This is a genomic window from Exiguobacterium sp. s138, assembly GCF_018618775.1.
Classification (GTDB): Bacteria; Bacillota; Bacilli; order Exiguobacteriales; family Exiguobacteriaceae; genus Exiguobacterium_A; species Exiguobacterium_A artemiae.
In genome coordinates, this window is sequence record NZ_JACSMW010000004.1 from 56,514 (window position 1) to 113,320 (window position 56,807).

A 56,807-nucleotide genomic window follows, 5' to 3' on the forward strand; every position below is an offset into this window, starting at 1 on the left:
TTGTCGGAACCGGTGTTTTCCGGACCAATTGTTCGTATAACGTCGTCAACTGATGATCATCGATGACCGTCGTCATCTGATCAAGGAATAACAGGACATGGAGACGGTTCAAATAGTCCCACGGCTTGTCTTCCGAACGAAATTCATTGCGGGCCAACCATTTCTTCAAACCGATCGCATCAATCTGGTTCAACGTCTCTTTTGTACGGGGTGCTTTCCATAACGCCAGCAACTCACCGAGTTTTTTGCGTGTCTGCTTTTTCGTCATGAAGAACTCAAAGTTGGTTTTCGTATCGAGTGCGTCACCGCTGATTGGAGCAATTTGATCAGCTCCTGGTGCTGTCACGAAATCGAATACGAAATCAACTGATTCGCCCGGAAGCCATGCAGCGACTTTTCCGTGAAAGTCAGCAATAAAAGCGATCGATGCAGCTAAGTCTTCCTGGTTCATTTGTGTAGATGCGTGCTGTAACCGTTCCATTGTCTCTTTGTTCATATGATAACCCCATCTTTAATCTGATTTATTTTACATTTCTTCCGGAGCGCCGACGCCAAGCAGGCGTAATCCTTCCGTCAATACAATCGTAACCGATTTTACGAGTGCGAGGCGAGATTGTTTTTCCGCATCGTCTTCGAGGACACGAACTTGTCCGTAGTATTTATTGAAGCTTTGAGCCAAATCAAGGACATAACGGCTGATGATCGACGGTTCGCGGCGTGTAAACGCCCGGTCGATGACAGCCGAGAACTGGTTCAGCATCGATACGACACCCCATGAATAATCATCCACACTTCCGTTGAACGCTGATCCGTCATAAGCACCTTTACGAAGCAGTGAATTTGCCCGTGCATTCGTATATTGGACGTATGGACCGGTTTCTCCTTCAAATTTCAACATCTGCTCGAGATCAAACTCAATGTTGTTCATGCGTTCATTTTTTAAATCATGGAAAATGACGGCGCCGACACCGACTTCGCGTGCTGTCTGTTCTGCATTGGCAAGGTTCGGATTTTTTTCAGCGATGTTTTGTTTGGCAACGTTAATTGCATCTTGAAGCACTTCTTCAAGCAGAACAATCCGTCCTTTACGTGTCGACATCTTTTTCCCGTCTTTCATGATTAAACCAAACGGAACATGGTGCATGCCGTCAACATTTTCAAATCCGAGTTTCTTCAGGACAGCAAACAGTTGTTTGAAGTGAAGGGCTTGTTCGCCGCCGACAACATAAAACGCCTGTTCGAAGCCGTAAGTCTCAAGACGATACACGGCAGCCGCCAAATCACGTGTCGCATACAGTGTCGCACCGTCTTTTTTCTTGATCAAGGCAGGAGGCATGCCTTCTGCTTCAAGGTCGACGACCATTGCGCCTTCCGACTCGACGAGCAAATCTTTTTCTTCCAATAAGTCGATGACGTGTTGCATTTTATCATTATAGAAGGCTTCTCCGTTTAAGCTGTCAAAGCTGACACCAAGCATTTCATATACACGGCTGAACTCGACGAGTGAGACTTCACGGAACCATGTCCAAAGTGCTGTCGCCTGTTCGTCCCCCTGCTCGAGTTTTTTAAACCAAGCCCGACCTTCGTCTTCTAAGCCTGGGTTTTCTTCCGCTTCTTCGTGGAAACGAACGTACAGTTTCAGCAATTCTTTGATCGGCTCAGAGCGGACATCTTCTTCTTTCCCCCACATATTGTAGGCAACCATCAATTTACCGAACTGAGTTCCCCAGTCTCCTAAATGGTTGATGCCGACGACCTCATATCCTTTTTTCCGTGAAATCTGGTTCAATGCATTTCCGATGACCGTCGAACGCAAATGTCCCATCGAGAATGGTTTTGCGATGTTCGGAGATGAGAAATCCGTGACGATCGTTTTTCCGTTCGGTTCGCTTGATCCGTATGCCTGTTGTTCTTCTAAGACACGTTTAATGATTTCACGCGAAACCACTTCCCGGTTCAGAAAGACGTTTACATACGGTCCGGCTGCCTGGACGTTTGAAAACAGCGGGTTATCGATTTTTTCAGCCAGTTCCGTCGCAATCATCATTGGAGCTTTGCGGAAGGCTTTTGCGAGTTGGAAACATGGGAAAGCCAGGTCTCCGTGATCCTCGTGCTTCGGCTGTTCGATCAGTTGTTCAATCTCTTCTTGTGACAGGGCGTCACCGATCACATCGTGTAATACTTGGGCATACTGTTGCTTGTAACTCATTTTATTTCCTCCAAACAATTATTTTTTCCAATAAAAAACGCCCTTTGCGCAACACGCAAAGAGACGGAAAGACCGCGGTACCACTCTTCTTGGTGTCGACGGTACGACACCCACTTTAACGGGGATAACGGGGTTCCCCCGGCTAGGCCTGATCACATGGATTCGGATAGCATCTCGGAAGTGCGTTTCACGATGGTCTAATCTGTTCAGGCTTCCACCATTCCCTGATTCGCTGGTCGATTACATCCTATCGTTACTTTCTTCGTCATCGATTGTCTGATATCTTTCACATTATACGCAATTCACCCCATTCTCTCAACCTTATTTTTTTGTAAATCCCTTATCATAATTTCCACAAAACGGGTATAAGTAGGGAAGGACTGTTAAAGGAGGGGGACGCACCATGGTCTACTATCAAAAAGTGGCACGAAACAGTTGGCTCGTCTTGTGTCTCGTCGCCAGCCTGCTTACCTTCACTTTACTTACACATCCGACACTCATTGACTTCCCACTCTCACTCGGCAATGCCGCCTACCTTCTTGCACTCATCATCCTGTTTCAGTTCGACAACATCCGGCGGGGAGGCATTTATTATACGTTTCAGGAAGGAATCATCTTATTCATCTTCCTTAACTACGGATTAGGGCCGTCCATCCTTCTCAGTCAGATTGGTATCATCATTTTTCAATATTTTTCTCACAAAAAAGAAATTCGCCGTCAACGCTTTTTATACTTGTATCCAATCAACGTTCTGTTTGATTTGGTTTATCTCGCCTGTCCATCCCTTGTCTATTTAGCACTCGGTGGACCGATTGGGACCGGTTTTACTTACTCGAAAGCGCTCCTTCCGCTTCTCGGATATTTAACGACCGTGATGCTCGTTTCCTATCTCCAGTGCCGGTTCGTCAACCGGATCCTCTACTTAAAATATGATTGGGTCCGCCTTGTCCGCCTGCAGACGCTGGTCTACGGTATCAGCATCTTATGTGCCCTGCTCGGAATCTGGTTTTACGATGAGAATCCGCTCATCGCCGCATCTGTCTCGACACTGATTTTATTTTTATTCAAACGTTTGCTCCAACAACGCGTGGAGACGATTGAAGCGAATGAGAAAGCCAAACGGTTTGATGACGCAAAAGAACACCTGCTGATTTCCCGGTTTGAACAAGAAACGATTGATTCCTTATTATGCGACTTGCCACACCTGATTGATTTCTCAGAAGGATGGATATCGATTCAGCAACAGCGTAAGCAAACGATCTACAACATACGAACGAAGACAATCATTGACGTGTTGCCTCTATTCCATTCCCTGTCGGCCGAACAGTTACACACCCCAATCATCCACGGTCTCCGATGCGATTGGGGCTCGGATATTCAAATCGATTTACCCGTTGACCGTCATTCGATGATTGCCATTCCGTCGATTACGAACGAAGATGTCGATGTATCGATCGTTCTGTTCCATCAAATTGCCGATGCCTATGATGCGACAAGTGCAGACGAGCTTTCGCGTTTGTTACGCATTTTTTGCCGGGTGGTGCACCGTTCACGGGAAACGTATCAACTGTACGCCGAAAGCCGGACGGATGCCTTGACGGAACTCGCCAACAGCCGTGCTTTTTACGAGGAAGGGGCCCAACAGTTTGCTTCCGACCGTTATCCGTTGTCGATTGTTTTATTTGATATCGACCACTTTAAGTATGTCAACGATACATACGGGCATAAGGTCGGTGACCTCGTCCTGCGTGAACTCGGTCGCAGAATCCGGTCCATCCAGCAGAAAAAGCACAATGTCTTCGCAGCACGGTACGGCGGGGAGGAATTTGTCCTGTTACTTCATCAGTCTCCACAGAATCAGGCCATCGATGTCGCAGAAGAGGTCCGGCATGCTGTACTCGATCGACCGTTCGTCGTCGACGGACATCGTTTATCCATCACCATCAGCCTCGGCGTCGATACCGTCGAATATCAGTCGGAACGATCGTTTGAAGAATCGCTTCGTCAAGCGGATCATGCCCTTTATGTCGGAGGCAAACACAACGGTCGCAATTGTACTGCTCATTACGCTAATCTTTGAAAGGTCGTGACTATCTTGTCGATTACTGAAATTGAACGATTGGTTCCTACACTTGAAATGCCCCGAACGATCCGAATTTATCGTCCGACTGAACTCCCGGCCGATGAAGCACTCCCGGTCATCTATATGCACGATGGACAAAATGTATTCAGCGGTGAAACCGCCTCTTTCGGAAAAGGCTGGGAAGTCCATCATGCTTTACACACCGTTCAGTTACACGCGATGATCGTCGCCATCGACAGTCCGGATGACGGGATGGACCGTTACGATGAATATGCCCCCTGGACAGATGAAGCCCTTTTGATGCGCACTGCATATCCGTCTCATCGCAAGACGATCGGCGGTAACGGAAAACAATACATGCACTGGATTGTTCATGAATTAAAACCGTATATCGATGCGCAGTATGCGACGATTCCGACGGATACGACCATGATCGGCAGTTCCATGGGAGGTGTCATTTCACTGTACGGCCTATTTGCTTATCCGGAAGTCTTCACACGTGTGGCTGCTTTATCGACGGCCGGTTGGGCGAATTTTTCTTCTTTACTGGAATTCATCGAGCGCAGTCCGGGTTTATCAGAGGACCATCGTTGTTACATGGACGTCGGTACGAAGGAAGTCAGCGGACCGATGACAGAAAATGACTATCTGCATACGAACGAGGTTTTGGCGAAAGCGGTGCAGAAAAAAGTTCAACAAGCGGCTTATGAAATCATTCCGGGTGCCGTCCATCATGAAACCGAATGGGCAAAACGGATGCCGGATATTCTCCGCTTCTTATTTTCATCCTAAAAAAAACAGACTGACAAAATCCAGAAACCGGATTTTGTCAGCCTGTTTTATTTATACGCCGTCACTTTACCAATTCTTCCATCTGCTCTTTCACATAACGGTTGCGCGGGTGTTCCCGGCATTCGTCTGAACAAGATCGCATGACTTTCGGTTCACACTCTTCACAGCAGAAGTGTTGACGATTACATTCCGGATTTGCACAATTCACGTAACGTGTTTCGTCTTTCCCACAGTAATAGCATGTTGAGACGACGGTTGGATTCACTTCGTTGACCGGTACTTGGATGCGTTCGTCGAACACATACAATTCCCCTTCCCAGTCTTCTCCGCGTGTCGCTTCATCTTTCCCGTACATGACGACGCCGCCTTTAAGGTGGAAGATGTCATCACTGTTTTGACGTTTACGGAAATACGCTGTGAATTTTTCACAACGAACACCACCCGTGCAGTACGTCAGGACTTTTTTTCCTTCAAACAAGTGTTCATTTTCATCGAGCCATTGCGGAAACTCACGTGACGCATCGACATCGACCTTGACGGCATTTTTAAAATGACCGAGATCGTATTCGTAGTTGTTCCGAACATCCAGAATGACGACATCTTCATTTTGCATCATGTTTTTCCATTCGGCCGGTTCAAGATACGCGGCATGTTCTTCCGGGACGTTGAACTCGTCTTCAAAACGCCATGTGACCAGTTCGCTTTTATAACGAACGAAGATTTTTTTGAAGGCATGTTCGTCGACCTCATCGATTTTAAATTCGATATCATTAAACCGTGGGTCGGCAAGCAGGTCTTGCATGTATTGATCGGTTTGTTCGACTGTTCCGGATAAAGTACCGTTGATTCCTTCCGGAGCAATCAAGATTCTTCCTTTGATGCCGAGCTCTTTGCAATAAGCAAGGTGCTCTTTTGTTAATTGTTCCGCATTGTCGATCGGAACATACTTATAAAATAATAGTACGCGATAAGGTTTCATAATCCTCATTGGCCCCCATGTCAGTTTTTTGCAGTAAAACGAACGTTGGCGAACGAAGCGTCATAGCTATAAGCTAGCTGGGAACGCCTGCAAAACGCACCCATTTAAGTATAATACCAACTTCATTTGAAATGCACAATTACTAGTTTCAGAAGAAGCTCCGGACAAACTTTCTCCCTTTCTGGCGGGGAAAGAGTTAAAATAGAAATTAGCAGTTTATATTGTAAGGAGGATTCCGAATGCTCCAAACCGTCCGTCAGTGGATTGAACAGATGATTACGTTTCTCCAGGATCTTCCGGGTGGTGCTGCGACCGGATTGATCGCACCCTTTTTGGAATCACTTTTTCCGTTCCTCCCACTTGTTCTGATCATTTCCGCCAATGCCGCCACTTATGGATTTTGGATGGGTGTGCTCGTCTCTTGGGTCGGAAGCATGCTCGGCTCACTTGTTGTCTTTGCCTGTATCCGTTATTTATTCCGTCGCCCTGTCACGAGGTGGCTTGAACAACATAAAGCCGCTCAACAGTGGATTGAACGGGTTCGCCATATGAGTCCGATTTCGCTCGGTTTTTTCTTTTCCCTTCCGTTCATGCCGGCGTTCATCATTACAGCCATCTCCGCCATGATTCAACTGTCGCTTCGGACGTATTTGATTGCTGCCGGAGCAGGACGACTGATCGTCGTCATCATCTTCTCCTTAATCGGTAAAGAATGGTCGACATTTTTGGAACGGCCGATCCGGCTTGTTTTTCTGTTCCTGATTTTACTCGCCATCTGGGGAGTCAGTCGCGGCGTCGAAGAAATCATCAAGCGCCGTGCCTTGGCACGACGTTCGAAGTCATTACGTGAGCTTGAACAAGAAATCGAGCACAATAACAAATGATTTACCTCTAAAGATACATCCTGATGAAGGGTGTGTCTTTTAATTATGCTGTTTCATCACGCTTTTCTAAGGTTTGAATCCATTTTCCAAAGCAGGACTTTTGAATCATTTTTTGAAATCAATATGTTATTAAAATAACGTTCACATTTTGTTCACCATTGAAAACGCTTACAATTAATTGGTAAGACCAATACTAGTATAATATCTCTGTTTCCCCCTTCTAAATTAGGATAGATTTTCCAAAGTAAGTGTCTCTATAATGAATTTAAATTCATTTTCAAAGGAGGCGTCCCATGCATCAGGTATCCGAAACAGCTAAGACGGAAACAACACGCTCTGCTGAAGCGATTGTCGAAAGTCCATCATTTAAACAATTGATGCGAGAAAAAAAGGCATTCATCTTACCTGCTATTCTATTTTGTCTCATTTTTTATTTTACGTTGCCTATCATGACCAGCTATTTTACCTTCTTGAATCGGCCGTTGCTTGGTGATATTACAGGAGCTTGGCTATTCGCTTTCCTGCAGTTCATCATGACGTGGACGTTCTGTACCCTTTACAGCAAAAAAGCGCGTTCGTTTGATCGGTTGGTCGAACAAATCAAGGAGGAATCGAAATGAACTATACAGCTGTCGCCCTATTCGCCGCGATTGTCGGGTTGACACTCGTCATTACATACTTCGCCGCCCGTAAAACGAAGACGGCAAACGATTTTTATACCGCGGACGGTGGTTTGACCGGTGCCCAAAACGGAATTGCCATTGCCGGCGACTATATGTCAGCTGCTTCTTTCCTTGGAATTGCCGGAATGATTGCCTTGGCCGGATTTGACGGATTCTTTTATTCGATCGGTTTCCTGGTCGCCTACCTCGTCGTTCTTTACCTTGTCGCCGAACCGTTGCGTAATTTAGGAAAATATACGATGGCAGATATGATTGCCGCCCGCTTTAATGCCTCGAAAGTTCGGGGTGTCGCAGCGATGAACTCCATCGTCATCTCCATTTTCTATATGATTGCCCAGTTGGTAGGAGCCGGTGCCCTGATTGAGTTATTACTCGGGATTCCTTATACGACAAGTGTCATCATCGTCGGTATTTTGATGACGGTGTACGTTGTGTTCGGCGGGATGACGGCCACTTCCTGGGTGCAAATCATTAAAGCCATTCTGTTGATGGCCGGAACAGCTGTTATTTCCTTTATGGTATTTGCTAAATTCGACTTCTCAGTCATGAAGATGTTTTCGGAAGTGAAACAAGCAACGCCGCTCGGTGATTCATTCCTGAACCCCGGTAATAAGTTTAAGTTGCCGCTCGATACGATTTCCTTAAACTTGGCACTTGTTCTCGGAACAGCCGGCTTGCCGCATATCTTAATCCGCTTCTTTACGGTTAAAGATGCACCGACTGCCCGGAAATCAGTAGTGTATGCGACCTGGATCATCGGTGCGTTTTATATCTTAACGATTTTCCTCGGCTTTGGAGCCGCGGCTTTCGTCGGAGCAGATGACATCATTGCTGCGAATGCTGCCGGTAACATGGCGGCCCCTCTCCTTGCGCAGGCGCTTGGCGGAGACTTACTGTTCGCCTTTGTTGCGGCTGTTGCTTTTGCGACCATCCTTGCCGTCGTCGCCGGACTCGTTTTATCGGCTGCTTCCGCCTTTGCCCATGATTTCTACAGTCACATCCTGCGCAAAGGACAAGCGACGGAAAAAGAACAAATGACGGCTGCCCGTCTCGCTTCCATTGCCGTCGCACTCGTTTCGATGGTACTGGCGTTATTCGCGCAATCGATGAATGTCGCTTTCCTCGTTTCACTGGCCTTTGCAGTTGCAGCCAGTGCTAACCTGCCCGTCATTTTGCTGACGATTTTCTGGCGCCGTTTCAATACTGGCGGAGCTGTCACAGGTATGGTCGTCGGTCTTTTCTCTTCACTGCTTCTCGTCGCGCTCAGTCCTAACATCTGGGCAGTCGACGGTTCAGCCTTATTCGTCGGGGAAGCGTTATTCCCACTGTCGAATCCGGGAATTGTTTCGATTCCACTTGGTTTTCTAGGTGCGATCATCGGAACACTTGTTACGAAATCGGACGAAGTGGCCGGTAACTTCGAACGTATTCTTGTCAAAGCCAATACCGGTATTGATACAGCAACTGAAGTTGCGGCATCAAAAGAATAATCCCCTTAACGGCTCCTTCAACCCCCTTGAAGGAGCCGTTCCCTTTTACATTTTGCGAAGGGATTGCCATACTAACCGTATGAAAGAACGTGAAAGGAATGTCTCAAATGGAATTTTATTATTTTTTACCGCTCGGCTTTTTCATTGGTATCATCTCCGGTTTCTTCGGAATCGGCGGCGGCATCATCTTAACACCGCTTTTGCTGATTCTCGGTTTTGCCCCGAGCGTCGCCATCGCGACCAGCTTAATGTTGACGCTCGGCTCGACCGTATCTGGTACGCTCTCACACTTGCGCCTTAAAAACGTGGTCTGGCGTGACAGTCTGGTCGTCGGTCTCGTCGGGATCATCGGTTCTACCATCGCAACGCCGATCGTTCTCCGCTTGGAAGAAGTGAACGGTGCCCATCTCGTCATCTCGATCGTCTATATTGGTTTGCTGCTGTATTTCGCCAATAAATTTTTACGTCCCAAAACAACGACCGGATCACAGACCGGTTGGAAAAACCGTTACCTGGCGCTTGGATTCATCGGACTGTTTGCCGGATTCATCTCGTCGTTGCTCGGTGTCAGCGGTGGTTTTATCATCACGCCGCTCCTGGTCGGTATTGCCGGATATGAGTTGAAGCGCGCAGTCGGAACAAGTATTGCTTCTGCCTTATTGATCGTCTTGTCCGGGCTCGTCAACTATACGGTCGCAAGTACCGATGTCGATCTGCTCGTCGGAGTCATGTTGATCATCGGAGCGTTACTCGGTGCACCGATCGGGGCCAAACAATTGGCGCATTTCGACAGCCCGTTCGTCAAAAAATATCTCGGTATTTTTTATCTGACCGTTGCAACAAGCGTTCTTCTTGAGGTCCTTCATTTCAATACGGCTTCACTGATTGTCTTGATTGCCCTCAGTCTTGTCTTCTTGCTGACACTTGTCGTCTACAGTCGTAAACGCTCTGTCCGCCGCTGATTCTTTGTATAATCTCGCCTCCCGACAGTTCCCCGGTAAATCCGGTTAACTGTCGGGAGGTTTTTTGTGTCTGATTTTGACGTGGAGTCGTTTTATATTTTGTTAAAATTTACAACTTACAGGAATTTCTTTGTGCTTGTACACAACCAAAGATATACTTACTTCAATAGGATTTTTTAAATAGAGAAAGAAGGTCTGATTTTTATGTTGGAAGCGACGTATCATTCCCTTGAGGATTTAGCCGAAGCGATTGGTGTCGCACTGAGTGCTCCCATTACGATCGAGGACCGGAATCACCGGTTACTTGCCTACAGCACACACACAGCTGATACGGATCCGGCCCGGATTGCAACAATTATTGGGCGGCGCGTCCCCGAATCGGTCATCGATCAACTGTGGAAAGACGAAGTCATCCAGAATCTTGCTGCGCAAGACGAACCTTTAATCATTTCAGCCCGGACGGGTGTCGGATTGAATGACCGCGTCGCGATTGCAATCAAACAGGACACAGAAATTTTAGGGTATATTTGGTCGATTGCCCGCAGCACTCCCTTTTCGGAAACGGAGTTATCCGATTTAAAAAAAGGAGCGTTGCTTGCCCAGCGCCAGTTGCTCGCGATCGACATGCAAAAGAAACGCCAGGAAGAAAAAACGGAACAATTCTTTTTTGAACTACTGCATGAAGACATGCCCGAATCGGAAATTTTAAAGACCTTCTCTAAGTTACATGTTGCGCCACCCGGAATCAGCCGTCTGATGGTGATCCGGTTTTCAGAAGCCATCACGCCGCGACTCGCGGATCGTTTACGCTATTTGCTGACTATCCAGCAAACCGTCCGACCGCTTTTGTACGCATATGATGAAACTGATTTTATTTTGTGGATCAGCACAAACGATCAAGATGCCCATCATGAACGACTCCAGTTCGATGCGTTCATCCAGTCATTCCGACAGATGCTCGCGGAACGGTTTAATTATACGAACTTCATCTCTGCCAGCAGCGAAGTGTTTACCGGCGTCCAGTCGATTCCGGAACGGTACGAGGAAACCGGCATCGTTCTGCGGTTAAAAGATGCTTTTCCGTTTGAACTTAGTACGGTTACACGATATGAACGTCTTGGTCTGTTTCAACTCTTGCCGATTTTTTCTGAACGGTTGCGCAGAAGAACTGTCCGCTTGGAAGAAATAGAACGCTTGCGTTCCTATGACGAGAAGCATGCCGCTTCCCTTTGCGAGACGTTGGAATGGTTCCTTCATTATGACGGAAACGTCAAACAGGTCGCTTCTCATCTCCATGTTCACCCGAATACGATTTTGTACCGGATGCGAAGAATCGAAGAAGAAGCCGGTATTCGGATGGAGTCGCTTCCGGAACGGGCCCTTCTCTACCTATACCTAAAAGCAGACCGTTATCCTTTGTGATTTTTCACAAAGGATTGCTTGTATTTTTGAAATCGCCGATAAAGTAGAACGCTTTCATTTCTCGTATACTGAAGAAGAAGTGACACACTGTTTGTTTATTCGCGAAAGGGGATCGCATTTATGATCATCGGAGTATTAAAGGAAATCAAAAACAATGAAAACCGTGTCGCGTTAACGCCTGCTGGGGTAGCAGCATTAACGGGTCAAGGACATACGGTCATCGTCGAAACAACTGCTGGTATGGGGAGCGGCTTTACAAACGAAGAGTACACGCAAGCAGGGGCACAAATCATCGAGACAGCGGCTGAAGTTTGGGCGACTGCAGAACTCGCACTGAAAGTGAAAGAACCGGTTGCTTCAGAATATCAATACTTCCGTCCGGAACTGACACTGTTCACATATCTTCACCTGGCTGCAGAACCTGAATTGACACGCGCACTCGTCGATTCAAAAATTACAGCTATCGCATACGAAACGGTCGAAAAAAACCGGACATTACCACTCTTGACACCAATGAGCGAAGTCGCTGGTCGGATGGCATCACAAATCGGAGCGCAGTTCCTCGAAAAACCACACGGCGGCATGGGAATCCTGCTCGCAGGTGTTCCGGGTGTGCGTCGCGGTAAAGTAACGGTCATCGGCGGTGGTGTCGTTGGAACAAACGCAGCGAAACTTGCGGTTGGTCTCGGTGCAGACGTAACAATCATCGATGTCAGTCCGGAACGCCTTCGTCAACTCGATGATATTTTCGGTAATTCCATCAACACATTGATTTCAAACCCGTATACGATCGCAGAAGCTGTCGCTGAAAGTGATCTCGTTGTCGGTGCCGTCTTGATTCCTGGAGCAAAAGCTCCGAAACTTGTCACGGCTGAAATGGTCGAGCGGATGAAACCGGGTTCTGTCATCGTTGACGTAGCGATCGACCAAGGTGGAATCTTCGAAACAGTCGATCGTATTTCGACACACGATGATCCGACATATGAGAAGTTCGGTGTCGTTCACTATGCGGTCGCCAACATGCCAGGTGCGGTTCCACGCACATCGACACTCGCTTTGACGAACGCGACACTTCCTTATGTATTAGAGCTTGCGAACAAAGGCACTCATCGCGCGCTGGCTGAAAACGCCGCTCTTGAAAAAGGTCTGAACGTTGCCCAAGGATTCGTCACGTACGAAGCAGTTGCACGCGATCTTGGATACACGTACAAATCGGTGGAAGATGTGCTTCATCTACACGCTTAAGCCTATCTGATAAAGACAAGAAACAGCCCGTTGCTGAAGCAATGGGCTGTTTCTTGTCTTCTCTTTCCATTATCATGAAGATATCACATGACATAAGGTGGTCTTCACATGATCCATACGTTACAAGCACAATCAAATGAGATTACAATCCCTTTCGCAGAGCTTGATCTGTTGTCGCATTTGACGTCTGAATTTGAACCCAAGCTGTTTCAGCAAAAAATTGAACGCCTGCACCAGTTGGACCCTGGGCATCCGCTTCCCGGGATTGCCAAAGCCTATGCTTTCTTTCACGAACAAAACTTTTCAGCCGCACGTCGACAACTTGAACAGGCACGTTCCGAAACCGGTGATCATGTCCGGGCGCACCTGCTGCTCGGTTTGATGAGTGAAGTCGAAAATTTTCAACATGAGGCCGAACGGCATTTCCTGGATGCGTTGTCGCTTTTTCCGGAGGAGCCGAGTGTGCATCGTCATTTAGCCGTTCATTATCACGAACGGGAATTTTTCGGCGAGGCCGCGTCTCATGCACTCCAATACCTGAAAAAAATCGGTCCCGGTGGAGAAGGGACCTTGATGACCATCGATATGATGCAGTCGATGCCGGGGCATGATGAACATGTGCTGGAGTCTCTTTACTCATTGCTGTTCGAAATTCCGGAACACCACCACGATATGGTGTTCCATTCGATCGCCGCCAACAATGCGGAAATGCGTTATGAGTTATTCCATCAGGCACTGGACGGCGAACCGGATGAAGCAACCGTCTTTCGGCTCGATTCCATGCTTTCCCTGATGGTCGAACACAGCATGTGGGCAGCCGTCTACGATCAGACGAAAGACCGGATGTGTCGGACCGTTTTTGATACGCTTTGCCGTGACTTGACGTATCGCCATGCCGGAATCCGGTCCATTCCGCTCTACCTGACGATCCGGTCCCGGTATTTCATGCGTTGTCTGTTGCACCGTTCGTAATTCACAGGGCGAATGCGACAAGAGCTCCGATCGTCAGCGGAATCAACAGGTTATCGGTATCCCGGTAAGAGACCGCTTCAATCAAGGCCGCAATGTTGGCCAGTAAAAAACCGTAACTGACGGCAAGCCAAGCCGGTTCTTCATACAATAGGAAGGTCACTGTCAACACGAGAAACGAGGCGAGAAACATCGCGATGCTACCTTCGAACGAACGACGGATTTTTCCGCGGGTGTAGAATGTTTTCCCAAAGCGTTTTCCGACGAGGGCGGCTAATCCGTCTCCCCAGGCAAGGACCATACTTCCTGCGACAAGCGCCATCGGTTCCTGTTCGAAAAAGAACAGAACCAGCAGGGCCAAGGCCATCGGGTAATACACTGTTCCATACGAAACCCGTTCCACCTGATTCATCCGCCCGGTCCCTCGTTTCAATGTAATCCAATTGATCAGTGTGAAAAAAAGCAGCGGTGTGATGGCGACATACCAATGCTCCATCCAAGCGAGGGCTAAAAACACCCAGTGCCCGACCGCGATATGAATCCACTTCCGTATCGTCTCGGGTTGCATCTGCAATTTTTTTCCCGTCCATTCGAGAAGGGCTAAGACGATTCCAACGATGACGATTGTTCCGACTGCAGCAATCCACTCCATACGAATCCCCCTTTTTTGATAGTTTCATTGTACTTCGTTCAATTGGCGTTTGCTCTTTCGAACCTTCATTTGTTAACATAAGGTCAAATGACGTTCTAGAGAGGAAGTATTCTGCATGTATGATGCTCAAGCAGTACAAACGTTATCCAGTTGCCTGCTTCGTTTGAAAGAAGGCAAAGGAATCGGGACACTTGTGTCAGAAGATGAAGCCGATCTGCCGAAAGTAATGACCCGTCTCAAACAGTTCGATCCTTCCAAAAACGGTTTATCCATTAATGAAATCGTTCACCTTGCCAATGCATTGATCGGGGAACATATGTCGGCAACGACGATTCAAAATTGGACGAAGCGCGAAGTCCGTGACATCATCGGCGTTCCGCACCGGGGTAAGAAGTATTCCATTAACCAGGCTGCCATCATTTACTTACTGGATGATTTAAAGCATTTGTTTTCACTGGAGGAAACACGTGAATTATTGACGATTGTCTTCAAAAATCCAAACATTGATGAAGATGATTTAATCAGTCCGCTTGACTTCTATCTTGTGTATACACAACATGCGGAAACAAGCGGTCCGATCGAGTTGACGGAAAAACGCTTGAGACGGTCCTTAGAGCGCATCAACGCCTACCGCCCTGAAACTGTCCACGTTCTCCAACTGTGCCTCTATGCGCGCCGTATATCGCATCTGACGCACGAAGCGAAGCAACGTCTTCAACATGTCTTACAAACTTAATAAAAAAAGATGTCCGGTCATCATCGATGGCCGGACATCTTTTTTATTTTAGACTGCTGTAAGTGACTTGTAGTTGACGTTATTCGTCAGGCTCTTTAGAACCGAGAGTAATTCGTACATCGAAAGCTTATCCGCATCTTTGACGAGACGGTATTCATCGCCGTCTTGCAGCAATTCTGCGACGACTTCTCCCGCTGAACTCCGTACTGAGAATTTTCCTTTTGTCAGGTCGAAGGAAATGGTGTACGTACCTCGTTCGTAAACGTTGTACTCACATTTCTTCGAGAAGAGTGAAAATTTCTCACGCATTTGACCTACTTCTTGACCATCGTGGTTCATCACGACCCATTTCTTGCATGTCGGGATGAACTTACCAAACGCTACCCCTCTACCTTCACCATTCATTACTTGAACACGACCTGTATCGTCGTGTTGAACCGCCCCAATCATTTGGTGGGATTCATCATAAATCGCGGCATGACCTTGCGAAAAAACGCAACCCTGCACATAGACAACTTTGCGCAACAGAAATTCTCCTCTCACTGCTAAAAAGTGCTGGTATTTCGTCCCCAGTATATTTAGACATTCCGTATAATTTTGATTTTCTTTATCTGACTGATATTTCGTTAACGAAAATGATTATTGCACCGTTTGAACAAATTGACAACCCCCTTTTGTCGACAATCATTCGACAACATTAGCGAAAGCCAATTTCATGAGCAAATTCCAGTAATTCGTTCCGATCAATCAACCGAACCTGATTCGGTTCTGCCAGACGATACGCGGCTTCCGTATAGGTCGAGTTCGTCACGACCCATCCTTCATCCATACCGTAAAACGGGACGGCCGCCGCCACTTGTTGAACGGCTTCGAGTCCTACGACCGAACCATATCGTTTCGCTTGAATCGCAATCCTATACCCTTGTGCGTCTTCAATCAATAAATCTGCTCCGAAATCACGTGAGGCCGGTGTCAACTCGACACGATACCCGGCTTTTTCAAAAAGCTCGACCAACCATTCCTCAAACTCTCGTCCTTCCATCCGGTCCAGCCGATTGGCGAGTGACGGTGTCAGGAAGGAAAGGATTAAAAAGAGTGTACACCCTACTATACTGACAATCAAGATTAAAGGTTCCCAAGAACTCGAAAAAAAATAAGCAGCGGCTCCCCCGCCTCCTGCAAATAAGAAGGCAATCATTCTTCGTTTCGTATGTGTTTGCATCGTTTTGTTCCGCCCTTCCGAGTCCGCTCGTCGGTTTACGTGTCACACCCGTCCGTAGTCGGATTCGTTCTCTATATTCATCATACTAAATTCGTGCCTGTCTTGCGTAAGTGATAGGAACGACGTCATGGGATGGAGAATATATAGAGAATACGTCACCTTACTGACTTTTTTGTACACATTCGTCTACCGCTCATTTCTTTTAAGGAGGCAGCTCATGGCAGAACATTCATCTCCTTCTTCCAGCAGAGTCATCCATGCAACGTTGCGCGCTCTCGAAGAGCCTGTCGTGTTAGTGGATCGACTTGGTATCATCGACTTTGCGAACCCTGCATTTCATAATCAGTTCCAGCTGTCATCAGCTGATACATCGCTTTCTTCATTCTTCTTACTGGAGGATACACTTTTCCCGATTTCAAGCCGGATTCAAGTCGTCTCGCTTCCATACACGTTGACGATTTCTCCGGTCGAGCAGACGGATTTCTTTTTAGTCACGATCAAGTCACTTGATCTCCACCAACTATTGAATTCAACGATTGATGCCGCGATTCTCGTGACAGATCCGGATTTCCGCATCACCGCCATCAACGAGACAGCCGGCACGATGTTCGGCGTCGATCCCGCTGCGCTGCCTCAGGAGATGACACCGATCTCGATTCATGATCCGGAAGAATTCCAACTCCGGAAACAACATCTTGAACAGTTAAATCTAAAAAACTTGTCCGATGAAGATATTCTCTTGTTACACGGACGGGATACAGAAAATGACTGGACGTATCACCGGACAGACGGTTCTTATTTCTACGGCCGCCTGTATATGACGCGTCTCCAAAATGGCGGTTTCTTTTTATTCATCACGGATATCAGTTCTCAAAAGCAAGTCGAGCTGCATCTCGCGAAAAGTGAACGGCGTTTCCGTCTGATTGCCGAATCGGTTCTTGAAGCCGTCATCTTTCATGATAACGGCTTCATTCTCGATGCGAACCGGGCGGCGGAAATTATTTTCCGGACCCGACTCGAACTGATGAAAGGTCATCAGATTCTCGACTTTATCCAACCCGAGTTTCAGAACTCCGTCACTCAGCGAATCATGAAGCATCATGAAGAACCGTATGAAGTCATCGGGCGGCGGGCGGACGGCACTTCTGTCGAAATTGAAGTCTTTCCCCGTGAAATAACCTACGAAAAGACCCGGATGCGCGTCGCCGTCGTTCGCGACATGACCGAACAAAAGAAAATCGAAAAGATGTTAGAACGTGAAAAAAATGCCATCATGCGCCAACGCGATATTACACAGTCGATTCTCCAAGCTTCCAATGAAGGTTTTTTACTGACCGGGGAAGACGGCAGTTTTACCTATATGAACGTCAAAGCACGCAAGCTGCTGGATGTACCGGGTATCGCGCCAAGTAAAATCCAGGAACGGATCAGCATGATTCCGAATCTCGATTTAGCGACACGGTACGCCATGCTGCAGCAGGTCGAGGAATTGTTGGCAGGGAAACATTCCGAAATCTCCTTCCGCTTCACCTTGCAGCAACCGGATGAATCCGGTCATCATTACTTTGAATTTTATGCGACCTCGATCAAAAAAGAACGGAGCCGCTTTTCACGACACGGCTTCCTGTTCGTCTTCCGTGACCGGACGGAAGAACAGAAAATGGATCACGTCAAAGATGAACTGATCAGCACCGTCTCCCATGAATTACGGACACCGCTCTCATCTATCCTTGGTTTCATGGAACTGTTGCGTTACCGGCAACCGACACCTGAAAAAACGACGCGGTATGTGGAAATCGTCCATGAAGAAGCGAAGCGCCTGACGAATCTTCTCAATGATTTCTTAGACATCCAACGCATGGAAGGCGGCAAACAGGATTATGCCTTTAAACCATTTTCGTTACGCCAATTGTTGGAAGAAACGATCGAAACCTTCGGGGAGACAGCAGAGATTCATACGATCCATGCTGTGACGGACGATGACCCGATCCTTATTTTTGCCGATGAAGACAAGGTCAAACAAGTCATCATCAATCTGTTGTCCAATGCCATTAAGTATTCCCCTGCCGCTGATCATATTGATGTCCGTTTGGAAAAAACAGCAGATCAGGCCATCTTAAGCGTGACAGATTACGGCATCGGCATTCCGCCCACCGCTTTTGATAAATTATTCACGAAATTTTATCGCGTCGATAACTCCGCCGTCCGAAAAATCGGCGGAACCGGCTTAGGACTAGCTATTTGTAAAGAAATCATCGAATCTCACGGAGGCGCCATCTCCGTCGAATCGGAGTTAAATCAAGGATCGACGTTCACGATTGTATTGGAGCTGGATCCACGAAAGGATTTTGAGAAAAAATGACGCGAACTTATCTGATGACAGGATTCCCCGGATTTTTGGCAACGAAGCTGATCGAACGTTTAGCTTTGGTTCCTGAACAAATCGACTGCTTTTATCTGTTGCATCTTAAACATGAATACGCGAGCGCCGTCTCGCAGAAGGAACAGTTTTTACGGACGACGTCGCTCAAGGAAGAACAGCTGATTTTAATTGAAGGCGACATTACGAAAGAGGGGTTGGGTTTGCCCGAGTCCATCCGGAAGGAGCTGGTAAGTCGCGTCACTCATCTCTTCCATCTGGCTGCTCTTTATGACTTGGCGACTGCTTACGCTACTGCCTTTCGGATTAACGTCACCGGCACCTCGAATGTGACGCGCCTTGCCCATACATTCGTCCACCTGGAACGTTATGTCTATTTCAGTACGGCTTATGTTTCCGGTCTCCGGATCGGAACGATTTCTGAAAACGAGTTAACACATCAGGTCGACTTTAAAAATGCCTATGAAGAAACGAAATATTTGGCAGAAGTACGATTCCGTGAAGAAGTCGGAACGTTACCCTATACGATCATCCGGCCCGGAATCGTCGTCGGACATTCCCAGACCGGTGAAACCCCGAAGTGGGATGGTGTGTATTTTGTTCTGAATGCGCTACGGCTGCTCCGTCCTTTTGCCCCGTTACCGTATGCCGGACGAGCAAACGCACTCGTCAATCTTGTTCCGTATGATTACGTCGTCAATGCGACGACGTATCTCAGTCATGCGCCAGCCGGCATCCGGACGACGTATCACCTGACCGATCCGTTCCCGCATGGTGCCCGCGCGATTTACGAGATGCTGCACGTCGTCTATCACGGTTCATATCCGAGAGGTACTGTTCCGTTTCGACTGGTCACGTCTCTTCTCACACCGCGGATCGCGAAACGCCTGCAGATGCAACGGCAGACACTCGATTACTTCGCCCATCCGGCCCGATATGATACGAGTAACGCCTTACGTGATTTGGACGGAACGGGTATCATCTGTCCGGATTTAGCGGAACTGATTCCCCGCCTTGTCACCTATTACAAAACAAAACATCCGCAGACAGGAGAACCCGTATGAATGTTTTAATAACAGGTATGAACGGAACGGTCGCGCCCGTTCTCGCAGACGTCTTCCGTTCCCATCACTACGATATCACCGCCTGGGACCGGTCCGTCGTCTCTACGACTGATTCTGCCGTCATGGAAGCGTTCATCGATCGTGTTCAACCCGACCTCTTGCTGCATATCGGGATGGGTCCGGCTGAATTCGCCGAAACACTTGCACGACTGTCGTTCGAACGAAACATTCCGTTTCTTTTTACAAGCACGGCTTCCGTCTATTCCGACGAACAAAAAGGACCTCATGATCCTGCAATCGTCCCTGCAGCAACGGATGAGTACGGAGCTTACAAACGAACGTGCGAACGGCTGATTCAAGCGGTCAATCCCGATGCCTACATCGTCCGGATTGGTTGGCAGATTGGGCAGGCAGCCGGCTCCAATAATATGATTGATTATTTGGAACGCCATGCTATCGCAGGTCCAATTCCCGCCAGCACACAGTGGTATCCTTCCTGTGCTTTTCTAGAGGATACGGCCCAGACGCTTTATACGATCGTCACGACGTATACTCCCGGTCTCTATTTGGCAAACGGAAATGCAAGTCATTCCTTTTTTGACATCGTGACCGCTTTGAACATCCTGCATGGGTCGAAGTGGCACATTACTGAAGATAACAGTATGACGCGCGACGATCGGATGACCGACTCACGGGTTGTCATCCGACCAATTTCAGAACACCTGTCCTTCGTTCATTAAAAAAGTGTCGTCCGTCCCATAAAAAATGGGAGAGACGACACTTTTTTAACCATTCCCGGAAAATCAGCCAATCAGCATATTTTCTTTCGGATAACGAATCAAACGATCGTGTTGAGCGGCAAACGTAAACAGAATCGTTAACGATCCGACACGTCCGAGTAACATCATAAACATGATCAAGGCTTTCCCGAAGTCGTTTAATTCCGCCGTGACATTCAACGACAGACCAACTGTCCCGAATGCGGACACCGTCTCGAAAAACAGACCGACAAAGGAGAGATTCGGTTGGGACAAAGCAAGCAACGTCGTCACGAGAGCGATGAACAACAGACTGAACACGGCGATGGCGTAAGCTTTTTGAATTGCCTGCGGCCGGACAGTTCGCCGCATCAAGACGGTTTCCCGTTGTCCGCGCAGGTACGTCCAGACGTTTTTCAAGATGACCGCTGCCGTCGTGACCTTGATTCCGGATCCTGTCGAAGCAGAACCTGCCCCGATATACATCAAGACCATCATCAAGCCGATTGATAACGGGACCATCGTCGTTAAATCGATCGTTTGGAACCCTGCCGTCCGCGTCGTAACGACTTGGAAGAAGACGATGTGCAATGCTGCAAAAAAAGATTTATCGTGAAGCGATCCGAGATGTGATACCCACTCATAAATCATCATCGCAAGAACCCCAAGACCGTTGATGACGACAAGTGATAAGAGCATCAATTTCGAATGTAAGGAGATCTTCTTGAAATTCCGTTTAGCCGATATATCCGCGATGACGGTAAAACCGAGTCCACCGATCATCAGTAATGCTGAAATCGTCAGGATGAACGTCGTATCCTGTTGAAAACCGACCAGATTATCGCCCCATAACGCAAAGCCCGCATTATTGAAGGCCGATACAGCATGGAACAATCCGTAATACAAGGACTTACCGAACGTGTACTTATATTGAATGAACAGATCAAGCGCAATCAACAGCATCCCGATCAATTCGACGACGACAGTCGTCAGAATAATGTTCCGGGCCAGACGGATCGTACCGCCCGGACTGTCGAGATTAAACATCTCTTGAATGATGATGCGTTGCCGGATTCCGATCTTCCGTCCTGTTACGCTCAACAGGACAAGCGCAATCGTCATGAACCCGAGTCCCCCGACCTGAATCAGCAGCACCATAATGATTTGTCCCAACAGATTAAAGGATTCGGCAATATTGACCGTCGAAAGACCGGTGACCGTCCCGGCCGAAGTCGCGACAAACAAACAGTCGATGAACGGTATGTCCTGACCGTCCTGTTGAGCAATCGGTAACCACAGTAAAAATCCACCCAATAAGATGGTCAACGTAAAACCGGTCGCGATAAAACGGGCCGGTTTATCGAATAACTGATGATAAATCAGTTCCCCGAACCGTCCGAACTTCGCGAGCCGCGAACGTCTTTTATGAGAAAACATATTCGTACTCCTCCTAGATGAAATGACCCAATTGCATCTATCATACTCCCTCAAAAACATTTGTTCTATTTAAATTTTGAATCTGCTAAACGTTTTCGTTTTTTTTTGGTAAAATAGATAAAAGTCGACGTTTAATCATAAAAGGAGGTTGAGGGAAACAGTGGACCCTAGGACGGCTGACCATTCGATTGAAGATGTCTCGCGAAGGCTTGAACGCCAATCGCAATGGATGCCCGCACAGTTATATTATCAATTCGAGGAGTTATTATCGCTGCATGTGGATCAATCAATTCTAAACGAATTGTATATTGCATTAAAAAAATACGATGTATTAACCGATATAGAGCGTGACGAACGAAACGAAAGCATTCAATTGCTGATCGACGAAAACGGCGCGTGATTCTCGGTTTTTGGATTTCCGAGCAGAAGACGCCCTCTTCTGCTCTTTTTATTTTTCGTTCACGATTGGACAACATGAGGAAAGGTGGCACAACTGAAATGGATATCGTGTCGATTATTGGTATTATACTGGGGCTCATCACCTTAGTCGGAGGAATGATTTTAAAAGGGGCCTCCCCGATTGCATTGCTGAACCCTGCAGCACTTGTCATCATTTTTGTCGGTACAGCGGCAGCAATCATGATCTCATTTCCAAAAGAACGTTTAAAGATCATCCCGGCTTTGTTTAAAGTCATTTTCTTTGAGCAACAACTGATGACGAAACAAACATTGCTCCAACAATTCCTGACCCTTTCGACACAAGCCCGAAAAGAAGGTTTGCTGTCGCTTGAGACGGCACTCGAAGAAGTCGATAATGCGTTCATGCGCCGTGGTGTCATGATGGTCATCGACGGTCAGCCGTCGGAATATGTCGAAGATGTCATGACGCGTGACCTTGAAAACATGACCGAACGACATCATGCAAATGCCAATATCTTCACGCAGGCCGGTACATATGCCCCAACGCTCGGGGTACTCGGAGCCGTCGTCGGACTTGTCGCCGCGCTGTCTGATTTATCCGATATCGAAAAGCTCGGACATGCGATTTCCGGTGCCTTCATCGCAACGCTGTTCGGGATTTTTACAGGATACGTCCTCTGGTTCCCGTTCGCAACAAAATTAAAGCAAAAATCAGCGACTGAAATTCAACTGTATGAAATGATGATTGAAGGGATTTTATCGATCCAGAACGGAGAATCGCCTAAAAACCTGGAGGATAAGTTACTTGTCTATCTGACACCGAAGGAGCGTGCGACGTATGAAACGGAAAAAGAAGCCGCATGACGAACACATTTCCGAAGGCTGGCTGATTCCTTACGCCGATCTCCTGACGCTGTTACTGGCCTTATTCATTGTCCTGTTCGCTTCGAGTAACGTCGATGCCGTCAAGCTGAAAGCGATGTCCCAATCGTTCAGCTCCGTCTTTAACGGCGGCTCCGGCATGATTACGAACAGTTCCTTATCGACCTCACAAGAAGAAGAGGACTCGAAAAAGACGGATGCCCGGACGAAAGCACAAAGCTATGAAATTGCTGAACTTGAAAAAATCAAGGAAGAAGCCAATGACTACATCAAACAACAGAAGCTTGAGAAGGACATCAAAGTCGAGGTTACGAATGAAGGGCTTGTCTTCACCATTCGCGACCGGGCTCTCTTCTCCCCTGCCCAAGCAGATGTCAAAGGTGACGCGATTCAAATTGCCCAAGGCATGAGTAATCTGCTCGTCAAAGCGGGACAGCGTCAAATTCAGGTGTCGGGTCATACCGATAATATTCCGATCAATACCGTTCAATATCCATCGAACTGGGAACTCAGTGCAGAACGCGCCATCAGTTTCATGCGTGCTCTTCAGCGGAATCCAAAACTGGCCCCTAAACGATTTACAGTCAGCGGCTACGGCGAGTATCAACCGATTGCTTCGAATGATACGGAAAGCGGCCGCAGTCAAAATCGCCGGGTCGAAGTCTTGATCCGTCCGCTGATTGATATCAAGGCACAAAATGTCCTCGATGAGACAAAGGTCAAACCATAATATCCACTCACTAATCAAAACAGGCCCACTCCGAAAAAAATCGGAATGGGCCTGTTTTAACGTGCTGTTTAATAATATGGACGAATCATCACATACACGATGACACCCGTCAGACTGACATATAACCAAAGCGGCATTGTAAAACGGGTCCACTTTTTATGTTTCTCAAAGTTTTGATTCAAGGCATGAGCGAGTGACATCAAGACGAGCGGGACGATAATCGCCGCCAAAATGATATGCGAAATGAGAATAAAGAAGTAGACGGGACGGACAAATCCTTCGCCGCCGAATTTCGTTGATTCACTGACCGCATGATACGTCACGTACGAAATCAAGAATAACGTCGTCGTCGTGATGGCACCGCCGATGAAACGACGGTGATTGATCCGGTTGCCCCGGCGAATCGAAATCCAGGCACCGAGCAACAGCATAAAGGTAAAGCTGTTAAAGATCGCGTTTAAAAAAGGAAGCAGCGTCCAGTCAAACCCGTCACCGACCTGAACAGGCGGTGCAAAAAACAACAGTGCGACCAACAGATTGATGACGAGCGTCAAGAGGATGACGACCGGAACGAAATTACGTTTTTTAGCAGATTGTTGCATGTATTATTCTCCTTGTTTCCAATCAAAGTATCGTTTTAACCATTTTGGCAATGGACCGTCAAACAGACGTTCACGCCAGTAAAGATCGGCGGCACGCTGGACGGCTGCTCCCCGGATCGGGTACGGATGCACGACACGTGACAGCTGACCGACTTTATCTTTGCGAGCCATCGCATACACGACTTCCTGCATCCATTCACCGGCCTGTTCGCCGATGGCATGGGCACCAATCAATTTCCCGCGTTTATCGGCAATCAGTTTGACACGCCCTTCTGTCCGGCCGTTGATGACAAACCGGTCGACTTCATCCAGTCCGGTTTCGTAGACTTTGATGTCGCTGTACTTTTGACGGGCTTCTTCTTCCGTCAGTCCGAGGTGGAACAGTTCCGGTGTCGTAAACGTCACCCACGGAACGGCACGGTAATCCGGTTTGGTCCGTAAACCGAACAGAGCGTTTGTGACGACGGTTTTTCCTTCAAGACCTGCGACATGCGTAAACGGTAACGATTGAATCGTATCACCGACCGCAAAGATATGACGTTGATTCGTCCGAAGTGAACCGTCAACTTGAACATAACCTTTTTCAACATGGACGCCGGCACGGTCGAGACGTAACGCATCAATCCGCGGCTTGCGACCGACCGCAACGAGGACGGCATCCGTTTCAATGACACGGGACTCTTCACCGGTTTTGACCGTAACTTCGATTCCTTTTGCCGCTTTACGGACACTTGTCACCGTCGTATCCAAATGGAGCGTCAATTCCTGTTCAATTTGCCGTTGTAACACTTCGACCATACTGCGGTCTTCTTTCGGCATCAGTGATTTGGCACCTTCAATCACGGTTACTTCCGTTCCGAGATGCGCATAAGCTTGCGATAATTCAAGGCCAATCGCACCGCCGCCGATAACGAGTAATCGTTCCGGACGTTCCGTTTGTTCAAAAATCGTCTCATTCGTTAAGTACGGAATCGTATCGAGACCCTCAATCGGTGGAATAATCGGCTGTGATCCGGTCGAAATCGCGAATTTCTCTCCGACGACCAACTGCCCCGCCACTTCCACTTCATTGGCACTCAAGAAACTGGCTTCACCGATATAGACATCCACGCCTAAATCCTTAAACCGTTTTGTTCCGTCATGCGACTGGATGATGTTCCGGGCACGGTCAACGCTTGCTTTCGTCTTGCTGTAGACCGCTTCCCCGTTCAACGTCACATTGTATTTGGCGGCTGTCTGCTTCATGACATGAACATCGTGTGCCGCTTCAATCAATGCTTTTGACGGGACACAACCGTAATGCAGGCAATCACCGCCGAGATGCGTATGTTTTTCAATTAATGCGACGTGTGCGCCGAGACTGGCAGCCCCTGCTGCAATCGTCATTCCAGCTGCTCCGCCGCCGATTACGACCAACTGATAACTTTTCATCGGGAAGCCTCCTTATAGCGTGCCGAGATGTCTTCCATTCGTTTGCGGTTGACGCCCCAGTCGGAATAGCCGACGCGGGAAGCTGAACGGAAATGGATTTGTTGAGAAGACTCGTCGAAGTAAAATTCAACATCATCTTTAAAACGAAACACTTTACTCAAGAAGATGGCATGAATGTACGTCGAATCTTCTTTGACTACTTTCACCCGCTCAAGACTTTGAAGAATCCGCATGATTTGAAATTTTGATTCTGCTAGATTTCCGTGAAAAGGTAAAGGTGTCATCTTCAACGCTTCTTTATCCGTCTGTGTCGATACCGCGTTCGGTTTCCCTGTGAGCGGACTTAATTTGCCGTTCGATACGCCAAGTGCCATGACTGATTCCTCCATTCGTTTTGTCTTGCTGTGAATCATGATTCTGATTTTACTTTACCAGTTCAGTTTCGAAAGCGCTTCTCATTTGACTTTCCCGTTATGCTTTCGTGACCGGCAACAGGATGGTCGCAATGGCTCCGCCTTCCGGTTGGTTATCGATGAACAATTTCCCTTCATGGGCTTCCACCAGTTCCCGGCAAATCGCCAGTCCGAGTCCTGTTCCACCTTTCCCTTTTTGGACCTGATAAAACTTCTCCGTCACGTGGCGGAGATGATTTTTCGGAATCCCGGGACCTTCATCGCTGAAGGATAAAAAGAGGACACGTTCCGAACGGACAAGACGGATCGTAATTTCACCGTCAACCGGCGAAAAGCGGATTGCATTGTCGAGCAAATTCAAAAAGACCTGTTTCAAACGGTTCTCATCATATAAACCGACGACCTGTGCCGGTAATTTCCGGATGATCCGGATGTTTTTCTCCTCCAGCTTTTGCCGGAGTTGCGCCGTCACCGTCTCGATGACTTCCGTCAGATTCACTTCCTGCCGGTACAGAACTAAACGACTCGTTTCGAGCTTTGAAAAATCCAGTAACTGTTCGACGAGGGAAATCAGGCGTTCGGTTTCGGAATGGATGATCCCCATTCCGAGCGAGGCTTCTTCCGGCAATCGTTCCGGCTCTGCGAGCAACGTTTCACTCCACCCTTTGATCGAGGTCAAAGGTGTTCGCAACTCATGCGAAATACCGGAAATGAACTCATCTTTTAACGTTTCCTGTTGTTTGATCTGTTGTCCCATATAGTTGATCGTCCGGGCCAGCTCCCCCAGTTCAAACGTATACTCTTCATTGACTTTGACATCATAATGCTGTTTGGCAATTTGATCGGACGCACCGATGACTTCCTGAATCGGACGAACGATCGACGATACGAGACGGGACGAATAAATGTAGGCCAGTCCCCAAATGACGACACCTAACAGGAGAATCGCCAAACAAATTTCAATGACCCGCTGATCGATTTTCGCAAGCGACGTCGTATAACGCAGTGCTCCCGTCGTCTGTCCGAAAGAAACAATCGGTTCCGTCACTTCAAGCAGATGTTCCCCTGTCGTCGGATCATCATAACGTTTCGTGATTGTTCCCCCGCTCAACAGACGGGTCACTTCCTGTTTCGTCATGTTTCGTTTTGAGACGAATCCCGTCGACGAATAGCGGGGAATCCCCTTCGCATCTAGGACTTCGATTTCTGCATCCGTGTAGGCATAGGAATCGAGTACGTCATGAATCGTCGCCTCTGAATCTTGAAAATCATAGGCAAGACCGCTGTTCGCAAATAAGACGGCACTGGCATTCGCATGTCGTTTCAAGACATCGGTCGCCGTCACATAATAATAGTTATACGTCACGAAGGATAAGATTCCGATGACGAGCAGCACCGTCACCGTGATGATCGTCATGAACCGCATCAAAATCTGTCGTTTCATTTTTCGTTACGCCACTTATAGCCATGACCCCACAACGTCTCGATGAATTGGGGTTCCGCTGGATTTTCTTCGATTTTCTGACGCAACCGGCGAATGTTGACGTCGACCGTCTTACGATCTCCGAAATAATTTTCGCCCCACACCGCATCGAGCAACTCATCCCGCGACATGACTTGATCTTCATTTTTGATGAAATGGCACAACAAATCATATTCCGTCGGTGTGACTTCGACATCGACTCCTGCTTTTTGCACCCGCTTCGCTCCGAGATCAATCCGAAATGGTCCGGAGACCAGTTCACGCGGTTGTTTCCGGCGGCGGAGCGTCTCGACCCGGCGGAGCAGGGATTGAATACGTGCCAACAGTTCAGCCGGACTGAACGGCTTCGCAATATAATCATCCGCCCCGACGCTGAGTCCCATGACTTTATCTTCTTCGCGCGTTCGCGCAGTCAGCATGATGATGCCGACAACTTCATCTTTCGAGCGGGCCTGTTCGCAGACCGCGAATCCGTCGACTTCGGGCATCATGATGTCGAGCAGCAGGATATCGAACGTCTGCTGTTCAAAATAGTCCAGTGCTTCCCGTCCGTTCTCCGCTTCAATCACTTCATATCCTGCACGTTTTAAATTAATGACGATGAAACTGCGAATCGCATGTTCATCCTCGGCCACTAATATTTTAGTCATCTTATTTTCCTCCTGCTTTTTCCTTTATTCCACGAGTGCTACGTTGGCAGCGTACTCTTCATAGGATTGATTGGTCGAGATGACATACACGTAATCAATGCCTTCTTTGATTTTTTTCTTGCGATGACTGGCGATGTATTGCGTCTTCGGAATGATTTCGAGCTCAAAATCAATCGTCCCGGTATCCCGGTTGATGAACCGGACCCGGTTGTCCTTTTTCTCAATCGTTTCACGCGTCGCCCAGTTTGCCGGGAAACGCATCACGAAATTGTATTCGAGATCGATGTATTGCTCTTCCCGAAGTTCAAAGCCGCTTTCGAGAAATGGTTGCACGTCGGCGCCATTCCAAGCGTAATATGCCGTAATCCGCGGTTTTTCTTCGGCCGCGCGTCCGATGCTTCCGTCAGGCGTATATTGATGCGCAAATTCGATGACACCGTCCTGATCGACATCTTTCGGGAACGTATACATCGGCTCGACGATTTCTGATGTCTCACCCCAACGGACGGGTGTCAGCCGGGTTTCTTCAAGCTGAAAGACCAGCAGATGCATCTTGGCTTCACGGGTAAAGGAGACGAATACCCCTTTTTTCTTGGCCGGATTGACGGTATCGATTTCAAACAGGTCATGATCCGCAAACAAATCACCGTCTTTGACCGGCAGTGTGATGTCTTGCCGGTTGGTCGGATTTAAGGCTTCTTCATAATATATGAGTTCTGTCGTCTGTTCTTTTTTGAGCAACACCATATCCTGACGTCGATCCTGATTCAAATCGGCAATCGTCAATCGATCATATGTATCGATTTTCGTAACGTGAATCGATGGCTTCATCAAATCTTTCAGGAGATAAACGGTATTCTTTTCAAGACTCGTCACACCAATCATCAGTTGATTCGACTTTTGGGATTCATCCAGGATGACATGGAGTTGGTCAATCGATCGGCCTGTCGCAATCGGCTGGCTGACACGCAACACCCACTTCTTTTTCAGGCGTTCATGTACCAACACTCTGATTTGAAATGCTCCCTGATGTTCAATCCGGTAAAACGTAATGGCTTCGTCCCGCCCATCCCGGTTTAAATCAATCAATTCATACAGCCTGGAAATGGATTGATTACGCGGCGCCACGATTTCCGCCTCTGTCGGCAAATCGGTATCAATTCTTGCTTTTAATGACTTTTCCCATTCCGGTAAAGCCGGGTGCTCCAGCAAGGAAGCAGGATGAGGCAGTGTAAGACCACATCCGGCCAAATATAGGGTCGATAAGAAAATTATAAAATATTTCATCAGACTTAAATCCTTTCCATACATGCTCTTCTCAAACTTTATCACACTCTTTCAAGCGAGAGTATATTGTGGAAGAAGAGTCAACTTGTTAAGATGTAACAGATATTCGAAAGGGGTTTATATTTATGGCTTACGAAATGATTGTACTTGATCTTGACGATACATTATTGACGAGCGACCACACGATTTCTCCAAAAACAAAACAATCGTTACTCGATGCACAGCGTCGCGGAAAAAAAGTCGTGCTCGCGAGCGGCCGTCCGACTTACGCGATGATTGATTTGGCAAAAGAGCTCGAACTTGCCCGCTACGGCAGTTATATTCTGAGTTTCAACGGGGCTTCGATCATCGACTGTAAAACAAACGAGTCCCTGTTCTCCAGTACCCTTCTTCCGGAAACCGTACATCGCCTTTACGATTTAAGTAAACGTGAAAATATCGATATCCACACATATGTCGGGCACGAGATTTTTACGGAACGGGCTAACGAATTTTCGACGATTGAAGGCGAACTGACAGGAATGGATGTCATCACGGTTCCGGACTTCAAGGCAGCCATTACAGAACCGGTCGTCAAGTGTTTGATGCTTGCGGAAGAAAATCGTTTGGCGGAAGTCGAGCTGAAACTTCAGCTTGAGTTAGCCGGTGAGCTCGCCGTCGCCCGCTCCAAACCGTTTTTCCTCGAATTTACGGAGGCCGGCGTGACGAAAGGAACAAGTCTCGCGTTGCTGGCTGAACGCCTCGGGATCAAACAGGCAGATGTCATCGCATGCGGAGACGGCAACAATGATTTATCGATGATTGAATGGGCCGGTCTTGGTGTTGCCATGGCAAATGCTGCCGATACCGTCAAAGAAAAAGCCCAGTACATGACTGCCTCTAATGATGAAGACGGCATTGCCCTCGTCATCGAAAAATTCATGATGGACTGAACAAAAAAACCAATCCACTCCATTGTTGTCGGAGTAGATTGGTTTTTTGGGATGTCAGGAGATACACCAGTCGATCGGTGTTCGATTTTGTTGCTGCAACCAGTCGTTCGTTTGCGAGTACGGCCGGCTGCCGAAAAACCCGCGGCTCGCCGAAAGCGGACTCGGATGAACGGATTCGAGAACAAGGTGCCGATTCGTATCAATCAAACTCTTTTTACTTTTCGCATGGTTTCCCCAAAGAATGAATACAATCGGTTGTTCCTGTTGTCCAAGCACTTCGATGACGCGATCCGTAAACGATTCCCAGCCTTTTTTGGCGTGAGAACCCGCTTTTCCTGCTTCGACTGTCAAGGACGTATTCAGTAAAAACACACCTTGGTTCGACCAGGCTTCCAGATTACCCGTCGTCGGTGCCGGACATCCGAGATCGGACATTAATTCCTTGTACATGTTACGTAAGGACGGCGGAATTGCAACCCCGTCATTGACGGAAAAACTCAGTCCATTCGCCTGATTCGGTCCGTGGTACGGATCCTGCCCCAAGATGACGCAACGGACATCCTGCGGTGCCACCGCGTCAAAGGCATGGAAAATCCGATCCTTCGGCGGATAAACCGTCGTTTCCCGGTAAGCAGTCTTGACGAAATCCCAGAGCCGGATAAAGTAGTCTTTTTCTTTCTCTTCTTTTAAAATCTCTTGCCAGGCTGTATGCATCCCGTTCGCTCCTTTTTCAGTCTCAAGCCCCTGTTCGTCCGGCCTGATTCTGCTATGATGGTATATGAGGTGGAATAAAGATGATTCAAACAATTCAGTTGTTCGGGTTGCCTTTTGTCGATGCAACACCGTCGCATTGGTATACCCATATTAAAACGATTTTACACAATAACGAAAAGGCCTTTCTCGTCACCGCTAATCCGGAACTCGTTTTACGGTCTTTGCGTGATCCCGCGTACAAGCATATTTTACAACAAGCGACGTTCATCACGCCTGACGGAATCGGCGTGACGGCAGCCAGTAAACGGATGGGGAAACCGCTCACTACGACATTACCCGGCATCGAGACGGCCCGTGAACTGCTCCGGACTGCCGATGCTTTAAAAAAACGTGTCTTTCTGCTCGGCGGTCGTCCGGAAGTCATGAAGTCGCTGATTCAGCAATTATCGATTCGTTTTCCTGATATCCAGTTCGTCGGAACCTTTCACGGATTCGGCAAGGAAGAAGAAGCCGCAAAAGCAATCCGGTCGGCCGAAGCGGATTTGATTTTGGTCGCTCTCGGGGCACCGAAACAGGAAGAATGGATTGCCTCTGTTTACGATCAGGTCGACCGCGGACTTTTCATCGGTGTCGGTGGTGCCTTTGATGTCTGGTCGGGTCACAGTAAACGGGCGCCCAAATTATTCCGGCAGTTAAAGTTGGAATGGCTGTACCGGATTTCGAGTCATCCGCGCGGACTCGAGAAATTGAAGGATTTACTCCTGTTTGCGTCTCTCGTCTTACGGAAAAAAACGCATCTGTAAACAAAAAATACCCGCTGTCCGGTTGAACGGACAGCGGGTATTTTCGTTTCTTATGCGTTGACTGTTGAGAATGAACGGCCAAGTTCTTTTGCTTTTGCGATTGCTTCTTCTTTAATTTCTTCTGCTTTTTCTGGGTTCATTGCCATACCTTCGATGAACAATGAGTTGTAGTCTGTTACACCAGTGAAAGCAAGTGCTTGACGGAGGTAGTCATCGCCGAAGTTGAGGCCAGAACCAGTGTAGACACCGCCTGTTGCCTGGATGTGGAGCGCTTTTTTGCCTTCCATCAATCCTTTAGGACCTTCTGCCGTGTAAGCAAATGTTTTACCTGCAAGAAGAACGCTGTCGATGTACATTTTAAGACGTGCTGGGAATGAGAAGTTCCACATTGGCGTCACGAATACGTATTCGTCCGCTTCCATGTACTGCTCAAGGTGTTTCGTCATTGTACCGACTTTAGCGATTTCTACTTCTGAAAGCTCTTCGCCTGTAGCGAATTTGCCCCATGCGCTGAGTACGTCTGTATCGATTTCTTGGACATCTTCTTTATATAGATCAAGAACTTGGACTTCAGCGTTCGGGTTAGCTGCTTTGTAGCTTTCGAGGAAAGCTTCACCAGCTTGAAGGCTGAATGAATGTTCTGTTGATTTCGGGTTTACAGTTACATAAAGTAATTTAGTCATTTTTATTTCTCCCTTTTATTTAAAGTAAATTCTGTAAGTAAATATACCAACACCATTTTCTTTTGTCAATTAGTTTGATTTCAAAGAAAGCAACAAAAAAAGCTTAATCAGGATGATTAGGCTTTTTTTGAATGTGTATAATGGTCTGCACGATGACCGATCCGTTTGAGCTGATCGATCAACTGTTCTTTTTCTGGAATCGAAAGGTCACTGAACAAGTCTGTGAGGAACGCTTCGTGCTTCGGGAACGTTTCTTCCATTAATTCTCTTCCCGCCTCCGTCAGTGTTCCGAACGTTACGCGACGATCCGTCGGGCATGATCGTCGGGCCAGGAGACCCCGGTTCTCTAATTTATCCACGACGTACGTGACACTGCCACTCGTTAATAAGATTTTATCGCCGATTTGTTGAAGTGGTGTATCGCCTTTGTGGTACAACAATTCCAGTACACCAAATTCCGATAAATTCAGCTGATGGGTCTTGATGTCTACTTTCACTTGTTCCGCTACTGCATGCATTGTGCGAGATAGAACAACGAGCATTTTTAATGCCAGCTTCGAGTCTGTCGATTCCATTTTACGTTCGCCCCTCTTTATCTTGATTCGAACCAATCATAGACCTCTTTTTTCCATTGGTCAATTCCAGTCCGGATTTTCCACTTTTATGACGGACCTCTCAGTTTTTGCTTGCCGTGAAACGCGTTTCATAGTTTACAGTCTTGATATACACTACAAGGGAGGTCTTCTCATGTCAGTTCAAACATTCTTGTCTCGTCTCGTTCAGAAAAATGTTGCTTACGAATTAGCGATTGAACAGTTGCACACATCGACCGGTTACTATTTGTGTAAGCATACGTTGGTCAATCAATTCCCGGACTTGCCGCCAGCTCATCAGGTCGAACTGCTTCAAAGAATTTCGGAACAACTCGATCGTTCGGCTTGGCTGGAAGGCCCGATCACGAGACAGGACTGGATTAAGATCCATCAACAATTATCCAACAGCTAGGAGGAACCTTTGATGACCAACATTCGTGACTTAGCACGTGAAGCAGAGGTTTCAGTGACGACAGTCTCGCGTGTCCTCAATGATCATCCGTACGTCGCGGAAGATAAACGCCGGGCCGTCCAGGACGCCATCACAAAGCTCGGTTATATCCGTAATCAAACCGCTGTCCAGTTGTCGACCGGTCAAACGAAAACGATCGGTGTCATGCTGCCTTACGTCGATCATCCCTACTACGCTGCCATCCTGCAAGGGATTGCCCAGTGCGCTTTTGAGGAAGGCTATCGTTTTTTGACGTGGCAGACGAACTATATTGCGTCACATGAACAGACGGTTCTTCAAGCCCTCGCCCAACGTGAAGTTGACGGACTGATTGTCGTGTCCCACAGTCTGCCGGTCGATGAGATTTTACGATACGAGCAGTACGGTCCGATTGTGTTTTGTGAGCATCATGAAGATGTCTCTTCCGTCTATATCAATCATTATACCGCGTTTCAAAGCGGGTTAAAGACCCTTCAGTCTTTCGGGCATACTCAGATCGGGATTTGTCTTGGTCGCCCTGACAGCACAAACAGCCGTGCCCGAAAGCAGGCCTATCAGGATACCGTGTCACCGGAAGATACGTCATGGATTTATCAACAGGCGTTGACGATTGAGGACGGAGCCGACATCGCCCGGCAGTGGTCCAATCAATCCTGTCGCCCAAGTGCTTTGTTAACCTCCAGTGACCATGTGGCCGCGGGTATCATTCTCGAGCTTCGCAAACAAGGTTACCGGATTCCGGAAGATTTAGCCGTGATCGGATTCGACGGCAGTGATTTGGCTGTCGTCCTGAATCTGACGACGGTTGCCGTCCCTTATGAGACGATCGGCCGCCAAGCCTTTTCCATCGCGATCAGCGACAATTGGCGCGACCATCCCCAAATCGAAATCCCGACTGCTCTGCTGAGTGGATTAACGGCTGTTAAAGTCAAAGAATAGATGAAAACCCGCTCTTGTCTCGCAAATGCGTCAAGAGCGGGTTTTTTGAATGATTTGCTGTTTTATAGAGAACCTGCCGCAACGTAACGCGATCCCCAGTAGCCGCTCCGGAATGATTCTTTGACGACCTGTCCGTAATAGGAATTGGCATTGATCATCGTCGATCCATCAACCGCAATCCCGACATGCTGAATTCCGCTTCCGTGCGTGAAGAAGACGAGATCTCCGGCAACGGGAGCCGTTCGTTTCGTCGCGCCGTATTGTGCCGCTGCCGTCCGCGGTAACGACTTGCCTAACGCGTTGTAAACATAACGTGTGAAGCCGGAACAGTCGAAACTGACAGGCCCCGTCGCACCGAATACGTACGGACGTCCTTTTAAGCCTTCTGCGACCGATACGACGGCTGCTCCATTTTTAGTTAATCCTGTTGTCGCTTTGGCATTAAATGCTTTTGTATATGTAGCCGCTATGTACGCATTTTTTCCCGCATACCGGAGTTGATACCAATTGTTTGCTGTTTTACCGAGGACCGTTACCGTTTGTCCTAGTTTCAGTTGACCCAGTTTTTGTCCCATCGTCGTCGCTTTGGACCGGACATTCAACACATCGACCGCTACGACAACTTTTTTCGATGTACTGGCTTTCGTTTGTTGTGGAACAGCCGCGAAGCTGCTGATGAGTAATGTTGCCAATACAACGATCCGCACTAAAAATGAACTTTTCATCCGTCTGTCTCCTTTATAAATATGTTTATGCAAAAAACTAAATTATCAGATAATTATTGTTTTTATCCTATCATGCTGATTTCTTCCATCGCGTTACAGTTTATTAACAGGGTTAGTTTCCCGTAACACTTCTGTAACAAATAAAAAAACAGGTCTTGAAACGGCAGTTTAGAGCCGTTTCAAGAAACCTGTTCAAATGATTAAACGTTAAGTCTGCTTAATCCATTGACTTCTTTTTCCGAAAGCGTGCAAAGAATTCGTAGACGATCGGAACAATCAGCAACGTCAAGAGTGTCGAACTCGTTAGCCCACCGATGACCGTTACCCCAAGTCCTTTCGAAATCAAGGCGCCGCCTTCAAGACCGAGTGCCAGTGGTGACAAGGCACCAATCGTCGCGAGAGCTGTCATCAAGATCGGACGAAGTCGTGTTCCTGCCGCGTCCAACAAGGCTTCCCGCGTATCGAGTCCTTCTTTTTCCTTATGAATGACACGGTCGATCAATACAATCGCGTTTGTTACGACGATTCCGATCAGCATCAATGCACCGATCAACGAAGAAACGGAAATCGTTTCGCCTGTAATCAACAGGGCAAGTAACCCGCCGATGATCGCAAACGGAAGCGAGAACAAGATGACAAGTGGTGTCAACGCGCCTCCGAATGTGACGACAAGAACCAGATAGACAATCGCGACGGCTGCTGCCATTGCAAGTCCGAGTTGCGTGAACGATTCCTGAATTTGTTCCGTCACACCGCCTGCTTTATAGGAGACACCTGTCGGAAGATTAATCTTTTTGACCGTTTTATCGATTGCTTGTGAAGCTTCTGTTGCTTTGTCTGTTTTTAATTCTGCTGTGACTGTCGCGACCAGCTTACCGTCCCGCTCACTGAGTGAATCCGGTGTCGTCCCTTTTTTGACCGAGACGAAATCCGACAGTTTCCGGACACCAAGCGGCGTCGTCACATCTGTTTTTTGTAGATCGTTGATGGAATCATATGTCGTCTGTTCGTTCGGAACGATGACATCGAGTTCCTTACCGTCTACTTTTATAGTAGAAAGTGGTTTTTCTTCACCTTGCACATTAGCAATACCTTGAGCCAATTGCGCTGTCGAGATACCGAATTCAGCGGCTTTTTGTTGGTCGACTTCAAATGTGTACTGTGTATACGACTCCTTTAAATCAGTCGTTACTTTACGCACGTATTTCGATTCGCCTTCAATCGCTTTCACGAATTCAGGTGTAATCTTTTGCAGATCCTCAATCGAATTGGCATAAACCGAATACGAGACACCGGAAGAGGCCGCTCCTCCGCTGAAGTCCTGTTCTTTCCATTCGCCGGTCGGAATCTCTTTATTCAATTGTTTGATTGCCTGTTGTTTTACATCTGCAAAATCAGCTGTATCCGGATCATACTGGGCAATGAAAACAGCTTGCTTTGTATTTCCGGGATTCAATGGATTTTCTCCACCGACTGTAAATTGAAGATTATCCACATCACGTTGCTTTTCAAAATATCCTTCTGCCAGGTCGGCAGCCTTCAATGAATCATCTAACGTTTGACCCGGTTTTGGATTATACGTCACGTAAAATGTTTTTTCACTCTCTTGATTCAAGAAGTTGACACCGATGGTCGGAACAAGCGCGAAACTGCCGATCAGCAACAGTACAGCGAGACCAAAGACGACAAATTTATGGTTCAACGACCAATTCAGTACACCACGGTACCAGTTGGCAAGTTTGCCACCGTCTTCTTTTTCCGGTTTTGGTGCCTTCCCGCGTTTAAAGAGTGAATCAGCAAACATCGGAACAACCGTTACAGCTACGATCAATGAGGCAAAGAGTGCAAAGACGACCGTCAAGGCGAACGGAAGGAACAGTTCACCAACAAATCCTGTAACGAATCCGAGCGGCAGGAAGACGGCAATCGTGACGATTGTCGATGAAGCGACCGGAATGAAGACTTCACGTGTTGCCTCAATGATGAGCGCCTTCCCTTTTAATGGTTCAGTCGGATCCGTCAATCGACGGTAAATGTTTTCAATGACGACAATCGAATCATCCACGACTCGACCAATCGCAACTGTCATCGCCCCAAGCGTCATGATGTTGAGTGAGATGTCCAACTGTTTCAAGACCAAAATCGCCATCAGCAGGGATAATGGAATCGAAATGACCGCAATGATTGTTGATTTGAAGTTCCGTAAGAACAAGAGAATGATGACGACCGCGAACAAGGCACCAATCAATGCTTTGCTGATCATCGTCGAGACAGATTCTTCAATCGGCTTCCCTTGGTCAAGCGTGACCGATGCTTTGACGCCGTCGTTCTCTTTCTCAAAGTCTTTAATCGTCTCTTTGACCGCATTGACGACTTCGACGGTATTGGCATCCTGTGATTTCGTTACCTGGACGCCGATTGAACGTTCCCCGTTCGACCGGGAAATCGATTCTTCGATTCCTTTGTCTTCAATCGTCGCCAGTTGTGACAATTTGACGGTCGGAACTTGCGTCGGTGTTGCAGTAGCCGGCGTTTGTCCTGCCGTTGCTGTCGGTGCAGATGATGCAGGTGACTGTCCTTGTCCTGTACCTGATCCTGATGCAGGTGTTGGCGTCTGTCCTTGTCCTGCGTCTGGTGTTGCTTGTGGCGTGTATGGCAAACGGAGATTTTTTAACTCGTTGACCGTTGTGGCCTTTCCATCGAGTACGACTGCCTGTTCTTTATCGCCTAATTCATATAACCCGAGAGCTAAGCGGGAATCATTTGCTTGAATCAGTTGTTTGACGTTCTCTTCCGTCAATCCGTACTGTTGCAGTTTCTTCTCATCAAATCGAATCTCAATTCGACGGATTTCCTGACCGGCGATTTGAACCGTCTGTGCTCCTTCGATTCCTTCAAGTTTCGGTTGGAGTTCGTTTTCGACCAGTTTCGTCAAATCGGATAAGGAACGGTTTTCGTCCGATACAGCAAAGCCGGTGATCGGGAAAGCATCAAATGAAATACGCGAAACTTGAGGTTCCTGTGCGCCTTCCGGTAAATCTACATTAGCTAATGCTTCTTTGACTTTTTGTTCCGCTTCGTCCATGTCTGTACTGAAGCTGTAGTCGATTTGTAGATTTGAAGCATTCTGGAAAGAGGACGAGCGGACGGTTTCGACTCCGCCAAGATTCTCGACCTTACTTTCAAGTTCACGACTGACCTCATCGAGTACTTGTTCTGGTGTTGCACCCGGATAAATCGTCGTCACAGACACAGTTGGTGTCGTTATGTCCGGCAACGTCTCGAGTTTCATCGTCGTTCCGGCATAAATTCCGGCAACTGTGATGATAATCGTCAGTAACCAAAGAGCAAACTTATTATTGACTGAAAATTGAATGATACGCTTCATGGTAAAAATCCGCCTTCTCTCTCTTCTTTTTCAATTCCATCTTGTTACTTCGCTGCTTGATCAATCTTACGTGCTTGTTTTAATAAACGTTCAATCAAGGCTTGCCGTACGTCAGATGCGGGCTGACCAAACTGAAAATGTTCCGACATTTTCAAGCCGTCCAGTGTAAAACGGATCATCATCGCTTCGACAGGATCTGCCTGTTCCATCAAGTGATCAAAAAATTGATGGACCTGCTTTTTTCGTTCTTCCACGAAAGCGGCATTTTCCTTTAACAGGGACAATAAAAATAATACCGTGTCAATATCGAGACAAAACTCTTCATCCCGCTGTGCCTGCAGCATGACGAAAGCTTCCATCGGACCAAACCCTTGTCCGAGATACGTCTGATACTGCTGGAACTGACGCCGTTCCTGTTCTTCGATCACACCCATCAACAATTCTTCTTTTGAAGAAAAATGATACAATAGCCCGCCTTTCGAGACATTCGCCTGTTTCGCCACTTCTTCAAGTGTCAGTTGCGGAAATCCTTGGGTCAGCATGACTTGAACGGTCGCATCCGTAATCCGACGTCGTGTTTCTAACGCTTTTGTACTGACCATAACCTTTCTCCCTTCATTTTACTGTACCGTCTGGACGGTTTCTTTTTTAAATATACGAAGTTCTGTTACGCTTTGCAAGATTAAATCCATGTTTCACGTGAAACGCTTTATTTCACTCGAAGCAACTCTATTTAAAAGCGTCCGCCGTTTCTCTTTTAATCAAGAAGCGGCGGGCGTTTCGGATGATTTTTTAATTTTTTTCGCGAGCGCTCTCCATCAAAGCCTCATACATCGCTTGTGCCAAGTCATGTTCACGCAACACACGGACTCCACGATCCGTCGGGCCACCCGGTGCTGCCACATCCTTGATCAGTTCTTCTGTCGGACGTTCTTCATGCAACAGCAGTTCCGCTGATCCTTTCATCGCCTGGGCGATGATTCTCCGGGCAGAAGACGCATCGAAACCGGCTTTCGTCAACACAGGTGTCATCGCGCCGACGATTTCATAGAAGAATGCGGGACTGCACCCTGCTGCTGCCATCAGATACGGCATCGTCGCCGCATTTGTTTCGACCGTCTCACCCACGCGTTCAAACAATGCCGTCGCCTGTTGTCTTTTCTCGTCCGATACAAGGTCACCAAACCAAAGTCCGATCATCCCTGTCCGAAATGCGACCGGTGTATTCGGCATCGCGCAGACGGCACCACATGAAATATGTGCTTCGATTTCTGCCGGTGTAATGTGCGCGGCGACGGACACGACCAGTTGATCCGTAAAAGTTTGTCGTTTGATGTAGTCGAGCACTCCGTCCGGCTGCATGGCCAGAACGACAACATCAAATTGATTCACCTGTTCCTCAGTCGTCGTCCGGACACCGTACTGCTCCGCCAGAGCAAATAGACGCGATCGGTCCGCTCGATTGGTCATCGTGATCGTTTGAGGAGATATACCGGAATCCAGCCAGCCTTTGACTAACGACTCACTCATCGAACCTGCTCCTACCATTAAAATATTCATTTGATTGCCTCCCAACAAAAAAAGGACCAATTGCTGGTCCTTCGGATTTCCTAGTCATTATACACGAACTGCCAAGTCCTCGACAGCAACGACGCGGAGTCCTTTTTCGTTTAATTTCTTGACGATTTTCTTTTTCGTCTTCTCATCACAATCCGTTGGTAATGTGATCAAGACACGGCGCATGACACTGCTTTTTGCATCCAATGTCATTAGACTCGCAACCGTTGAGTATTTGTTAATGATTTTCGCGATCTTTTCAAGCGCCCCTTTTTGTTCACTGAGGGCAACCGTCAGGACATAACTGCCTGAATCGCGGTTCCACGCTTCTTCGAGCATACCCAGCATTTTTCCGTGGGGTAAAATCCCGAAAAATTGTCCATCATCGTTCAGAACAGCAATGTAAGGCAATTCTTTGATGGAGAAAAAGACTTCAAAGAAGTTACTGCCTGTGTAGATGAACTTCGTCGTGTTTTTGATCAACGTCATAACGTTGTCGTCTAAACTTCCGCCGTTCATTCCGTGACGGTAAATATGCATTTTATAGATGTTTCCTTTGAACAACTGACCGGTTTGATCAAGAACCGGGACACAGCGGTATCCTGTCTCTTCCAGCGTCTGTAACGCTTCTCGCAGGGTAGCCGTCTCTGAAATCTTGACACACTGGTGTTTCGGAATACACAAACTTTGAACGAGCATACAAAACGTCCTCCTCTTTCCTTTACATGATTATACCTGATTTACATGGCGCTCTAACTTAATTTCTTATTCGCTTCCGCTCTTCCTTCTCCTGCTTTTCTTCTATTCCCTTACAAAGGGCAACGGAAAACACAAGTTTCCCCAAGATTAATAAGCGAATCCATCTTATTGTTTCAATTTTTAATTCTTTGTTAAATCAGCAATCCCATTAGTATTAAGATTTATTAAGATTTCGTAAAGACGGGACATAGTTGTATTCTTTTACAATAGCGTCTGATACAATCGAACTCGTGAAGTCACTTCACTATTCTATTCTTGTTCTTAATATGGAGGCAGAAGAAATGTTCAGTAAAAAACAAGATCCATTCGCGGTTAAATTATCTGAGATTGCAGGACACTTGCAACGAACGTCACAATTTTTCGTTGATTTTAAAATTAATGGTATTGCCGATGTCAAAGAATTCGCCCATAAAGTAAAAGATTTTGAAACAGCCGGTGACGATCTGATGCACCAATTGATCATCGATTTGAACAACGCGTTCATCACACCGATCGACCGTGAAGATTTATTAGCACTTGCTAATTCACTTGACGACGTCCTTGACGGTTTTGAAGAATGTTCTGCTATTTTTGAAATTTACAACATCGTCCAAGCAGACGAGCATATGATCCGTTTTGTGGATGAGATCCACATTGCCGTTAATGAGCTCGCTTTATCAATGGATTTGTTAGTCGCACGCAAACTTCAGCCGATGCGCGAACACGTCATCAAAGTAAAAGAACAAGAAACAATCTGTGACAACTTGCGTCGCAAATCAATCAAAGCATTGTTCGCAACAGAAACAGATCCAATCAAAATCATTCAATACAAAGAAATTTATGAGTCGCTCGAGTCAATCGCCGATTACTGCCAAGATGCAGCAAACGTCATTGAAACGATCATCATGAAAAACGCATAAGTGAGGAGCTAACGAGATGGATAGTCTGTTTATCATCACCGCCATAATCGTCATTCTCGCACTTAGCTTCGACTTCATTAACGGTTTCCACGATACAGCGAACTCGATTGCGACTTCGGTGTCGACTCGTGCTTTGAAACCGCGTCACGCCATCATCCTGGCTGCGACGATGAATTTTTTAGGTGCAATCACGTTTACTGGCGTTGCTAAAACAATTTCCAGCGATATCGTCGATCCGTCGACGCTGCAGCACGGAAGTTATGTCGTCATTGCTGCTTTACTCTCTGCTATTGCCTGGAACCTCTTGACGTGGTATTTCGGTATTCCGTCTAGTTCTTCGCATACGTTGATCGGTTCAATCGCCGGTGCAGCCATTGCATCCGTCGGCTTTGGCGGAATTGAAGCTAAAGGGATTTTAAAAATCGTTCAGGCTCTGATCATTTCACCGATTCTTGCCTTTACTCTTGGTTTTATCGTTTACGGTATTTTCAAAGTTGTATTCAAAAAAGGGAATTTGGCGAAGACGAATCGTCGTTTCCGTCATATGCAAATCGCAACAGCTGCGCTTCAATCGTATACACACGGAACGAACGATGCGCAAAAAGCGATGGGTATCATCACGCTTGCCCTCATTTCCTCCGGTTTCCAAACGGATCATGAAGTCGCACTTTGGGTTAAATTATCGTGTGCGATTGCCATGGGTCTCGGAACATCCGTCGGTGGATGGCGGATCATCAAGACGGTTGGTGGACAAATCATGAAAATCCGTCCCGTCAACGGTGTTGCGGCTGACTTGACGTCTGCTGCCATCATCTTTGGTGCGACAGCAATCCACTTACCGGTTTCAACGACACACGTCATCTCTTCTGCCATTCTCGGTGTAGGTACATCACACCGGAAAAAAGGCGTTAAATGGGGAACAGCACAACGAATGTTGATTACATGGGTCATCACATTGCCGATTTCGATGGCAATGGCTGCGCTCATCTATTACATTCTTGATTTCCTATTCATTAAATGATTCATTCCCTCCCCATCTAGTCGGCTAGGTGGGGATTTTCTGTCTTGATTAAGCCCCTGCAGTTGTCGCTTGGACTAGAATTCGCTATGATTGATGGCAAGAAGATATGCTTATTTTATTTAGGAGGAATTCCACATGACAAAACGTAAAGCTTTAACGATTGCCGGCTCTGACACGAGTGGCGGCGCTGGTATTCAAGCTGATTTGAAGACGTTCCAGGAACTTGAAGTCTACGGGATGAACGCATTGACGGTCATCGTTGCTCAAGATCCTGATCATTCTTGGCACCATGCGGTTTATCCAATCGATGCCGAACTCGTCCGGACACAAATCCATACGGTCCTTGGAGGAATTGGTGTAGATGCGATGAAGACGGGTATGCTCCCGACTGTCGAAATCATTGAAGTCGTTGCTGAAAAAATCAAGTCATCTGGTGTCAAAAATGTCGTCATCGATCCGGTCATGGTCTGTAAAGGCGAAGATGAGGTCCTGAATCCGGATACGGCGAACGCTTTACGTGATATCCTGACACCGCTCGCAACAGTCGTGACTCCTAACGTCTTTGAAGCAGGTCAATTATCGGGGCTTGGAAAAACCCCTTCGACAATCGATGAAATGAAGCTCGCAGCTGCCCGGATTCATGAAAAAGGCGCGCAATACGTCCTTGTTAAAGGCGGCAGCAAGATTGACCACCCGCAAGCAGTTGACGTGCTTTATGACGGAAAAGAGTTTATCCTAATTGAGGACGAACGTATTGAGACACCGTATACGCACGGAGCAGGATGCACCTACTCCGCCGCCATCACGGCTGAACTCGCAAAAGGAGCTTCCGTGGAGCAAGCGGTCCGTACAGCGAAATCGTTTATCACTTCTGCGATTCGTCATTCATTCCGGTTGAATGAATATGTCGGCCCGACTGACCACGCTGCTCATCGAACAGTAACGTCTTAATCGTTCAGGAAGTCCGCGCAACGTTCGCGGACTTCTTTCTGTATAGGAAAGGGGATTTATCATGCAAGCACTGGATTTAACAGCTGTACAAGACTATATTGATAAGCATGCCAATACACCACTTTACGTTCACGTCGAAACGACGAACGGTGCGTATGCGACACACCAGGATCCGACATTCCACAGTGCCGGCATGTTTTTCCGCAATGCTGAGATTACGTACGAGCGTGGTCTGATTACCGGAAACGGTCCATACCGGATCGGTCTGAAACTGGCCCACGGTTGGTTGTACGGCGAAGGTTTAACCGATTATGAATTTGCAGGCGATCAATTGTTGATTGCCGGACACGACGTTGAAGGACGCCTTGCGATTGCCTTCGAACTCAGTCCGACTCCATTCGCGCAAGGCGCAGAGGAGGTAGAATAATGGCGTACAACGAACAAGATCATCTTCTCGTCATCTTCCCTCACCCGGATGATGAAGCGTTCAGCTCGGCTGGAACGATTATTGAACATGCAGAGAATCGCGGACCTGTCACGTATGCCTGCCTGACACTCGGTGAAATGGGACGCAATATGGGACGGCCTGTCTTTACGAATCGTGAAGAGCTCGCGACGATCCGCAAACGCGAGCTGATTGCCGCTTCGGAAAAGATGAAGATTTCCGATTTACAAATGTGGGGACTTCGCGACAAGACGGTCGAGTTCGAAGACGAAGCGATGCTCGCTGAGCGGATCGGCGAATTGATTGTGAAAACACAACCGACACGTGTGATTTCGTTTTATCCCGGTTACGCCGTCCATCCGGATCACGAAGCAACAGCCCGTGCCGTCGTCCGGGCACTTCGCGCGATGGACGAAAACGAGCGGCCTGAATTTTTAGCCGTCGCCTTCGCTAACAATACGCGTGACGAACTCGGTGAAGGAACGTTTGTCCATGATGTCAGCGCTTATACCGATCAAAAAATCGCTGCCCTTCAGGCACATGCTTCCCAAACCGGCGGCTTAATGAAAGTCATCTCAGAAGACTCGAACATCCGTGATCTGCTCGTCAAAGAGCGGTATTATCATTATCCGTTATGATTCCTTCACCCTTGAGCGCACTGTCGTTCAAGGGTGCTTTTTTTGTCTCGTGAAATCCTTCATTGTCAGTCGACTTTTCAGCCGCCTTCTGCTAGTGTGAATAGTTGAGACTGTGTCTCCGGAGTTCGTAACCTCCTCCGTCACAAAAACTAGGAATGGAAGTGTATCCAATGAAAAATGAACGTGCTCTTGTCGTCTTCAGTGGCGGTCAAGATTCGACGACCTGCCTGTTTCAGGCACTCGCCGACTATTCAGAAGTTGAAGTCGTTACCTTCAACTACGGACAACGTCATGCCGCAGAACTCGATGTCGCTCGCGAAATCACATATGAACTCGGTGTGAAGCATCACGAACTCGATCTCTCACTCCTCAGTCAATTGACAAGCAACTCTCTGACTGACCACTCACAATCGATCACGACAAACGAAGACGGACTTCCTTCTACCTTTGTAGACGGCCGAAATCATCTGTTCCTGTCCTTCGCAGCCGTCCTCGCGAAAGGACGCGGTATCCGCCATATCATTACCGGCGTATGCGAAACGGACTTTTCCGGTTATCCCGATTGCCGTGATTCCTTCATCAAGTCACTGAATGTGACACTTAACCTCGCGATGGACTATCCATTCGTGATTCATACTCCGCTTATGTGGCTCGATAAAAAAGAGACATGGGCACTGGCTGATTCGCTCGGCGCGTTTGATTTTGTCCGCAAGCGGACATTGACGTGCTACAACGGCATCATCGGAGACGGCTGCGGCGATTGCCCGGCTTGTGAATTACGGAAAAAAGGCTTAGATGCCTACATCGAGGAGGTCCAACACACATGAAATTCAATTATGAAGCACCCGAAACTGTCGAGCGCCCGACCGGTGACTCGCTTATTTATACAAAATCCCGTGTCATGATCGTTAAAAAATTGACGTTTGACGCAGCGCATCACCTGTATGACTATGACGGCAAATGCCGTGCTCTGCACGGGCATACGTATCACGTCGATCTCGGCATCAGCGGATTCCTGGATCATCGCGGCATGACACTCGACTTTGGTGATTTGAAGAAAATTTTCAAAGAGCATCTCGAACCGTTGCTTGACCACCGGTACTTGAACGAGTCTCTTCCCTACATGAATACAACGGCTGAAAACATGTCGGCCTGGATTTTTGAGACACTCGGCAAACACCTGCCGGACGAACGGGGTCTCCGTGTCGAGTTCGTCAAACTGTATGAAACACCGACGGCATTTGCAGAAGTCCGCCGGGAATGGATGCTTGAGTCATGAGTCAACTGAAGAAAACACCGAAGATTCCTGTACTTGAAATCTTCGGTCCGACCTTCCAAGGCGAAGGACGTTCCATCGGTCAAAAAACGATGTTCGTCCGGACCGGCGGCTGCGATTATTCCTGCGCCTGGTGTGACTCGGCATTTACTTGGGACGGATCGGAGAAGCCGGATTTACTGACAGCAGATGAAATCCTGGTACAACTCGATGCCCTCGGCTCATACGGACATGTCACGATTTCCGGTGGTAATCCATTGTTGCACGCCTCGATCGGAACCCTCGTCGATGCGCTGAAGAGCCGCGGCATCACGATGTCGGTCGAAACACAAGGTTCTTACTGGCAGAACTGGGTTCTTGATATTGAAGACGTCACGATCAGTCCGAAACCACCGTCGAGTGGTATGACGGTTGATTACGACCGTCTTGATGTCTTTTTCAAACGGTTGCCGGAGCAGCAACGGGCTGTGAAGATCGTCATCTTTGATGAGGCCGATCTTGATTTTGCGGCTGCCATCTCTGACCGGTATGCCTTAAAAACGCTTTACCTGTCACTCGGTAATCCGGATCCTGCGGAAGAAGGTACGATTGCTCCGCGGATGTTATCTGATTTAAAAACTTTATGGGAACGCATTGCAGCTGACGAACGATTTAATCACGCACGTGTCCTTCCACAACTACATGCCCTCGTTTTCGCAAACGACCGCGGCGTTTAAGGAGATTAATTATGCGTCCAGAAGATTTAAACGATTTGTCCTTACTTGGTCAAAAGTCTGTCCCTTATATTTTTGAATATCAGCCGGAAGTGCTTGAAGCCTTCCCGAACCGTCACCCGGAAAATGATTACTTTGTTAAATTCAATGCCCCTGAATTTACAAGTCTTTGCCCGATTACGAATCAACCGGACTTTGCGACGATCTATATCTCGTATATCCCGGATGAAAAATTAGTCGAATCCAAATCATTAAAACTCTACCTGTTCAGTTTCCGCAATCACGGTGACTTCCATGAAAACTGTATCAATGTCATCGGGAAAGATCTCGTCAAACTGATGGAACCCCGTTACCTTGAAGTATGGGGAAAATTCACGCCACGCGGCGGAATTTCGATCGACCCGTACTACAATTACGGTAAACCGGGAACGAAATATGAACAGATGGCCGAACACCGTCTCTTCAATCATGATTTATATCCAGAAACAATCGATAACCGGTAATACCAAAAATCCTCTTCCACCTGTCGGTGAAAGAGGATTTTTCCGTTGTTAACTGGATGGTAAATCAATGATTTTTTGATGTTCTTCTTGTTGAAAAATCATTTGCGCCGGCCAAATGTCACGCAGTAAATGTTCGTACGGAACACCCAGAACCTTTGCCAGCCGTTCAACCATCGAAAAGGAAGGATGAGCCAGGCTTCGTTCAATCCGATTCATCATTTCCGGTGTCGTTTCCGTCAGTTCAGCAAGCTGTTCCAGCTCCATGCCTTGCCGGTTCCGTAACGTTCGAATTCGTTCCCCATAGTTTGTCAGAGGACTGATCGATTCACTCATGATTTCGTCTCCTTTTTCCAAGCACCTGACGCTCCGCTTTCATTCCTGTTAACTTATTCCCGATTTTCATTTTTCAACACCCTTCTATTCATAATATTCATTATCTAAAATATAATTTCAAAAAAATAATAAAAAAGAACTAGCTTTTTAAAAAGTTATCGCTTACAATTCTAGGTGCAAGCGGTTGCATTAATCGCTTACATTTTTTGCACTAATTACACAGATAACAGATACATAGAGGAGTGAGACCACATGAAAAACAAGATTTCATTTGATTTCTGGCAAAAGCTAGGAAAAGCGTTAATGGTAGTCATCGCAGTCATGCCAGCTGCCGGAATCATGATCTCGATCGGGAAGTTGATTGGGATGTACGGTGGTGACATCGTATTTATGCAAACGGTTGCAAGAATCGTTGAAGATTTAGGTTGGGCCATCATTACTAATCTCCACGTCCTGTTCGCCGTTGCGATCGGTGGATCGTGGGCAAAAGAACGGGCCGGCGGCGCATTCGCCGCATTGCTTGCGTTTATTTTGGTCAACCGCGTTACAGGTGCCATCTTCGGTGTCAATTCGGCGATGCTGGCAGATCCAAAAGCAACTGTCACATCTTTACTTGGTTCTGATTTAATCGTGAAAGATTATTTCACTTCTGTCCTTGGTGCTCCGGCACTCAACATGGGCGTATTCGTCGGAATTATTTCCGGTTTCCTCGGAGCCGTACTCTTCAATAAATTTTATAACTTCAGCAAGCTGCCTGATGCACTTGCGTTCTTCAACGGTAAACGATTTGTGCCATTCGTCGTCATCGGTGGATCCGTCGTTGCCGCGTTCGTTTTATCACTCGTTTGGCCGTTCGTTCAAGGATTACTCAATGACTTCGGACGCTGGATCGCGACGTCACGCGATACGGCACCGATCCTTGCTCCGTTTGTCTACGGAACACTGGAACGTCTGCTCTTACCGTTTGGTCTTCACCACATGCTGACGGTTCCGATGAACTACACGGAGCTCGGAGGAACGTATAAGATTTTAACAGGTGCGGCCCAAGGTTCGACCGTCGCAGGTCAAGACCCGTTATGGCTCGCTTGGATTACCGATCTCGTCAACTTAAAACAAGCAGGTAATACCCAAGGATACAACGATTTAATCAACAGTGTCGTCCCGGCACGTTTCAAAGAAGGACAAGTTGTCACTTCTCTTGCTTCTTTAATCGGTGTCGCGGTTGCCATGTACATGTCGGTTGACGAAGACAAAAAGAAAGCGTACAAACCGGTCTTCTTATCTGCTGGTCTTGCCGTCTTCTTAACAGGAGTCACAGAGCCGATCGAATTCATGTTCATGTTCATCGCACCTGTACTTTACGTCATCTATGCCGTCTTAACAGGTGTCGCCTTTGCTTTGGCTGACGTCATGCATCTTCGGATTCATGCGTTCGGCGCCATTGAATTGCTGACACGGATTCCGCTGATTGCCAAAGCAGGACTGATTGGTGATTTAATCCGCTTCATCGGTGTCTGTGTCTTCTTCTTCTTCTTGAACTTCTTTACATTCCGTTTCGTCATTAAAAAGTTCAACTATGCGACACCAGGCCGTAACGGAAACTACTTGGATGATGTCGTCGTTTCGGACAATGCTCAAGCTTCGAATGAAGCGGCTGCAACAACCGATCAATCACAGGCATCACGGATTATTGGATTACTCGGCGGTCAATCGAACATCGAGGAAGTCGATGCCTGCATGACACGGTTACGTGTCACGGTCAAAGATCCAAGCCTCGTTGCCCCGGAATCGGATTGGAAATCCAACGGTGCACTCGGATTAATCCTAAAAAATAATGGCGTGCAAGCCATTTACGGTCCTAAAGCAGATGTCTTAAAATCAGATATCCAAGATCGAATCGGCGCATAAACCAGATGATTTAGGGTAAATAAGAAAAGGTGAAGCTCTTGTTGAGTTTCACCTTTCTTTATTGAAAAACAGGAGGATCAACCCATGCGATTACTCACATTAAACTGCCACTCTTGGCAAGAAACTGATCAACTCGAGAAACTTGATCAAATCGTTACGCAAATCATTCAACAGGATTATGATGTCATCGCCTTACAGGAAGTCAGTCAACTGATGGACACGCCTGTTCTGTATAACAACATCCGTGAAGATAATTTTGTCTATCTGATTCAACAAGCCTTGGCTAAACAAGGTTTCGATTATTCGTTTGTCTGGGACTTCTCGCATATCGGATATGATGCGTATGAAGAAGGTCTTGCCCTCTTGACGAAACATCCTATTTTAAAGTCGGACAGTTATTACATCAGCCGCAGTCAGGATACGATGGACTGGAAGTCCCGCAAAATCGTCCGGGCGACGATTGACCTCGACGGGACACCAATCACCTTTAATTCCTGCCATCTCGGCTGGTGGGAAGATGCGGATGAGCCGTTCAGCGAACAGTTCAACAATCTGATTGCCCGCATGGATCCTTTGGAATGGACGATGTTCATGGGAGACTTCAACAATGATGCATTGGAACGTGAGACCGGTTATGACTATATGATGCAACGCGGCCTTCATGATGTCTTTTTGCTGGCGCAGGAAACCGTCGGCATCGAGACGGTCGAAGGAAAAATCGATGGTTGGGAAGAAAATCAAAAAGGATTACGTCTCGACTTGGTCTTATCGAATCGAAAAATTGATGTCGATCGTGTCGGAGTCGTCTTTGACGGTGTTTTCGCACCGGTCGTTTCGGACCACTTCGGAGTCGAAGTCGATATCTCGATTCAAAAAGAACCCATTTAACGGTTGACAACGCTTTCTTTTCTTTTTATGATGAGAACAACAAGTCAATAGTGCGGATTGTGACAGTACGGCTGGCAAGACCGATTCAGCATCTCGTTCGTGGAGATGCTGTTCGGTCTTGCCTTTTTTTGTGCCTTGTTTGCCGCACGCCTTTCCTAAAGGAGGAACTCAAGATGGATTACAAACAAACTGCAGCCCGTGTCCTTGAACTCGTCGGAGGTCGGGAAAACATCATTACCGCCGCCCATTGCGCGACACGCCTTCGTCTTGTCTTACACGATGAATCGAAAGTCGATCAAGCGGCACTCGAAGATTTAGACGGTGTCAGCGGTGCATTTTCAAGTTCCGGTCAATACCAAATCATCTTCGGAACAGGCACAGTCAACAAAGTCTTCGCTGAATTCGCCCCGCTTGCCGGTGTGAAACTGGACGGTGAAGAACCGCTTGATGTCAAAAAAGCCGCTTCGCAAAAATTAAATCCTTTTGCCCGTCTCGCCCGCTCGTTATCCAACGTCTTCGTACCGTTGATTCCGGCCATCGTCGCTGCCGGTCTGTTAATGGGACTGCTCGGCATGATTAAAGCCTTCGGTTGGGTCAGTGGTGACTCGGCCATCGTTCAGTTGCTCGATATGTTCTCGTCCTCTGCCTTCATCATCTTACCGATTCTGATTGGTTTCTCGGCGGCCCGTGAATTCGGAGCGAATCCGTATCTCGGTGCCGTCATCGGCGGCATCATGACCCATCCGTCGTTGTTGAATCCGTGGACACTCGGAAACAGCGAACCGGAAGTGATGCATTTCCTCGGCATGAACATTGAATTGATCGGCTATCAAGGAACAGTTTTCCCGGTCCTTCTGACAGTTTGGGTCATGGCTAAAATCGAACAGCAGGTCCGTAAACGGACACCGGAAACACTCGATCTTCTCGTCACACCGTTCGTAACGATCCTCGTAACGGGATTCCTCGCCCTGATCGTCATCGGCCCGATCGGAACGTTGCTCGGAAAAGGGATCTCGTTTGTTCTCGTCTTCTTCTATGAGCAATTCTCGGTCGTCGCCGGCCTTCTGTTCGGCGGTCTGTACTCGACAATCGTCATTACAGGGATGCACCACAGTTTCCATGCGATTGAAGCAGGACTCCTTGCCGACAAGAGTATCGGCAAAAACTTCCTGCTCCCGATCTGGTCGATGGCGAACGTCGCTCAAGGCGGAGCTGGCCTTGCGGTTTACTTCATGACGAAAAACGTTAAACTCAAAGCACTCGCTCTTCCGTCCGCTTTTTCGGCGTTTCTCGGAATCACGGAACCGGTCATCTACGGGGTCAACCTCCGACTCGGTAAACCGTTTATCGGTGGCGCAATCGGCGGTGCAATCGGCGGTGGATACGTCGTCTTGACGCAAGTCGCAGCGAATGCTTACGGATTGACGGGTATCCCGATGATCGCCATCGTCGCACCGCTTGGCGCTTCGAATTTAATCAACTACCTCGTTGGTTTTGCGATTGCTGTCGCAACAGCCTTCGTTTCTACCGTCATCTTGATGCGTCTCGATGCACGCAAACAAAAACAGACGGATTTGGCTGCTTAATTAAAAAATGCGACCCCTTGAGAATCCTCTTCGGGTCGCATTTGTCAGTTTTCCTAGATTGCCGATAACCCGTATAATAGAAGTAGAAAGGAGGTAGTCAGACTGATCATTCATAAAGTACTCAATAACAACGCGATCGTCACAAAAGAACAAGGTCAGGAACGGATCATCATGGGACCGGGCATTGCTTTCGGCAAGAAAAAGAAGGATCCCGTTGATCCGACGAAAATCGAAAAAATGTTCATCCCGTCTTTTGAGAATGCTGAACAGTTCAAGGAAATCCTGACGACGACACCACTCGATATCATCGATTTGTCGGAACAGATCATTTCTTATGCCGAAGGCGAACTGAAAACACCTTTTCATGACTACATTCATGTCAGTCTGACCGATCACCTCGCCCACGCCGTCCGGCTGGCCCGGGAACAACTGGTCGTCCACAACCGGTTGGCGGAAGAAATCCGATTGCTGTATACTGCCGAATATCAGATCGGCGAATGGGCCGTCGCCCATATCGAACAAAAGTTAGCTGTTTCCTTACCAAAAGAAGAGGCTGCGAATATCGCCCTTCACCTGTACAATGCGCGGCAACGGCATCCCAACATGGCAACCGCCCTCCAAACGGCGACGTTACTAAACGAGTTGCGGGAACAAATCGAAGCCTTTTTCGGTCAGACGATCGAAACGACGTCGATGACCTATTACCGGTTCTTCACCCATATGAAACTCGTTTTAGCCCGGATCGAACAAGGGCAAACGTTGCATGATATGGATAATGTCATCTTGTCTGCCGTCAAAACGCGGTATACGGACGCTTTCCGCTGTGCGGAAAATATGGCTGCTTGGTTGGAACAGGAACTGCAGACGACTGTGCCGCAATCCGAAGTCGGCTATATGGCCCTTCATGTAGAACGGATCCGGCCAGATTTTGAAAGGAGTAAATCACATGAAAATTTATAGTCTTGGTGAAGCACTGATTGATTTAATTCCACTCGATGCCGATAATGTAACATTCCAAAAAAATCCGGGTGGTGCTCCGGCCAATGTCGCCGTCGGATTAGCACGGCTCGGTGCCGACAGTTATTTCCTCGGTTCCGTCGGTGATGATTCGATGGGACACTTTTTGAAAGATACACTCCACCATTACGGGGTGAAGACGGATCATCTCGTCTTTGATCCAGAGCATAAAACCGGTCTTGTCCTTGTCACGAATGCCGCCGACGGTGAACGGTCGTTTGAATTCATCAACAGTTACCGGGCGGATATGAGTTTTCATGAAAAAGACATTCCAGATTCCCTTGCAGAAGCGGATCTTTTGCACATCGGATCGATTTCCTTGATTTCCGGAGATGCGGTCGAAGCAACACGGCGGGCGATTGAAGTCGCAAAGTCGAATAATGTGCCCATCTCTTACGATCCAAACTTACGTGAATCGTTATGGTCGGACTTGGACGCCGCCCGTTCCACGATTCGTTCCGTCTTACCGGATGCTCAAATCGTGAAATTGGCGGAGGAGGAACTGACCTTTTTAACGGGACAGACGAATCTGGATGAAGGGGCTGCCGAGCTGCTCGCAGAATATCCGATCCGTTTGCTCGCTGTAACACGTGGCGCAGAAGGTTCTCTGCTTTATACCGACCGCTCGATGGCTGAAATCCAGGCGATTTCGGTGGATGCAATCGATACGACGGGAGCAGGCGACGCCTTCATGTCCGGTCTCCTGCATCAATGCGCGATCCGCTCGTTTTCGTTTGACTGGGATGAAACAGAATTACAGGATATCGGTCGATTTGCCGCGATTTCCGGCGGATTGGCTGCCTCGGTGAAAGGCGCGATGGCCGCCTTACCGACGCTTGACGAGGTCTCCCGAAGATTAACATAACCGTGACACAAGCAGAGGAAACACGATATTTCACACAACATCAAGCCCGCTCCCCTGTCCGGTCAGACAGAAGAGCGGGCTTTTGTTATTGTCCAGATACAAATTTCTGAATTACCTTCAACGTTTCATCCTGTTGTGCTTTTGACGTCAACGGACTGTTGTTGTCTCCTTTTTGTTTTCCATACATCCCGAAGTTTGCATGGTTCCCCTCTTTTATCAGATGAAAGACCGCATCGGAGCGGACATCCTGTTTGCTGTCCTCAATATCCTTGACCGGTAACACCCCATCCCGTCCACCGTAAACGGTTAGCGATGGGGTATTGATGGCATCAATCGGATAAGAAGCCAAAAAAATCATGCCTTTGATTTTCGGACTGTCTTCCAAAATCGTTGTGGCTGCGCTTCCGCCTAACGAATGTCCGATCAAATACCAACGTTTGATTTTCGGATGATCTTCGATGATCGATAATCCTTTTTTAGAGTCAAGCAGCGCAATATTAAAAGGTAATTTCGGAAGCGCTACGTAATATCCTTCTTTCGCTAATTGATGACCAAGATAACTGTACGCGGCAGGATCCACTTTTGCACCTTGATAAAAAATGAACCCTGTTTCACTTGTGTCATCTCCGAATTGATAGCCTTGACCGACCGGTTCACCAAGGTATTGCTGCGCTTCTTTTGTCGGTATGTAATCAAACTGAGCCCAAATCATGAATGCCGCTACTAAGATACCAACTATGATCAGCAAACTGACGCTGATGCGTTTTAACCATTTTTTCATGTTCATCCCTCCTCTTTTAGGATACCCATTATAATGTGCTAAATCACATATGAAAACATTGTTTAGAATTTTCAGTTAATGTAAGCATATCTATCTCTTTTTCAATATTTGGTTTAAGATGAAAAAAGCATCCGTTATTCGAAAGGGGAATCATTTGTTTTGCCACGTACTGTTGTTTCCACGATTCAGTGGTTTTTGTTTATTATCTGTACTAACATTGCCCCGCCACTCGCGATTGCCGCCTCATTTGAACTATCAAGTGCAGATACCCTCGCTTTCCTCTCTCGTTGTTTATTTGTTTTTGCGATTTTGAGTCTGGTTCAGGTTTTATTCGGTCATCGTCTGCCGATCATGGAAGGTCCTGCCGGTATTTGGTGGGGAGTATTCGCGCTTTATTCTTCAATCGGGATCACATTGTACGGCAGTTACTCCAATACGTTACAGTCTCTTGGTTTTCTCCTGATCCTAAGCGGGATTATCTGTATCATCTTGACCCTGACCGGGGTACTTCGCCGCCTCGTTCCTTTGTTCACACCACAGGTCATCGGTGTTTATATGTTACTGTTATCGGCTCAATTATCCGGTTCGGTCATGAAAGGACTGCTGAATATTGAAGATGGAAAGATTCAGGTGCTTCCTGCCGTCATTTCTGTCTTAACTGTCATCATCTCACTCTACTTGGAACGCAGCGACCGGTTACGGCAGTATGCTTTATTGATTACCCTGCTCGTCGGTTGGAGTATGTTTGCTTTGATCGGGCGTGCCGAGATGCCGGCGTTTGACGGTCCATTCTTTACCTTCCCTGATTTGATGCCGTTCGGTGGCATTCAGCTCGATTGGAGTTTACTTCCGACAGCACTTATCATCTCGTTATTACTGATGACAAACGTCTTGGCGAACATCAAAGTCATTGAACGAATCATCAGCGCAAAACGTGGAGAGAAGGTCAAAGGACAAGTTGCGACTGCCGGTGTGACTGCCGGAATCGGACAAATCTTCGCAGGAATGTTCGGAACAGTCGGTCCTGTTGCGATTTCCGGGACAGCCGGTTTCATCGCCTCGACGGATAATACGGACCGGAAAGCCTTTGCGATCGCTAACGTTGTTTGTCTGTTCCTCAGCGTGGTCACGCCGTTCGTCGGACTGATTGCCAAGATCCCGGTCGCTGTCGGATACGCGATGGTCGCTCCGATCGTTGCCGGTATGGCCATCATCGGTGTGACGGAAGCTTCGCGGGAGTTGAACCGTCAGACCGCGATGATTACGGTCGGACTGCCGGTTCTCGTCGGAATCGGTGCCCTGCTCCTTCCGAAAGGCGCCACTTCCGATTTACCTCCGCTCGTCACGACATTGATGTCGAACGGTCTCGTACTCGGAACACTCGTCGCCCTGCTCGCAGAATCTTTACGCCATATTCGGACGAATGATTGAATTGCAAAAAAACCCTTAAATGTTATATTGAAACAGTTAGAAATAAACATTTGGAGGTTTATGATGAAGAAATTCACAAAAATTTTAGGTGCAACTTTACTTTTATCAACTTCCCTTTCACTAATAAGCCCTAAAGATACCCA

The 56,807-nt window shown here is 47.5% G+C and carries 59 protein-coding genes and 1 other annotated feature (2 of these 60 cut by a window edge); of the genes, 36 read left to right on the top strand and 23 right to left on the bottom strand.

All coding sequences use genetic code 11. The annotated features are described in order from the left end of the window. Positions 1 to 496 carry the 5' portion of a hypothetical protein gene (locus tag KNP91_RS10410; protein WP_214766471.1) on the bottom strand. The gene continues 110 nt to the left of window position 1, outside the view, so 496 of the gene's 606 nt are visible here — the first part of the coding sequence; its start codon is at positions 494 to 496; its stop codon lies off the left edge, out of view. 30 nt (positions 497 to 526) lie between these two features. Further along, complete coding sequence (argS, locus tag KNP91_RS10415) at positions 527 to 2,209, bottom strand: arginine--tRNA ligase (RefSeq protein WP_214766469.1); 1,683 nt, start codon at positions 2,207 to 2,209, stop codon at positions 527 to 529. 56 nt (positions 2,210 to 2,265) lie between these two features. Next, positions 2,266 to 2,487: a binding site (T-box leader), on the bottom strand. Positions 2,488 to 2,612: 125 nt separating this feature from the next. Between argS and KNP91_RS10420 the strand changes: the two genes are divergently transcribed. Together KNP91_RS10420 and KNP91_RS10425 are read left to right on the top strand one after the other, a co-directional pair. After that, on the top strand, positions 2,613 to 4,289 hold the full coding sequence (locus KNP91_RS10420; protein WP_214850033.1) for a GGDEF domain-containing protein: 1,677 nt from the start codon (positions 2,613 to 2,615) through the stop codon (positions 4,287 to 4,289). A gap of 6 nt (positions 4,290 to 4,295) precedes the next feature. Next, positions 4,296 to 5,084, top strand: coding sequence for an alpha/beta hydrolase (locus tag KNP91_RS10425; RefSeq protein WP_234944549.1), 789 nt, complete (start codon positions 4,296 to 4,298; stop codon positions 5,082 to 5,084). A gap of 61 nt (positions 5,085 to 5,145) precedes the next feature. Here KNP91_RS10425 and trhO read toward each other — a convergent pair whose 3' ends face one another. After that, complete coding sequence (gene trhO / locus KNP91_RS10430; RefSeq protein WP_012371725.1) at positions 5,146 to 6,063, bottom strand: oxygen-dependent tRNA uridine(34) hydroxylase TrhO; 918 nt, start codon at positions 6,061 to 6,063, stop codon at positions 5,146 to 5,148. 239 nt (positions 6,064 to 6,302) lie between these two features. On the opposite strand from trhO, the gene KNP91_RS10435 reads away from it, so the two are divergent. From KNP91_RS10435 to KNP91_RS10465, 7 genes are all read left to right on the top strand, one after another. Continuing rightward, the gene (locus tag KNP91_RS10435; RefSeq protein ID WP_131503486.1) at positions 6,303 to 6,947 is read left to right on the top strand and encodes a TVP38/TMEM64 family protein; all 645 of its coding nucleotides are present in this window, start codon (positions 6,303 to 6,305) and stop codon (positions 6,945 to 6,947) included. Positions 6,948 to 7,240: 293 nt separating this feature from the next. After that, entirely contained in the window at positions 7,241 to 7,567 is a 327-nt protein-coding gene (locus tag KNP91_RS10440; RefSeq protein ID WP_131503487.1) for a DUF485 domain-containing protein, read from the top strand. Further along, a complete protein-coding gene (locus tag KNP91_RS10445; RefSeq protein ID WP_012371728.1) occupies positions 7,564 to 9,120 on the top strand; it encodes a solute symporter family protein in 1,557 nt (518 codons plus the stop codon). Before KNP91_RS10440 ends, KNP91_RS10445 begins: the two co-directional genes overlap by 4 nt. 107 nt (positions 9,121 to 9,227) lie before the next feature. Then, the gene (locus tag KNP91_RS10450) at positions 9,228 to 10,082 is read left to right on the top strand and encodes a sulfite exporter TauE/SafE family protein (RefSeq protein ID WP_012371729.1); all 855 of its coding nucleotides are present in this window, start codon (positions 9,228 to 9,230) and stop codon (positions 10,080 to 10,082) included. Positions 10,083 to 10,286: 204 nt separating this feature from the next. Then, positions 10,287 to 11,504, top strand: coding sequence for a PucR family transcriptional regulator (locus KNP91_RS10455; protein WP_114596638.1), 1,218 nt, complete (start codon positions 10,287 to 10,289; stop codon positions 11,502 to 11,504). A gap of 120 nt (positions 11,505 to 11,624) precedes the next feature. Further along, entirely contained in the window at positions 11,625 to 12,749 is a 1,125-nt protein-coding gene (gene ald, locus KNP91_RS10460) for an alanine dehydrogenase (RefSeq protein ID WP_026827186.1), read from the top strand. Positions 12,750 to 12,857: 108 nt separating this feature from the next. Beyond that, positions 12,858 to 13,721 (top strand): tetratricopeptide repeat protein, encoded by an 864-nt coding sequence (locus KNP91_RS10465; RefSeq protein ID WP_012371732.1) that lies wholly within the window; start codon positions 12,858 to 12,860, stop codon positions 13,719 to 13,721. A gap of 1 nt (position 13,722) precedes the next feature. Here KNP91_RS10465 and KNP91_RS10470 read toward each other — a convergent pair whose 3' ends face one another. Next, the gene (locus KNP91_RS10470) at positions 13,723 to 14,370 is read right to left on the bottom strand and encodes a diacylglycerol/polyprenol kinase family protein (RefSeq protein WP_131503489.1); all 648 of its coding nucleotides are present in this window, start codon (positions 14,368 to 14,370) and stop codon (positions 13,723 to 13,725) included. Positions 14,371 to 14,485: 115 nt separating this feature from the next. On the opposite strand from KNP91_RS10470, the gene KNP91_RS10475 reads away from it, so the two are divergent. Continuing rightward, positions 14,486 to 15,106, top strand: coding sequence for a DUF1836 domain-containing protein (locus KNP91_RS10475; RefSeq protein ID WP_012371734.1), 621 nt, complete (start codon positions 14,486 to 14,488; stop codon positions 15,104 to 15,106). A gap of 48 nt (positions 15,107 to 15,154) precedes the next feature. On the opposite strand, the gene KNP91_RS10480 is transcribed toward KNP91_RS10475, so the two are convergent. Both KNP91_RS10480 and KNP91_RS10485 read right to left on the bottom strand, forming a co-directional pair. Continuing rightward, positions 15,155 to 15,631, bottom strand: a complete 477-nt coding sequence (locus KNP91_RS10480; RefSeq protein ID WP_012371735.1) for an LURP-one-related family protein — start codon at positions 15,629 to 15,631, stop codon at positions 15,155 to 15,157. Positions 15,632 to 15,803: 172 nt separating this feature from the next. Further along, positions 15,804 to 16,328: a restriction endonuclease gene (locus tag KNP91_RS10485; RefSeq protein WP_012371736.1), complete on the bottom strand. Its 525-nt coding sequence runs from the start codon at positions 16,326 to 16,328 to the stop codon at positions 15,804 to 15,806. A gap of 217 nt (positions 16,329 to 16,545) precedes the next feature. On the opposite strand from KNP91_RS10485, the gene KNP91_RS10490 reads away from it, so the two are divergent. The 3 genes from KNP91_RS10490 to KNP91_RS10500 are packed head-to-tail and all read left to right on the top strand — an operon-like array spanning position 16,546 to position 20,512. Then, the gene (locus KNP91_RS10490) at positions 16,546 to 18,690 is read left to right on the top strand and encodes a PAS domain-containing sensor histidine kinase (protein ID WP_214766457.1); all 2,145 of its coding nucleotides are present in this window, start codon (positions 16,546 to 16,548) and stop codon (positions 18,688 to 18,690) included. Then, a complete protein-coding gene (locus KNP91_RS10495; protein WP_214850035.1) occupies positions 18,687 to 19,772 on the top strand; it encodes an SDR family oxidoreductase in 1,086 nt (361 codons plus the stop codon). Before KNP91_RS10490 ends, KNP91_RS10495 begins: the two co-directional genes overlap by 4 nt. Beyond that, a complete protein-coding gene (locus tag KNP91_RS10500) occupies positions 19,769 to 20,512 on the top strand; it encodes a sugar nucleotide-binding protein (RefSeq protein ID WP_012371739.1) in 744 nt (247 codons plus the stop codon). The genes KNP91_RS10495 and KNP91_RS10500 overlap by 4 nt, the downstream gene beginning before the upstream one ends. 63 nt (positions 20,513 to 20,575) lie before the next feature. On the opposite strand, the gene KNP91_RS10505 is transcribed toward KNP91_RS10500, so the two are convergent. Continuing rightward, positions 20,576 to 21,967, bottom strand: a complete 1,392-nt coding sequence (locus KNP91_RS10505; RefSeq protein ID WP_214766453.1) for a TrkH family potassium uptake protein — start codon at positions 21,965 to 21,967, stop codon at positions 20,576 to 20,578. Positions 21,968 to 22,127: 160 nt separating this feature from the next. Here KNP91_RS10505 and KNP91_RS10510 point away from each other — a divergent pair, with 160 nt between their 5' ends. From KNP91_RS10510 to motB, 3 genes are all read left to right on the top strand, one after another. After that, complete coding sequence (locus tag KNP91_RS10510) at positions 22,128 to 22,367, top strand: hypothetical protein (protein WP_012371741.1); 240 nt, start codon at positions 22,128 to 22,130, stop codon at positions 22,365 to 22,367. A 98-nt stretch (positions 22,368 to 22,465) separates the two neighbouring features. Next, a complete protein-coding gene (gene motA / locus KNP91_RS10515) occupies positions 22,466 to 23,251 on the top strand; it encodes a flagellar motor stator protein MotA (protein WP_012371742.1) in 786 nt (261 codons plus the stop codon). Further along, complete coding sequence (gene motB, locus KNP91_RS10520; protein WP_214766451.1) at positions 23,226 to 23,999, top strand: flagellar motor protein MotB; 774 nt, start codon at positions 23,226 to 23,228, stop codon at positions 23,997 to 23,999. Before motA ends, motB begins: the two co-directional genes overlap by 26 nt. 68 nt (positions 24,000 to 24,067) lie before the next feature. Here the strand turns inward: motB and KNP91_RS10525 are convergent, their stop codons facing one another. From KNP91_RS10525 to KNP91_RS10550, 6 genes are all read right to left on the bottom strand, one after another. Next, complete coding sequence (locus KNP91_RS10525) at positions 24,068 to 24,601, bottom strand: DUF420 domain-containing protein (protein ID WP_012371744.1); 534 nt, start codon at positions 24,599 to 24,601, stop codon at positions 24,068 to 24,070. A gap of 3 nt (positions 24,602 to 24,604) precedes the next feature. Next, positions 24,605 to 26,032 carry a dihydrolipoyl dehydrogenase family protein gene (locus KNP91_RS10530; protein WP_214766449.1) on the bottom strand — a complete coding sequence of 476 codons (1,428 nt, stop codon included), beginning with the start codon at positions 26,030 to 26,032 and terminating at the stop codon, positions 24,605 to 24,607. Then, a complete protein-coding gene (locus KNP91_RS10535; RefSeq protein ID WP_214850037.1) occupies positions 26,029 to 26,406 on the bottom strand; it encodes a DUF1499 domain-containing protein in 378 nt (125 codons plus the stop codon). Before KNP91_RS10535 ends, KNP91_RS10530 begins: the two co-directional genes overlap by 4 nt. Before the next feature lie 97 nt (positions 26,407 to 26,503). Then, on the bottom strand, positions 26,504 to 27,889 hold the full coding sequence (locus KNP91_RS10540) for a sensor histidine kinase (protein ID WP_012371747.1): 1,386 nt from the start codon (positions 27,887 to 27,889) through the stop codon (positions 26,504 to 26,506). Beyond that, entirely contained in the window at positions 27,886 to 28,578 is a 693-nt protein-coding gene (locus KNP91_RS10545) for a response regulator transcription factor (RefSeq protein WP_012371748.1), read from the bottom strand. Before KNP91_RS10545 ends, KNP91_RS10540 begins: the two co-directional genes overlap by 4 nt. A gap of 24 nt (positions 28,579 to 28,602) precedes the next feature. Continuing rightward, positions 28,603 to 29,865: a hypothetical protein gene (locus KNP91_RS10550; RefSeq protein ID WP_251136009.1), complete on the bottom strand. Its 1,263-nt coding sequence runs from the start codon at positions 29,863 to 29,865 to the stop codon at positions 28,603 to 28,605. A 125-nt stretch (positions 29,866 to 29,990) separates the two neighbouring features. On the opposite strand from KNP91_RS10550, the gene KNP91_RS10555 reads away from it, so the two are divergent. Next, positions 29,991 to 30,797 carry a Cof-type HAD-IIB family hydrolase gene (locus KNP91_RS10555; RefSeq protein WP_012371750.1) on the top strand — a complete coding sequence of 269 codons (807 nt, stop codon included), beginning with the start codon at positions 29,991 to 29,993 and terminating at the stop codon, positions 30,795 to 30,797. A 54-nt stretch (positions 30,798 to 30,851) separates the two neighbouring features. On the opposite strand, the gene KNP91_RS10560 is transcribed toward KNP91_RS10555, so the two are convergent. Next, on the bottom strand, positions 30,852 to 31,511 hold the full coding sequence (locus KNP91_RS10560; protein WP_012371751.1) for a uracil-DNA glycosylase: 660 nt from the start codon (positions 31,509 to 31,511) through the stop codon (positions 30,852 to 30,854). A gap of 80 nt (positions 31,512 to 31,591) precedes the next feature. Between KNP91_RS10560 and KNP91_RS10565 the strand changes: the two genes are divergently transcribed. Beyond that, positions 31,592 to 32,314 (top strand): WecB/TagA/CpsF family glycosyltransferase, encoded by a 723-nt coding sequence (locus KNP91_RS10565; protein WP_214767631.1) that lies wholly within the window; start codon positions 31,592 to 31,594, stop codon positions 32,312 to 32,314. A 50-nt stretch (positions 32,315 to 32,364) separates the two neighbouring features. Here KNP91_RS10565 and KNP91_RS10570 read toward each other — a convergent pair whose 3' ends face one another. Both KNP91_RS10570 and KNP91_RS10575 read right to left on the bottom strand, forming a co-directional pair. After that, complete coding sequence (locus tag KNP91_RS10570; RefSeq protein WP_012371753.1) at positions 32,365 to 32,997, bottom strand: NAD(P)H-dependent oxidoreductase; 633 nt, start codon at positions 32,995 to 32,997, stop codon at positions 32,365 to 32,367. A 116-nt stretch (positions 32,998 to 33,113) separates the two neighbouring features. Then, positions 33,114 to 33,572 carry a MarR family winged helix-turn-helix transcriptional regulator gene (locus KNP91_RS10575; RefSeq protein WP_012371754.1) on the bottom strand — a complete coding sequence of 153 codons (459 nt, stop codon included), beginning with the start codon at positions 33,570 to 33,572 and terminating at the stop codon, positions 33,114 to 33,116. Positions 33,573 to 33,744: 172 nt separating this feature from the next. Between KNP91_RS10575 and KNP91_RS10580 the strand changes: the two genes are divergently transcribed. Both KNP91_RS10580 and KNP91_RS10585 read left to right on the top strand, forming a co-directional pair. Further along, on the top strand, positions 33,745 to 34,002 hold the full coding sequence (locus KNP91_RS10580; RefSeq protein WP_214850042.1) for a hypothetical protein: 258 nt from the start codon (positions 33,745 to 33,747) through the stop codon (positions 34,000 to 34,002). A gap of 12 nt (positions 34,003 to 34,014) precedes the next feature. After that, on the top strand, positions 34,015 to 34,980 hold the full coding sequence (locus KNP91_RS10585; protein ID WP_214850045.1) for a LacI family DNA-binding transcriptional regulator: 966 nt from the start codon (positions 34,015 to 34,017) through the stop codon (positions 34,978 to 34,980). A gap of 62 nt (positions 34,981 to 35,042) precedes the next feature. Here KNP91_RS10585 and KNP91_RS10590 read toward each other — a convergent pair whose 3' ends face one another. The 5 genes from KNP91_RS10590 to cbpA form a co-directional block, all read right to left on the bottom strand. Next, on the bottom strand, positions 35,043 to 35,705 hold the full coding sequence (locus KNP91_RS10590; RefSeq protein ID WP_214767629.1) for a C40 family peptidase: 663 nt from the start codon (positions 35,703 to 35,705) through the stop codon (positions 35,043 to 35,045). A 217-nt stretch (positions 35,706 to 35,922) separates the two neighbouring features. Next, positions 35,923 to 39,093: an efflux RND transporter permease subunit gene (locus KNP91_RS10595; RefSeq protein WP_214850048.1), complete on the bottom strand. Its 3,171-nt coding sequence runs from the start codon at positions 39,091 to 39,093 to the stop codon at positions 35,923 to 35,925. Between the two features lie 44 nt (positions 39,094 to 39,137). Continuing rightward, positions 39,138 to 39,695: a TetR/AcrR family transcriptional regulator gene (locus KNP91_RS10600; protein WP_012371759.1), complete on the bottom strand. Its 558-nt coding sequence runs from the start codon at positions 39,693 to 39,695 to the stop codon at positions 39,138 to 39,140. 190 nt (positions 39,696 to 39,885) lie between these two features. Continuing rightward, on the bottom strand, positions 39,886 to 40,653 hold the full coding sequence (locus KNP91_RS10605) for a pyrroline-5-carboxylate reductase family protein (protein WP_214850050.1): 768 nt from the start codon (positions 40,651 to 40,653) through the stop codon (positions 39,886 to 39,888). A gap of 57 nt (positions 40,654 to 40,710) precedes the next feature. Then, the gene (gene cbpA, locus KNP91_RS10610) at positions 40,711 to 41,349 is read right to left on the bottom strand and encodes a cyclic di-AMP binding protein CbpA (RefSeq protein WP_012371761.1); all 639 of its coding nucleotides are present in this window, start codon (positions 41,347 to 41,349) and stop codon (positions 40,711 to 40,713) included. Between the two features lie 341 nt (positions 41,350 to 41,690). Between cbpA and KNP91_RS10615 the strand changes: the two genes are divergently transcribed. The 9 genes from KNP91_RS10615 to queF all read left to right on the top strand — a co-directional run bounded on the left by KNP91_RS10615 (position 41,691) and on the right by queF (position 47,855). Continuing rightward, positions 41,691 to 42,308: a DUF47 domain-containing protein gene (locus KNP91_RS10615; protein WP_012371762.1), complete on the top strand. Its 618-nt coding sequence runs from the start codon at positions 41,691 to 41,693 to the stop codon at positions 42,306 to 42,308. A gap of 16 nt (positions 42,309 to 42,324) precedes the next feature. After that, on the top strand, positions 42,325 to 43,329 hold the full coding sequence (locus KNP91_RS10620) for an inorganic phosphate transporter (RefSeq protein ID WP_214767625.1): 1,005 nt from the start codon (positions 42,325 to 42,327) through the stop codon (positions 43,327 to 43,329). Positions 43,330 to 43,464: 135 nt separating this feature from the next. After that, positions 43,465 to 44,280: a bifunctional hydroxymethylpyrimidine kinase/phosphomethylpyrimidine kinase gene (locus KNP91_RS10625; RefSeq protein ID WP_012371764.1), complete on the top strand. Its 816-nt coding sequence runs from the start codon at positions 43,465 to 43,467 to the stop codon at positions 44,278 to 44,280. 61 nt (positions 44,281 to 44,341) lie between these two features. Then, entirely contained in the window at positions 44,342 to 44,707 is a 366-nt protein-coding gene (locus KNP91_RS10630) for a YojF family protein (RefSeq protein WP_012371765.1), read from the top strand. Then, positions 44,707 to 45,363, top strand: coding sequence for a bacillithiol biosynthesis deacetylase BshB2 (gene bshB2, locus KNP91_RS10635; RefSeq protein WP_214767602.1), 657 nt, complete (start codon positions 44,707 to 44,709; stop codon positions 45,361 to 45,363). The genes KNP91_RS10630 and bshB2 overlap by 1 nt, the downstream gene beginning before the upstream one ends. A gap of 170 nt (positions 45,364 to 45,533) precedes the next feature. Next, entirely contained in the window at positions 45,534 to 46,190 is a 657-nt protein-coding gene (queC, locus tag KNP91_RS10640; protein WP_214850052.1) for a 7-cyano-7-deazaguanine synthase QueC, read from the top strand. Next, positions 46,187 to 46,642, top strand: coding sequence for a 6-carboxytetrahydropterin synthase QueD (gene queD / locus KNP91_RS10645; protein WP_012371768.1), 456 nt, complete (start codon positions 46,187 to 46,189; stop codon positions 46,640 to 46,642). Before queC ends, queD begins: the two co-directional genes overlap by 4 nt. Then, positions 46,639 to 47,355, top strand: coding sequence for a 7-carboxy-7-deazaguanine synthase QueE (gene queE, locus KNP91_RS10650; protein WP_214850054.1), 717 nt, complete (start codon positions 46,639 to 46,641; stop codon positions 47,353 to 47,355). Before queD ends, queE begins: the two co-directional genes overlap by 4 nt. 11 nt (positions 47,356 to 47,366) lie before the next feature. Then, positions 47,367 to 47,855: a preQ(1) synthase gene (gene queF / locus KNP91_RS10655; RefSeq protein WP_012371770.1), complete on the top strand. Its 489-nt coding sequence runs from the start codon at positions 47,367 to 47,369 to the stop codon at positions 47,853 to 47,855. A gap of 48 nt (positions 47,856 to 47,903) precedes the next feature. On the opposite strand, the gene KNP91_RS10660 is transcribed toward queF, so the two are convergent. Beyond that, the gene (locus KNP91_RS10660) at positions 47,904 to 48,188 is read right to left on the bottom strand and encodes a helix-turn-helix domain-containing protein (RefSeq protein ID WP_214850056.1); all 285 of its coding nucleotides are present in this window, start codon (positions 48,186 to 48,188) and stop codon (positions 47,904 to 47,906) included. Between the two features lie 252 nt (positions 48,189 to 48,440). Between KNP91_RS10660 and KNP91_RS10665 the strand changes: the two genes are divergently transcribed. The 5 genes from KNP91_RS10665 to KNP91_RS10685 all read left to right on the top strand — a co-directional run bounded on the left by KNP91_RS10665 (position 48,441) and on the right by KNP91_RS10685 (position 54,452). Then, positions 48,441 to 50,096 (top strand): PTS transporter subunit IIBC, encoded by a 1,656-nt coding sequence (locus KNP91_RS10665; protein ID WP_214767593.1) that lies wholly within the window; start codon positions 48,441 to 48,443, stop codon positions 50,094 to 50,096. Positions 50,097 to 50,180: 84 nt separating this feature from the next. After that, positions 50,181 to 50,984: an endonuclease/exonuclease/phosphatase family protein gene (locus KNP91_RS10670; RefSeq protein ID WP_012371773.1), complete on the top strand. Its 804-nt coding sequence runs from the start codon at positions 50,181 to 50,183 to the stop codon at positions 50,982 to 50,984. A gap of 173 nt (positions 50,985 to 51,157) precedes the next feature. Next, on the top strand, positions 51,158 to 52,570 hold the full coding sequence (locus KNP91_RS10675) for a sucrose-specific PTS transporter subunit IIBC (protein WP_214767586.1): 1,413 nt from the start codon (positions 51,158 to 51,160) through the stop codon (positions 52,568 to 52,570). A gap of 108 nt (positions 52,571 to 52,678) precedes the next feature. Next, on the top strand, positions 52,679 to 53,530 hold the full coding sequence (locus tag KNP91_RS10680) for a PRD domain-containing protein (protein ID WP_353048727.1): 852 nt from the start codon (positions 52,679 to 52,681) through the stop codon (positions 53,528 to 53,530). Beyond that, entirely contained in the window at positions 53,517 to 54,452 is a 936-nt protein-coding gene (locus KNP91_RS10685; protein WP_012371776.1) for a carbohydrate kinase family protein, read from the top strand. Before KNP91_RS10680 ends, KNP91_RS10685 begins: the two co-directional genes overlap by 14 nt. Before the next feature lie 85 nt (positions 54,453 to 54,537). Here the strand turns inward: KNP91_RS10685 and KNP91_RS10690 are convergent, their stop codons facing one another. Next, on the bottom strand, positions 54,538 to 55,233 hold the full coding sequence (locus tag KNP91_RS10690; protein ID WP_214850059.1) for an alpha/beta hydrolase: 696 nt from the start codon (positions 55,231 to 55,233) through the stop codon (positions 54,538 to 54,540). A gap of 159 nt (positions 55,234 to 55,392) precedes the next feature. Between KNP91_RS10690 and KNP91_RS10695 the strand changes: the two genes are divergently transcribed. Further along, positions 55,393 to 56,664 (top strand): purine/pyrimidine permease, encoded by a 1,272-nt coding sequence (locus tag KNP91_RS10695; protein WP_012371778.1) that lies wholly within the window; start codon positions 55,393 to 55,395, stop codon positions 56,662 to 56,664. A gap of 63 nt (positions 56,665 to 56,727) precedes the next feature. Beyond that, positions 56,728 to 56,807: the 5' portion of a hypothetical protein gene (locus tag KNP91_RS10700; protein WP_012371779.1), read on the top strand. It continues 430 nt past the right edge of the window; 80 of the gene's 510 nt are visible here — the first part of the coding sequence; the start codon lies at positions 56,728 to 56,730; its stop codon lies beyond the right edge, outside the window.

What these genes read in the sequence shown, in the direction of transcription:
- KNP91_RS10475 (WP_012371734.1), top strand. Translation starts at nt 14,486, where the DNA reads ATGTATGATGCTCAAGCAGTACAAACGTTATCCAGTTGCCTGCTTCGT.
- KNP91_RS10620 (WP_214767625.1), top strand. Translation starts at nt 42,325, where the DNA reads ATGGATAGTCTGTTTATCATCACCGCCATAATCGTCATTCTCGCACTT.
- KNP91_RS10675 (WP_214767586.1), top strand. Translation starts at nt 51,158, where the DNA reads ATGGATTACAAACAAACTGCAGCCCGTGTCCTTGAACTCGTCGGAGGT.
- KNP91_RS10500 (WP_012371739.1), top strand. Translation starts at nt 19,769, where the DNA reads ATGAATGTTTTAATAACAGGTATGAACGGAACGGTCGCGCCCGTTCTC.
- KNP91_RS10525 (WP_012371744.1), bottom strand. Translation starts at nt 24,601, where the DNA reads ATGCAACAATCTGCTAAAAAACGTAATTTCGTTCCGGTCGTCATCCTC.
- KNP91_RS10505 (WP_214766453.1), bottom strand. Translation starts at nt 21,967, where the DNA reads ATGTTTTCTCATAAAAGACGTTCGCGGCTCGCGAAGTTCGGACGGTTC.
- queF (WP_012371770.1), top strand. Translation starts at nt 47,367, where the DNA reads ATGCGTCCAGAAGATTTAAACGATTTGTCCTTACTTGGTCAAAAGTCT.
- KNP91_RS10450 (WP_012371729.1), top strand. Translation starts at nt 9,228, where the DNA reads ATGGAATTTTATTATTTTTTACCGCTCGGCTTTTTCATTGGTATCATC.
- KNP91_RS10600 (WP_012371759.1), bottom strand. Translation starts at nt 39,695, where the DNA reads ATGGTCAGTACAAAAGCGTTAGAAACACGACGTCGGATTACGGATGCG.
- queC (WP_214850052.1), top strand. Translation starts at nt 45,534, where the DNA reads ATGAAAAATGAACGTGCTCTTGTCGTCTTCAGTGGCGGTCAAGATTCG.
- motA (WP_012371742.1), top strand. Translation starts at nt 22,466, where the DNA reads ATGGATATCGTGTCGATTATTGGTATTATACTGGGGCTCATCACCTTA.
- KNP91_RS10490 (WP_214766457.1), top strand. Translation starts at nt 16,546, where the DNA reads ATGGCAGAACATTCATCTCCTTCTTCCAGCAGAGTCATCCATGCAACG.
- cbpA (WP_012371761.1), bottom strand. Translation starts at nt 41,349, where the DNA reads ATGCTCGTTCAAAGTTTGTGTATTCCGAAACACCAGTGTGTCAAGATT.
- trhO (WP_012371725.1), bottom strand. Translation starts at nt 6,063, where the DNA reads ATGAAACCTTATCGCGTACTATTATTTTATAAGTATGTTCCGATCGAC.
- KNP91_RS10530 (WP_214766449.1), bottom strand. Translation starts at nt 26,032, where the DNA reads ATGAAAAGTTATCAGTTGGTCGTAATCGGCGGCGGAGCAGCTGGAATG.
- ald (WP_026827186.1), top strand. Translation starts at nt 11,625, where the DNA reads ATGATCATCGGAGTATTAAAGGAAATCAAAAACAATGAAAACCGTGTC.
- KNP91_RS10440 (WP_131503487.1), top strand. Translation starts at nt 7,241, where the DNA reads ATGCATCAGGTATCCGAAACAGCTAAGACGGAAACAACACGCTCTGCT.
- motB (WP_214766451.1), top strand. Translation starts at nt 23,226, where the DNA reads ATGAAACGGAAAAAGAAGCCGCATGACGAACACATTTCCGAAGGCTGG.
- KNP91_RS10445 (WP_012371728.1), top strand. Translation starts at nt 7,564, where the DNA reads ATGAACTATACAGCTGTCGCCCTATTCGCCGCGATTGTCGGGTTGACA.
- KNP91_RS10535 (WP_214850037.1), bottom strand. Translation starts at nt 26,406, where the DNA reads ATGGCACTTGGCGTATCGAACGGCAAATTAAGTCCGCTCACAGGGAAA.
- KNP91_RS10605 (WP_214850050.1), bottom strand. Translation starts at nt 40,653, where the DNA reads ATGAATATTTTAATGGTAGGAGCAGGTTCGATGAGTGAGTCGTTAGTC.
- KNP91_RS10420 (WP_214850033.1), top strand. Translation starts at nt 2,613, where the DNA reads ATGGTCTACTATCAAAAAGTGGCACGAAACAGTTGGCTCGTCTTGTGT.
- KNP91_RS10470 (WP_131503489.1), bottom strand. Translation starts at nt 14,370, where the DNA reads ATGGAGTGGATTGCTGCAGTCGGAACAATCGTCATCGTTGGAATCGTC.
- KNP91_RS10560 (WP_012371751.1), bottom strand. Translation starts at nt 31,511, where the DNA reads ATGCATACAGCCTGGCAAGAGATTTTAAAAGAAGAGAAAGAAAAAGAC.
- KNP91_RS10555 (WP_012371750.1), top strand. Translation starts at nt 29,991, where the DNA reads ATGGCTTACGAAATGATTGTACTTGATCTTGACGATACATTATTGACG.
- KNP91_RS10630 (WP_012371765.1), top strand. Translation starts at nt 44,342, where the DNA reads ATGCAAGCACTGGATTTAACAGCTGTACAAGACTATATTGATAAGCAT.
- KNP91_RS10670 (WP_012371773.1), top strand. Translation starts at nt 50,181, where the DNA reads ATGCGATTACTCACATTAAACTGCCACTCTTGGCAAGAAACTGATCAA.
- KNP91_RS10545 (WP_012371748.1), bottom strand. Translation starts at nt 28,578, where the DNA reads ATGACTAAAATATTAGTGGCCGAGGATGAACATGCGATTCGCAGTTTC.
- KNP91_RS10575 (WP_012371754.1), bottom strand. Translation starts at nt 33,572, where the DNA reads ATGGAATCGACAGACTCGAAGCTGGCATTAAAAATGCTCGTTGTTCTA.
- KNP91_RS10615 (WP_012371762.1), top strand. Translation starts at nt 41,691, where the DNA reads ATGTTCAGTAAAAAACAAGATCCATTCGCGGTTAAATTATCTGAGATT.
- KNP91_RS10565 (WP_214767631.1), top strand. Translation starts at nt 31,592, where the DNA reads ATGATTCAAACAATTCAGTTGTTCGGGTTGCCTTTTGTCGATGCAACA.
- KNP91_RS10435 (WP_131503486.1), top strand. Translation starts at nt 6,303, where the DNA reads ATGCTCCAAACCGTCCGTCAGTGGATTGAACAGATGATTACGTTTCTC.
- KNP91_RS10590 (WP_214767629.1), bottom strand. Translation starts at nt 35,705, where the DNA reads ATGAAAAGTTCATTTTTAGTGCGGATCGTTGTATTGGCAACATTACTC.
- KNP91_RS10690 (WP_214850059.1), bottom strand. Translation starts at nt 55,233, where the DNA reads ATGAAAAAATGGTTAAAACGCATCAGCGTCAGTTTGCTGATCATAGTT.
- KNP91_RS10570 (WP_012371753.1), bottom strand. Translation starts at nt 32,997, where the DNA reads ATGACTAAATTACTTTATGTAACTGTAAACCCGAAATCAACAGAACAT.
- KNP91_RS10665 (WP_214767593.1), top strand. Translation starts at nt 48,441, where the DNA reads ATGAAAAACAAGATTTCATTTGATTTCTGGCAAAAGCTAGGAAAAGCG.
- KNP91_RS10550 (WP_251136009.1), bottom strand. Translation starts at nt 29,865, where the DNA reads ATGAAATATTTTATAATTTTCTTATCGACCCTATATTTGGCCGGATGT.
- KNP91_RS10495 (WP_214850035.1), top strand. Translation starts at nt 18,687, where the DNA reads ATGACGCGAACTTATCTGATGACAGGATTCCCCGGATTTTTGGCAACG.
- KNP91_RS10540 (WP_012371747.1), bottom strand. Translation starts at nt 27,889, where the DNA reads ATGAAACGACAGATTTTGATGCGGTTCATGACGATCATCACGGTGACG.
- KNP91_RS10465 (WP_012371732.1), top strand. Translation starts at nt 12,858, where the DNA reads ATGATCCATACGTTACAAGCACAATCAAATGAGATTACAATCCCTTTC.
- KNP91_RS10685 (WP_012371776.1), top strand. Translation starts at nt 53,517, where the DNA reads ATGAAAATTTATAGTCTTGGTGAAGCACTGATTGATTTAATTCCACTC.
- KNP91_RS10625 (WP_012371764.1), top strand. Translation starts at nt 43,465, where the DNA reads ATGACAAAACGTAAAGCTTTAACGATTGCCGGCTCTGACACGAGTGGC.
- KNP91_RS10485 (WP_012371736.1), bottom strand. Translation starts at nt 16,328, where the DNA reads ATGCAAACACATACGAAACGAAGAATGATTGCCTTCTTATTTGCAGGA.
- KNP91_RS10580 (WP_214850042.1), top strand. Translation starts at nt 33,745, where the DNA reads ATGTCAGTTCAAACATTCTTGTCTCGTCTCGTTCAGAAAAATGTTGCT.
- KNP91_RS10455 (WP_114596638.1), top strand. Translation starts at nt 10,287, where the DNA reads ATGTTGGAAGCGACGTATCATTCCCTTGAGGATTTAGCCGAAGCGATT.
- argS (WP_214766469.1), bottom strand. Translation starts at nt 2,209, where the DNA reads ATGAGTTACAAGCAACAGTATGCCCAAGTATTACACGATGTGATCGGT.
- KNP91_RS10585 (WP_214850045.1), top strand. Translation starts at nt 34,015, where the DNA reads ATGACCAACATTCGTGACTTAGCACGTGAAGCAGAGGTTTCAGTGACG.
- queE (WP_214850054.1), top strand. Translation starts at nt 46,639, where the DNA reads ATGAGTCAACTGAAGAAAACACCGAAGATTCCTGTACTTGAAATCTTC.
- KNP91_RS10660 (WP_214850056.1), bottom strand. Translation starts at nt 48,188, where the DNA reads ATGAGTGAATCGATCAGTCCTCTGACAAACTATGGGGAACGAATTCGA.
- queD (WP_012371768.1), top strand. Translation starts at nt 46,187, where the DNA reads ATGAAATTCAATTATGAAGCACCCGAAACTGTCGAGCGCCCGACCGGT.
- KNP91_RS10595 (WP_214850048.1), bottom strand. Translation starts at nt 39,093, where the DNA reads ATGAAGCGTATCATTCAATTTTCAGTCAATAATAAGTTTGCTCTTTGG.
- bshB2 (WP_214767602.1), top strand. Translation starts at nt 44,707, where the DNA reads ATGGCGTACAACGAACAAGATCATCTTCTCGTCATCTTCCCTCACCCG.